Origin of the sequence: Clostridium sp., assembly GCF_050717535.1 — a bacterium.
GTDB lineage: Bacteria > Bacillota > Clostridia > Clostridiales > Clostridiaceae > Clostridium_AD.
In genome coordinates, this window is the sequence record NZ_JBOITM010000001.1 from 1 (window position 1) to 55,276 (window position 55,276).

General features: G+C 30.0%; 68 protein-coding genes and 1 pseudogene. 55 read left to right on the top strand and 14 right to left on the bottom strand.

The annotated features are described in order from the left end of the window. Nucleotides 1-151: 151 nt before the first annotated feature. The 33 genes and pseudogenes from ACREVU_RS00005 (at nt 152) to ACREVU_RS00170 (ending at nt 22,503) form a co-directional block, all read left to right on the top strand. Nucleotides 152-1,354, top strand: coding sequence for a hypothetical protein (locus ACREVU_RS00005; RefSeq protein ID WP_431549583.1), 1,203 nt, complete (start codon nt 152-154; stop codon nt 1,352-1,354). A gap of 210 nt (nt 1,355-1,564) precedes the next feature. Further along, nucleotides 1,565-2,650 (top strand): serine hydrolase domain-containing protein, encoded by a 1,086-nt coding sequence (locus tag ACREVU_RS00010; protein ID WP_431549584.1) that lies wholly within the window; start codon nt 1,565-1,567, stop codon nt 2,648-2,650. A gap of 170 nt (nt 2,651-2,820) precedes the next feature. After that, nucleotides 2,821-3,294, top strand: coding sequence for a GNAT family N-acetyltransferase (locus tag ACREVU_RS00015; RefSeq protein ID WP_431549585.1), 474 nt, complete (start codon nt 2,821-2,823; stop codon nt 3,292-3,294). A 202-nt stretch (nt 3,295-3,496) separates the two neighbouring features. Continuing rightward, nucleotides 3,497-4,276, top strand: a complete 780-nt coding sequence (locus tag ACREVU_RS00020; protein WP_431549586.1) for a hypothetical protein — start codon at nt 3,497-3,499, stop codon at nt 4,274-4,276. A gap of 97 nt (nt 4,277-4,373) precedes the next feature. Beyond that, complete coding sequence (locus ACREVU_RS00025; protein WP_431549587.1) at nt 4,374-4,835, top strand: hypothetical protein; 462 nt, start codon at nt 4,374-4,376, stop codon at nt 4,833-4,835. Nucleotides 4,836-4,857: 22 nt separating this feature from the next. Continuing rightward, nucleotides 4,858-5,244: a carboxymuconolactone decarboxylase family protein gene (locus ACREVU_RS00030; RefSeq protein WP_431549588.1), complete on the top strand. Its 387-nt coding sequence runs from the start codon at nt 4,858-4,860 to the stop codon at nt 5,242-5,244. Nucleotides 5,245-5,305: 61 nt separating this feature from the next. After that, complete coding sequence (locus ACREVU_RS00035) at nt 5,306-6,061, top strand: alpha/beta fold hydrolase (protein ID WP_431549589.1); 756 nt, start codon at nt 5,306-5,308, stop codon at nt 6,059-6,061. A gap of 194 nt (nt 6,062-6,255) precedes the next feature. Then, entirely contained in the window at nt 6,256-6,747 is a 492-nt protein-coding gene (locus tag ACREVU_RS00040; protein ID WP_431549590.1) for a hypothetical protein, read from the top strand. Between the two features lie 173 nt (nt 6,748-6,920). Next, nucleotides 6,921-7,373, top strand: a pseudogene (locus ACREVU_RS00045) (DUF7010 family protein). 300 nt (nt 7,374-7,673) lie between these two features. After that, complete coding sequence (locus tag ACREVU_RS00050) at nt 7,674-8,342, top strand: HD domain-containing protein (protein ID WP_431549591.1); 669 nt, start codon at nt 7,674-7,676, stop codon at nt 8,340-8,342. Between the two features lie 47 nt (nt 8,343-8,389). Beyond that, a complete protein-coding gene (locus ACREVU_RS00055) occupies nt 8,390-8,677 on the top strand; it encodes an alpha/beta fold hydrolase (RefSeq protein WP_431549592.1) in 288 nt (95 codons plus the stop codon). Next, a complete protein-coding gene (locus tag ACREVU_RS00060; protein WP_431549593.1) occupies nt 8,659-9,072 on the top strand; it encodes an alpha/beta fold hydrolase in 414 nt (137 codons plus the stop codon). Before ACREVU_RS00055 ends, ACREVU_RS00060 begins: the two co-directional genes overlap by 19 nt. Nucleotides 9,073-9,120: 48 nt before the next feature. Then, on the top strand, nt 9,121-9,285 hold the full coding sequence (locus ACREVU_RS00065; RefSeq protein WP_431549594.1) for a hypothetical protein: 165 nt from the start codon (nt 9,121-9,123) through the stop codon (nt 9,283-9,285). A gap of 45 nt (nt 9,286-9,330) precedes the next feature. Then, nucleotides 9,331-9,909 (top strand): carbon-nitrogen hydrolase family protein, encoded by a 579-nt coding sequence (locus ACREVU_RS00070; protein WP_431549648.1) that lies wholly within the window; start codon nt 9,331-9,333, stop codon nt 9,907-9,909. A gap of 116 nt (nt 9,910-10,025) precedes the next feature. Beyond that, nucleotides 10,026-10,268 (top strand): hypothetical protein, encoded by a 243-nt coding sequence (locus tag ACREVU_RS00075; protein ID WP_431549595.1) that lies wholly within the window; start codon nt 10,026-10,028, stop codon nt 10,266-10,268. A 38-nt stretch (nt 10,269-10,306) separates the two neighbouring features. Beyond that, complete coding sequence (locus ACREVU_RS00080; protein WP_431549649.1) at nt 10,307-10,576, top strand: GyrI-like domain-containing protein; 270 nt, start codon at nt 10,307-10,309, stop codon at nt 10,574-10,576. An 82-nt stretch (nt 10,577-10,658) separates the two neighbouring features. Further along, nucleotides 10,659-11,198 (top strand): CDP-alcohol phosphatidyltransferase family protein, encoded by a 540-nt coding sequence (locus ACREVU_RS00085; RefSeq protein WP_431549596.1) that lies wholly within the window; start codon nt 10,659-10,661, stop codon nt 11,196-11,198. A 98-nt stretch (nt 11,199-11,296) separates the two neighbouring features. After that, nucleotides 11,297-11,872 carry an NUDIX hydrolase gene (locus ACREVU_RS00095; RefSeq protein ID WP_431549598.1) on the top strand — a complete coding sequence of 192 codons (576 nt, stop codon included), beginning with the start codon at nt 11,297-11,299 and terminating at the stop codon, nt 11,870-11,872. A 40-nt stretch (nt 11,873-11,912) separates the two neighbouring features. After that, nucleotides 11,913-12,608 (top strand): class I SAM-dependent methyltransferase, encoded by a 696-nt coding sequence (locus ACREVU_RS00100; protein ID WP_431549599.1) that lies wholly within the window; start codon nt 11,913-11,915, stop codon nt 12,606-12,608. Nucleotides 12,609-12,882: 274 nt separating this feature from the next. After that, complete coding sequence (locus tag ACREVU_RS00105; protein ID WP_431549600.1) at nt 12,883-13,068, top strand: cysteine-rich CWC family protein; 186 nt, start codon at nt 12,883-12,885, stop codon at nt 13,066-13,068. 41 nt (nt 13,069-13,109) lie between these two features. Then, nucleotides 13,110-13,574, top strand: a complete 465-nt coding sequence (locus ACREVU_RS00110; RefSeq protein ID WP_431549601.1) for an HD domain-containing protein — start codon at nt 13,110-13,112, stop codon at nt 13,572-13,574. Nucleotides 13,575-13,591: 17 nt separating this feature from the next. After that, nucleotides 13,592-14,329 (top strand): peptidase E, encoded by a 738-nt coding sequence (locus ACREVU_RS00115; RefSeq protein WP_431549602.1) that lies wholly within the window; start codon nt 13,592-13,594, stop codon nt 14,327-14,329. Nucleotides 14,330-14,369: 40 nt separating this feature from the next. Then, entirely contained in the window at nt 14,370-15,110 is a 741-nt protein-coding gene (locus ACREVU_RS00120; RefSeq protein WP_431549603.1) for a metallophosphoesterase family protein, read from the top strand. Between the two features lie 356 nt (nt 15,111-15,466). After that, on the top strand, nt 15,467-15,922 hold the full coding sequence (locus tag ACREVU_RS00125) for a hypothetical protein (protein WP_431549604.1): 456 nt from the start codon (nt 15,467-15,469) through the stop codon (nt 15,920-15,922). A gap of 233 nt (nt 15,923-16,155) precedes the next feature. After that, nucleotides 16,156-16,860: an alpha/beta fold hydrolase gene (locus ACREVU_RS00130; RefSeq protein WP_431549605.1), complete on the top strand. Its 705-nt coding sequence runs from the start codon at nt 16,156-16,158 to the stop codon at nt 16,858-16,860. A 66-nt stretch (nt 16,861-16,926) separates the two neighbouring features. Next, entirely contained in the window at nt 16,927-17,442 is a 516-nt protein-coding gene (locus ACREVU_RS00135; RefSeq protein ID WP_431549606.1) for a GNAT family N-acetyltransferase, read from the top strand. Between the two features lie 37 nt (nt 17,443-17,479). Further along, nucleotides 17,480-18,061, top strand: coding sequence for a class I SAM-dependent methyltransferase (locus ACREVU_RS00140; RefSeq protein WP_431549607.1), 582 nt, complete (start codon nt 17,480-17,482; stop codon nt 18,059-18,061). 210 nt (nt 18,062-18,271) lie between these two features. Beyond that, the gene (locus ACREVU_RS00145; protein ID WP_431549608.1) at nt 18,272-18,751 is read left to right on the top strand and encodes a GNAT family N-acetyltransferase; all 480 of its coding nucleotides are present in this window, start codon (nt 18,272-18,274) and stop codon (nt 18,749-18,751) included. An 18-nt stretch (nt 18,752-18,769) separates the two neighbouring features. After that, nucleotides 18,770-19,330, top strand: a complete 561-nt coding sequence (locus ACREVU_RS00150) for a GNAT family N-acetyltransferase (protein ID WP_431549609.1) — start codon at nt 18,770-18,772, stop codon at nt 19,328-19,330. A 16-nt stretch (nt 19,331-19,346) separates the two neighbouring features. Then, complete coding sequence (locus tag ACREVU_RS00155) at nt 19,347-20,171, top strand: MBL fold metallo-hydrolase (RefSeq protein ID WP_431549610.1); 825 nt, start codon at nt 19,347-19,349, stop codon at nt 20,169-20,171. Nucleotides 20,172-20,278: 107 nt separating this feature from the next. Beyond that, nucleotides 20,279-20,806, top strand: a complete 528-nt coding sequence (locus ACREVU_RS00160; protein ID WP_431549611.1) for a hypothetical protein — start codon at nt 20,279-20,281, stop codon at nt 20,804-20,806. A 43-nt stretch (nt 20,807-20,849) separates the two neighbouring features. Continuing rightward, on the top strand, nt 20,850-21,854 hold the full coding sequence (locus ACREVU_RS00165) for a GNAT family N-acetyltransferase (protein WP_431549612.1): 1,005 nt from the start codon (nt 20,850-20,852) through the stop codon (nt 21,852-21,854). Nucleotides 21,855-21,882: 28 nt separating this feature from the next. After that, complete coding sequence (locus ACREVU_RS00170; protein ID WP_431549613.1) at nt 21,883-22,503, top strand: HD domain-containing protein; 621 nt, start codon at nt 21,883-21,885, stop codon at nt 22,501-22,503. A gap of 163 nt (nt 22,504-22,666) precedes the next feature. On the opposite strand, the gene ltrA is transcribed toward ACREVU_RS00170, so the two are convergent. Beyond that, nucleotides 22,667-24,490: a group II intron reverse transcriptase/maturase gene (gene ltrA / locus ACREVU_RS00175; RefSeq protein WP_431549614.1), complete on the bottom strand. Its 1,824-nt coding sequence runs from the start codon at nt 24,488-24,490 to the stop codon at nt 22,667-22,669. Between the two features lie 754 nt (nt 24,491-25,244). Between ltrA and ACREVU_RS00180 the strand changes: the two genes are divergently transcribed. From ACREVU_RS00180 to ACREVU_RS00255, 16 genes are all read left to right on the top strand, one after another. Further along, on the top strand, nt 25,245-26,096 hold the full coding sequence (locus ACREVU_RS00180; protein ID WP_431549615.1) for a cell division protein: 852 nt from the start codon (nt 25,245-25,247) through the stop codon (nt 26,094-26,096). A 54-nt stretch (nt 26,097-26,150) separates the two neighbouring features. Further along, nucleotides 26,151-26,702, top strand: coding sequence for a GNAT family N-acetyltransferase (locus ACREVU_RS00185; RefSeq protein ID WP_431549616.1), 552 nt, complete (start codon nt 26,151-26,153; stop codon nt 26,700-26,702). A gap of 4 nt (nt 26,703-26,706) precedes the next feature. Then, nucleotides 26,707-27,432, top strand: a complete 726-nt coding sequence (locus ACREVU_RS00190; protein WP_431549617.1) for a sugar phosphate isomerase/epimerase family protein — start codon at nt 26,707-26,709, stop codon at nt 27,430-27,432. A 254-nt stretch (nt 27,433-27,686) separates the two neighbouring features. Continuing rightward, nucleotides 27,687-28,247 (top strand): hypothetical protein, encoded by a 561-nt coding sequence (locus tag ACREVU_RS00195; protein ID WP_431549618.1) that lies wholly within the window; start codon nt 27,687-27,689, stop codon nt 28,245-28,247. Nucleotides 28,248-28,370: 123 nt separating this feature from the next. Then, the gene (locus ACREVU_RS00200) at nt 28,371-28,979 is read left to right on the top strand and encodes a YdcF family protein (protein ID WP_431549619.1); all 609 of its coding nucleotides are present in this window, start codon (nt 28,371-28,373) and stop codon (nt 28,977-28,979) included. A gap of 32 nt (nt 28,980-29,011) precedes the next feature. Then, nucleotides 29,012-29,980 (top strand): ROK family protein, encoded by a 969-nt coding sequence (locus tag ACREVU_RS00205; protein ID WP_431549620.1) that lies wholly within the window; start codon nt 29,012-29,014, stop codon nt 29,978-29,980. Nucleotides 29,981-30,002: 22 nt separating this feature from the next. Further along, a complete protein-coding gene (locus tag ACREVU_RS00210) occupies nt 30,003-30,614 on the top strand; it encodes an SGNH/GDSL hydrolase family protein (RefSeq protein WP_431549621.1) in 612 nt (203 codons plus the stop codon). 26 nt (nt 30,615-30,640) lie between these two features. Beyond that, a complete protein-coding gene (locus ACREVU_RS00215) occupies nt 30,641-30,772 on the top strand; it encodes a hypothetical protein (protein WP_431549622.1) in 132 nt (43 codons plus the stop codon). A 2-nt stretch (nt 30,773-30,774) separates the two neighbouring features. Then, nucleotides 30,775-31,287: a GNAT family N-acetyltransferase gene (locus ACREVU_RS00220; protein WP_431549623.1), complete on the top strand. Its 513-nt coding sequence runs from the start codon at nt 30,775-30,777 to the stop codon at nt 31,285-31,287. Nucleotides 31,288-31,304: 17 nt separating this feature from the next. Then, nucleotides 31,305-32,243: a prenyltransferase/squalene oxidase repeat-containing protein gene (locus ACREVU_RS00225; protein ID WP_431549624.1), complete on the top strand. Its 939-nt coding sequence runs from the start codon at nt 31,305-31,307 to the stop codon at nt 32,241-32,243. A gap of 46 nt (nt 32,244-32,289) precedes the next feature. Further along, nucleotides 32,290-32,436: a histidine phosphatase family protein gene (locus ACREVU_RS00230; protein WP_431549625.1), complete on the top strand. Its 147-nt coding sequence runs from the start codon at nt 32,290-32,292 to the stop codon at nt 32,434-32,436. A gap of 92 nt (nt 32,437-32,528) precedes the next feature. After that, nucleotides 32,529-33,281: an AAA family ATPase gene (locus tag ACREVU_RS00235; protein ID WP_431549626.1), complete on the top strand. Its 753-nt coding sequence runs from the start codon at nt 32,529-32,531 to the stop codon at nt 33,279-33,281. Between the two features lie 28 nt (nt 33,282-33,309). Next, on the top strand, nt 33,310-34,716 hold the full coding sequence (locus ACREVU_RS00240) for a sodium:solute symporter family protein (protein ID WP_431549627.1): 1,407 nt from the start codon (nt 33,310-33,312) through the stop codon (nt 34,714-34,716). Between the two features lie 65 nt (nt 34,717-34,781). Next, nucleotides 34,782-35,309, top strand: a complete 528-nt coding sequence (gene dcd / locus ACREVU_RS00245; RefSeq protein WP_431549628.1) for a dCTP deaminase — start codon at nt 34,782-34,784, stop codon at nt 35,307-35,309. A gap of 198 nt (nt 35,310-35,507) precedes the next feature. Next, complete coding sequence (locus ACREVU_RS00250; RefSeq protein ID WP_431549629.1) at nt 35,508-36,317, top strand: YdcF family protein; 810 nt, start codon at nt 35,508-35,510, stop codon at nt 36,315-36,317. A 35-nt stretch (nt 36,318-36,352) separates the two neighbouring features. Next, nucleotides 36,353-36,733 (top strand): MGMT family protein, encoded by a 381-nt coding sequence (locus ACREVU_RS00255; RefSeq protein WP_431549630.1) that lies wholly within the window; start codon nt 36,353-36,355, stop codon nt 36,731-36,733. Nucleotides 36,734-36,840: 107 nt separating this feature from the next. On the opposite strand, the gene ACREVU_RS00260 is transcribed toward ACREVU_RS00255, so the two are convergent. Next, on the bottom strand, nt 36,841-37,047 hold the full coding sequence (locus ACREVU_RS00260; protein ID WP_431549631.1) for a DUF378 domain-containing protein: 207 nt from the start codon (nt 37,045-37,047) through the stop codon (nt 36,841-36,843). A gap of 246 nt (nt 37,048-37,293) precedes the next feature. Here ACREVU_RS00260 and purB point away from each other — a divergent pair, with 246 nt between their 5' ends. Beyond that, nucleotides 37,294-38,724, top strand: a complete 1,431-nt coding sequence (gene purB, locus ACREVU_RS00265) for an adenylosuccinate lyase (RefSeq protein ID WP_431549632.1) — start codon at nt 37,294-37,296, stop codon at nt 38,722-38,724. A gap of 262 nt (nt 38,725-38,986) precedes the next feature. Continuing rightward, nucleotides 38,987-39,985, top strand: a complete 999-nt coding sequence (locus tag ACREVU_RS00270) for a tyrosine recombinase XerC (protein WP_431549633.1) — start codon at nt 38,987-38,989, stop codon at nt 39,983-39,985. An 82-nt stretch (nt 39,986-40,067) separates the two neighbouring features. Here the strand turns inward: ACREVU_RS00270 and ACREVU_RS00275 are convergent, their stop codons facing one another. Next, nucleotides 40,068-40,580: a hypothetical protein gene (locus ACREVU_RS00275; RefSeq protein WP_431549634.1), complete on the bottom strand. Its 513-nt coding sequence runs from the start codon at nt 40,578-40,580 to the stop codon at nt 40,068-40,070. A gap of 245 nt (nt 40,581-40,825) precedes the next feature. Between ACREVU_RS00275 and lexA the strand changes: the two genes are divergently transcribed. Beyond that, a complete protein-coding gene (gene lexA, locus ACREVU_RS00280) occupies nt 40,826-41,434 on the top strand; it encodes a transcriptional repressor LexA (protein WP_431549635.1) in 609 nt (202 codons plus the stop codon). Between the two features lie 103 nt (nt 41,435-41,537). On the opposite strand, the gene ACREVU_RS00285 is transcribed toward lexA, so the two are convergent. Together ACREVU_RS00285 and ACREVU_RS00290 are read right to left on the bottom strand one after the other, a co-directional pair. After that, nucleotides 41,538-42,818: a methionine gamma-lyase family protein gene (locus tag ACREVU_RS00285; protein WP_431549636.1), complete on the bottom strand. Its 1,281-nt coding sequence runs from the start codon at nt 42,816-42,818 to the stop codon at nt 41,538-41,540. A 177-nt stretch (nt 42,819-42,995) separates the two neighbouring features. Next, entirely contained in the window at nt 42,996-43,202 is a 207-nt protein-coding gene (locus ACREVU_RS00290) for a hypothetical protein (RefSeq protein WP_431549637.1), read from the bottom strand. A 290-nt stretch (nt 43,203-43,492) separates the two neighbouring features. Between ACREVU_RS00290 and ACREVU_RS00295 the strand changes: the two genes are divergently transcribed. Further along, the gene (locus ACREVU_RS00295) at nt 43,493-43,684 is read left to right on the top strand and encodes a hypothetical protein (RefSeq protein ID WP_431549638.1); all 192 of its coding nucleotides are present in this window, start codon (nt 43,493-43,495) and stop codon (nt 43,682-43,684) included. Nucleotides 43,685-43,945: 261 nt separating this feature from the next. Here the strand turns inward: ACREVU_RS00295 and ACREVU_RS00300 are convergent, their stop codons facing one another. The 5 genes from ACREVU_RS00300 to ACREVU_RS00320 all read right to left on the bottom strand — a co-directional run bounded on the left by ACREVU_RS00300 (nt 43,946) and on the right by ACREVU_RS00320 (nt 48,637). Then, entirely contained in the window at nt 43,946-45,067 is a 1,122-nt protein-coding gene (locus ACREVU_RS00300) for a DegT/DnrJ/EryC1/StrS family aminotransferase (RefSeq protein WP_431549639.1), read from the bottom strand. 25 nt (nt 45,068-45,092) lie between these two features. After that, a complete protein-coding gene (locus tag ACREVU_RS00305) occupies nt 45,093-46,271 on the bottom strand; it encodes a DegT/DnrJ/EryC1/StrS family aminotransferase (protein WP_431549650.1) in 1,179 nt (392 codons plus the stop codon). A gap of 129 nt (nt 46,272-46,400) precedes the next feature. Next, nucleotides 46,401-47,603 (bottom strand): MerR family transcriptional regulator, encoded by a 1,203-nt coding sequence (locus ACREVU_RS00310; RefSeq protein ID WP_431549640.1) that lies wholly within the window; start codon nt 47,601-47,603, stop codon nt 46,401-46,403. Between the two features lie 152 nt (nt 47,604-47,755). Then, nucleotides 47,756-48,199: a DMT family transporter gene (locus tag ACREVU_RS00315; RefSeq protein ID WP_431549641.1), complete on the bottom strand. Its 444-nt coding sequence runs from the start codon at nt 48,197-48,199 to the stop codon at nt 47,756-47,758. Nucleotides 48,200-48,211: 12 nt separating this feature from the next. Beyond that, nucleotides 48,212-48,637: a DMT family transporter gene (locus ACREVU_RS00320; protein WP_431549642.1), complete on the bottom strand. Its 426-nt coding sequence runs from the start codon at nt 48,635-48,637 to the stop codon at nt 48,212-48,214. A gap of 191 nt (nt 48,638-48,828) precedes the next feature. On the opposite strand from ACREVU_RS00320, the gene ACREVU_RS00325 reads away from it, so the two are divergent. Further along, the gene (locus tag ACREVU_RS00325; RefSeq protein ID WP_431549643.1) at nt 48,829-49,527 is read left to right on the top strand and encodes a cyclic nucleotide-binding domain-containing protein; all 699 of its coding nucleotides are present in this window, start codon (nt 48,829-48,831) and stop codon (nt 49,525-49,527) included. 72 nt (nt 49,528-49,599) lie between these two features. Here ACREVU_RS00325 and ACREVU_RS00330 read toward each other — a convergent pair whose 3' ends face one another. The 3 genes from ACREVU_RS00330 to ACREVU_RS00340 all read right to left on the bottom strand — a co-directional run bounded on the left by ACREVU_RS00330 (nt 49,600) and on the right by ACREVU_RS00340 (nt 52,701). Further along, a complete protein-coding gene (locus ACREVU_RS00330) occupies nt 49,600-49,926 on the bottom strand; it encodes a hypothetical protein (RefSeq protein WP_216165996.1) in 327 nt (108 codons plus the stop codon). A 736-nt stretch (nt 49,927-50,662) separates the two neighbouring features. Continuing rightward, nucleotides 50,663-52,108 carry a DEAD/DEAH box helicase gene (locus ACREVU_RS00335; protein ID WP_431549644.1) on the bottom strand — a complete coding sequence of 482 codons (1,446 nt, stop codon included), beginning with the start codon at nt 52,106-52,108 and terminating at the stop codon, nt 50,663-50,665. Between the two features lie 197 nt (nt 52,109-52,305). Beyond that, entirely contained in the window at nt 52,306-52,701 is a 396-nt protein-coding gene (locus tag ACREVU_RS00340; protein WP_431549645.1) for a hypothetical protein, read from the bottom strand. A 365-nt stretch (nt 52,702-53,066) separates the two neighbouring features. On the opposite strand from ACREVU_RS00340, the gene ACREVU_RS00345 reads away from it, so the two are divergent. Next, a complete protein-coding gene (locus ACREVU_RS00345; protein ID WP_431549646.1) occupies nt 53,067-53,645 on the top strand; it encodes a DNA-3-methyladenine glycosylase I in 579 nt (192 codons plus the stop codon). Between the two features lie 164 nt (nt 53,646-53,809). On the opposite strand, the gene ACREVU_RS00350 is transcribed toward ACREVU_RS00345, so the two are convergent. Continuing rightward, the gene (locus ACREVU_RS00350; RefSeq protein WP_431549647.1) at nt 53,810-54,910 is read right to left on the bottom strand and encodes a glycerate kinase; all 1,101 of its coding nucleotides are present in this window, start codon (nt 54,908-54,910) and stop codon (nt 53,810-53,812) included. Nucleotides 54,911-55,276 lie beyond the last annotated feature (366 nt).

Below are 55,276 nucleotides of genomic sequence, written 5' to 3' on the forward strand. Positions count from 1 at the left end.
TGTGAGGTTAGATACTCAATTATAACACGTGATTAGGGGGTCATTGTTTTTTGCATCTAAAAAACTCTGTAAACCTTGATATATATAAGGAAAAACAAAAATGTAGTGTGAAAAAATTTACACTACCGGAAGTTGTGGGGGAGATATTTATATGAATAATAGAAGACTAAATATGTATTTCTTCGGAGATGTAGGCGAATATGACTGTTATAATCCAGCATATATATGTGGCAAACAATACACTTATGAAGTATTATTCTTAATTTCATCTAAACAACCATTTTCAATTTCTAAATCTGAAATCTCAAGTTATTTAAATATAGAAGATGCAGTCATTACTAATATTATTCATAATCTTGAAATGATAAACGCAATAGAAGTTAAAGAAAATACATTTAGAATAAAGTTTGCAATTTTTTTAGAACAAGATGTTATAAAAATGGAGAAATACATAAATAACATAGGTGAGGTAATTGGAAAGAAAATTGTATCCTTGAGAGATATATTATATAAAAATGTATCAGATTTGAGATGCTCAAAGTGGCATAGTAATGAAAGAATACTTTATCATATTATTTGTGACAAGGTGTTCGATGGTACTGCTTTTGATTTTTTTGCTGAAAGAAACACATTTTGTACGTCAAAATCGCAACCTGGCAATAGAGCTTACATTATTGTTGCATATGAAGATAGTGAAGCAGTAGAAGCATATAGTAATAAATTATTATGTAGTAGCAATAACTATATAGGTTCTGATTTTACTTTTAATAGTTTTGGAGATTCAAATGGCTCAAGGAAGGATATGTATAGGTTTTTTAGACTTATCCAAAACAGTATTGATAATAAAAGTTCATTCCATGAACTAAACATATCTTATATTAAAATTTTAGATAATATGAATAGAGAAATTGCAGCTGAATGCGGTGAATTGATGTGTAATATTATCAGTAATAATATCAAATATAATCAATTAGACGAAAAAGAAAAGGACTTAGCAAGATTCTTAAAGGAATTAAAATATATTGATATTGACGACCTTACTAACATTATAGTTATAAATGTTCCAGTATTTTATGAATTTGAAAATACAACAGTTATTAAAAATTTATCGGACATTATACTCACAAATATATATCCAATAGTAGAAGAAGTATTTGAGAATTTTAATAGCAATGTATCTGAATTGACCTCAGTAAGACACAATGTAGATATAAAAGAGATAGCAAATGAATTATGGCATCAAATCTTTGGTGCTACCAATGAGTATTTAGTAAAAGAAGGATTTGTTTCATCACCATATGCTATAGATGGAGAAGGTAGATATTTGAGAAGCATCACTATAAATCGCTGTTAATATTAAATTTGTAATTAGATACTTTTGATTTTCAAGCAAAAGATTTTTACATTAGACAAGGATATGAGGTTTTTGGTGTGTTAGATGATTGTCCGTTGGATCATAAAAGATACTACATGAAAAAATTATATATATTGAGTGCTTTAGATCCTAATAACCATAGTATGTAATAAATATAAGGATAACTTAAATAGTTTAGGAGGCAATGTGATGAGAGCAAAAATTCAGAAGATATGTGATGATTTCAGTAAAGAACACAATTTTTCGGGTACCTGTCTTGTTAAACAAGAAAATGATGTAATTTTTTCGCAAGCATATGGATTTGCACATAGAGGTTTTAATATTCCCAATAAACTTAATACTATGTTTGATACGGCATCTATTACCAAGGTTTTTACTGCAACAGCCATTTTGATTTTAATCGAGAAAGGGTTATTACATTTTGGAGACAAAATTGCTGACATTATTGATTTAAAGGGAACGGCAATTCCTACAGATGTAAGTATTTATAATTTTCTTACTCATACGTCAGGAATAGCTGATGATGCAGATGAAGAAGCAGGCGAAAATTATTCTGATTTATTTATAAATAAACCGAATTATTCTATACGAAATACATGTGATTTTCTTCCTCAATTTGCATATAAAGAACCTATTTTTAAGGCAGGTACGAATGTTAGATATAATAATTGTGCTTTTGTTTTATTGGGTTTAGCAATAGAAAAAGTAACTGGACAGGATTATAGAAGTTTTGTCACAAATAATGTTTTTGTGCCATGCGGGATGCTAAATACAAAATTTTGTGCTATGGATGAAGTGAATAAAGATATAGCAGAAGGATATATCGGATGCTATGATAAAAATGAAAATTTTATTAAATGGAGAAAAAATATATACTCTTACCCTCCTATTGGGTCTCCAGATTCAGGGGTATATACAACAGTAATTGACCTTGATATTTTTATCAGAAACCTAAAAGCAAATATGTTATTAACAGTAGAATATACTAATATGATATTTTCACCTCATTGTAAATTCACAAGGCCATTTAATTATGGACAACCTCCAATTAATGCAACAATAAGAAAAGGATATGCCTTTGAATTTGTAGAAATTAATGGCGAGATATTTTGTATGCGTAAAGAAGGCTTGAACGATGGTGTAGGTGCAATGCTTTCATATTATCCAGATAATGATGTAACAATTATAATTATGAGCAATCAAACCATGTGCAATCAAGAATGTAATGTATGGCAGATGCACAGAGAGATTGAAAATTTATTCATAACTGTATAACAACAATGACATGTATAAAATTTGAGGTGAAATATTAGTGCAGTTTTGTTACTTACATAAGTCAAGTCATTTATGACACAAAATCCACACATCAGTGAACAAAATTTTACCGTAAGCATTGGACGGAGAAGCCTATTAGATGCTAATGAAAATTAAAGTAGAGGTGTTGTATGGAAATAAATATAATAAAAGGTAGTATGGAATATATAAATTATTGTGAAGATATATTATTAAATTCCGAACTTGGAATAAGATATTTTTCAGAAAAAGGAAGCGCTAGAAGGGCATTAAAGGATGGATTTAATAAGAATGAGATATATGTTGCCTTAGATATTGATCATAATTGTAACGGGTTCATATGGTTTATTTTACAGGGGGCATTTCATTCATTTCCATATCTTCACATTATCGCAGTGAAGAAAGAAAATCGCAAACTTGGAATAGGGAAAAAACTATTAGTGTTCTTTGAGGATATTTGCTTTAAAGATTATACAAAACTATTTCTAGTGGTTGCAGATTTTAATACAGATGCCAAAATATTGTATGAAAAGATCGGATATGTTGAAATTGGCGTTATACCTGGCTTGTACAGAGAAGGAATAACTGAATATTTAATGATGAAATTAAAAGAAGAGAAAATATAGTTGTCGTGTAGTTCTTGAAACAAAAACAGTTGCCGGACTGAAAGAGTCAGTAGAGAACCTTAAAAACTATACGTAGGATTCTTATTGGAATATCATAATATTTATATGTAATTACTTTAAAAGCTTGAGATTATGTTTCAACAACACATTCATCGTATAGGTTCAATGTGAATCTTGCATTTTAAGAAAGGAAGTAGCTAATATGAATGAAACTATTATTTCTGAATTTAATAATAATATAAAAATATACTATAAAAACCAGAAAAAATCTTTACCACTGGTTTATCGTGAAGAGGTTGAGACGAACTGGGACAACCTCTTAATTAATGGTGAAAAGTTTTTTAATGTGGATGTATTTACAATTGACAATATAGAGGTCAATGAAGATAACATAAATATCTTTGTTGGCTTAACTGACTATGCGCATTTTTTGTATACCATCAATAAAAACACTTATGAAGATAATGATTGTAGAGTTATTCACACCTCCGCTCTGATTGAAACTAATGATAATAAATTTGCTATTGGCGAAATGAATGAGGGGACAGCATTCCCTTTTAAGCTGCAATTTATTGGCGGAGGCATAGATAAGAATGATATTAAAGGAGACCTTTTGGATTTAGAGCATAATATTAAAAAAGAAATTTTAGAAGAGCTTGGTATTGAGACTGCTGATAAAAGTATTGTGAAAAGCTTTAAGCCTTGTTATTTAAAAAGTGGAGGCAAAAATAACTTTCTATCAGCTATTTATAAATTGGATTTATTAATTAATGAAGATGAGCTTAGGGTACTATTAAATAATCATAACGAAGCTTTAGCATTAAAAATGGAAATGCAAGAAATAAGGTCCTTAATTTTTCTTGATACTAATAAACAAGCTATACAGGAATTTGTTACTAACGATAAAAGAGAGAGGGATGGAAATCTTATTGCAACTTTGGAGGCATCAGTTGGAATAAGGCCAGTCTTAGGATTTAAGTAAAAGCTTTTTATTATTTAGTTAGTAAATATTTAATTTTAATAAGTAACAAAATGTTACCGTTCGCCCTAGCTGAATACATATACGAAGGAGGTACATAATGGATATTTTTAAATCTGCAAGCGAGTTGATGAGAGAACAATTAGGTCATGATGCGATAATATCACTTGCCACTGGTACAGAGAACGGAGTAAATGTTCGGAATGTAGACGGTTATTATAAAGATGGATACGTTTATGTCATGACACATATTTGCTCACAGAAAATTAAGGAAATTGAAAGAAAATCAAATGTAGCAATATGTAAAGATTTGATGTGTGCACAGGGTATAGGTGAAAATCTAGGTAATCCAAAATCAGTATCAAATGGAGAATTACGAGAAGAACTAAAAAAAGTATTCTTTGCATTTTATGATCGTCATGTTAATGAAAATGATCCTGGAACATGTGTTTTAAAAATTGCATTAACAAATGCGGTTGTATTTAGTAAAGATACAAAATATATTATTAATTATAAAAATTCAACAGCTACTGTAACACCTTTTGCAAATGATATTATTTAAATCAGGGAGGTTAATTTTAACTATGAATGATCCAGAAAGTATACTTAATTATTATAAGGACGAATTGAAATGGAATCCGCCTTTTGCGGAAATACTCTCTAAATATTCCCCAGATGCATTAAACGGATATTTGGGAATGCGACAATCTATTCAAGAGGGACATTTGCCTAAAAAGATAAGAGAACTAATTTTTACAATATTGGATAGTTTGGATGATGAATTAAGTGGGGCAAAAGCACATGCTGTTGCAGCCATAGAAGCAGGTTTAACTATGGAAGAGCTGACCGAAGCATTTGTAATTGTAACTATTGTTAAAGGGATTAATGTGTTATGCAAAACAGGAGTTGAAGCAATAAAAGCAGCAGAGAAAAGGTTTCAAGAAATCAATTTGGACAAAGAGGACCAATAGTTTATTAATCGTAAGCCAAGTAAGTATTATATACTAAACGATATATGAGTGGAGGATAAATATGTTATTTAAAGAGTTTGGCAATAAAAATATGCCCGTTATTATTTTTATTCATGGGGGCGGATTGTCATGGTGGTCATGGAACCCACAAATTGAAGCATTAAAAAAGAATTTTTATATTATTACTCCAATTATTGACGGGCATGGCGATGCTTGTGACACCACTTTTGTAAGTATAAAAGAATCAGCAGAACAAGTTATTAAATACATAAAAGAGAATTGTAGTGGAAAAGTTTTCGCAATTTGTGGTCTTTCTATTGGTGCTCAAATCGTTGTTGAAATATTATCCAAAGAAGCTGATATTACTGAGAATGCGGTTATAGAAAGTGCATTGGTTTATCCTATAAAGATGGCAATTGCACTAACGGTACCAATGTATAATATGTGCTATGGGCTAATTAAAAAAAGATGGTTTTCAAAACTACAGGCTGAAACATTGAACGTTCCAGATGAATTATTTGAAACCTATTATAAGGAAAGTTCACGAATGACAAAAGAATCACTAATTAATTTTACTATAAGCAATGGAAACTATCCAATGCCAAGATCTTTATGCAACACAAAAGCCAAAACATTAATATTAGTTGGTGGGAAAGAATTATCAGTAATGAAAAAATCTGCAGTATTACTGCACGAAACCATTAAAGATAGTATTTTACAAGTAATTGAAAAAAGCGGACATGGTGAAATTAGTTTAATGTATCCAGAGAAATACCTTAATTTGTTGCAACAGTTTTTTTCAAATAGTTTATTATAAGGAAAAAATTATTATATTCTACTAAGTGGAGAAAATTATGATTAATATTCAAGGTGACAGCATCTGATGAAACACCAATTGGTCAATTGTCTTTTATAAGGATTAATTATTAAAAAAGCCAATGTGAACTTGGTTATCGCATACGTACTTAGTTTTCTTGCATAATGATTAATAGTAAATAGGGGTGTTTAGAAATGAAAATATTAATATTTCTTCATGGGACGGTAATAATGCATAAAAACGGCTTAGGAAAAACTAGAGAACAAAGGGTTCAACAAGTAATAAACAATGATCCTTCATTATATGACTTCATATCTTATATACCAATAGGCACTTCTGATAGAAAACTTGGAATATGGAAGAAGCAAGGTGCAGAAATTATTTATTTGAGTTCAAATAAAAATTTAGAGGACATTAAAAAAGATATGTTTATACTAAAAAAGTATGGTTTTCCAAAAGAACAAATTTTATTTAGAGAAGGTAATCTAAGTTACAAGGATATTGCTGAAAATATTATTCCTGACATTTTAATAGAGGATGACTGTGAAAGTATTGGTGGAAGAATTCAAATGGTCTATCCCAATATTTCATATTCAGTAAAAAATAAGATTAAATCTATTATAGTAAAAGAGTTTAGTGGGATTGACAACTTACCTAGTGATATTAATGAATTAAGATATTTATAAATCATAATAAAGCTTACGTAACCATAATTTAGTACTCATTATATAATTCATGAGATTATTTATATTTTGACTGGGGGAAAAGAGATGAATTTGGATGAGTTAAGAATCGACATTGCGAAACGAAGTAAAAAAGGATTACATTTTTTTTAGCTTCTGTAATTATTTGGTGTGCTGTGCTAATTGTATGGTTGCTACCAATAGACGATATTTTAAATAAAAATTTGCTAACATTCTGTTTTACAGCACCGCTTCCACCACTTGCATATATGATTTCAAAGATAATTAAATCAGAATTTTCAACAAAGAATAATCCTTTAAGCAAATTAGGGCTTTAGTTTTCGTTTAATCAATTTTTATATATATTAATTCCTATGTGGGTATACCCAACAGTCTCAGATAAAATGGTAATGGTTTTAGCTGTTATATTTGGGGCTCATCTGCTACCTTTTGGTTGGCTATACAAATCAAAAGCATATTCAGTGATGTCTGTACTTATACCTCTTACTATGATTATTGTTGGGATTATGTTTAGTGCCGTTGTAGTTTCAATAATTATGATAGTATTTGAAATTATATTTTGTATATGGTTAATGTTTGAAAATAAATTTCTAAATAATGAAGCATAAGTTCTCTAATTAATCAATGATCGATTATTTAAAAAAGAAATTGTTATTTATTTGCTTAAAGTGGAGTGACTAAAACTAAGTATAACAAAATGTTGCTGTTCACCTTGACTGGTGGGCTTTTTTTATATAGCTATGTGTAAATTTGTGGTTTATAATTTAAATATAGGTTATTAGAAAAAAGGTAACGATTTTGGAGACCTTAAGTTTTTTGAAACATAAAATTGATGTCGGTTCACCAGTTGAAATGTTCAGTAAAAAAATAAGTTTTTCAGTACTCATAGGAAGGATGTTTTAATTTATATGATAACAAATATTGATAAAATAAAAGAAATTGTGGAAAAGGAATTATCTTGCTCAGCTCATAATATAGATCACGTTATGAGGGTACATAATACGTGTATATTTTTATCAAAGTATGAGGAAAATGTTAATTTAGATATTCTTATTCCTGCAGCATTATTACATGATATAGCAAGGGTTATTGAAAGCCAAAACAAAACTGGTGAAATTGACCATGCTGTTTTAGGCGGAAGCATGGCCGAGGAAATATTGAGGAATCTAGATTATGAACAAGAAACAATTAATAAAATTAAGCATTGTATCACTACACATAGATATAGAAGTGGAAATTCACCTAAATCAATAGAGGCAAAAATACTTTTTGATGCAGATAAACTAGATGTAATAGGATCCATAGGTCTTGCTCGTACATTTATGATAGCTGGACAATTTGGACAAAGCTTGTCAAAAAATAAACTTAGCAGTGATTATATGCCAATAAACACAAGTGAAAACGGAAGACTAAAGGATGTATCAAAGCATTCACCATTTATGGAATATGAATTTAAATTTAAGAAAATTCCTGAAAAGTTATTTACACAAAAGGCAAAGGAAATTGGTATAAATAGACTGAAATATATGGATGACTTCTTTAAAAAATTAGATTTAGAAATAGAGGGTATCGAATAAACTTTAATATAAAAGATGGCATTAGTCGTATTTTAGGGGGCATCAAAATGATTAAAGGTATGTTAAAGGCAACTACTCCTCCAATTGTAGATCAGAATAATAAGTGTATTGCCATTTTAGAAAGAGTAATTATTGGTGGAATAAACCAGTGCATTTGTATACGCGGAAAAAATATTAGAAATCCGATATTACTGTTTCTACATGGGGGTCCAGGTGACGCAATGTTACCGGTAATGACTGGAATAAACAAAGATTTAGAAGATGATTTTATTGTAGTTAATTGGGATCAAAGAGGGACTGGTTTAAATGTTTACTATTGCAACGGAAATACTTAGTTAAATATGGTGGAGCTGTTTATGGACAGAGTAGCTACCGTTGCTTAGAAAAATATTTTTTATCTTCGCCAGAATATTCTTTAATTGATATTATAAACAGAATTCGTGGAAGCAAACAATCATTAAAAATGCTTTGGCTAAAACTTTTAGAGGTTGACTTGTCTAAAACAGCAACACAATTTGAAATACCTATTTATTTTATAGAAGGGAAATATGATTATAATGCTCCCTTCCCACTTGTCCATGACTATTATGAAAGCATTAAAGCTCCTAAAAAAGATTTAATATGGTTCGAAAAATCCGCACATTTCCCTCAATGGGAAGAGCCAAAAAAATTTCATACTTTACTAAAGGATAAAATAATCAAAGAAACTTACAAAGAAGGCTTGTTGTAATTTATGGTAATGTAATCAGAGGTCAATATATAAAAGAGAGGTTGATGAATGAATACTAAAAAGATAAAAGTAGGAGCATTTCAATTTTCGCCCTGTAATGATATTGGGGAAAATCTTAAAGCAATAAAGTGTGGAATTAAGTTAGCGGCCGAAAAGAATGTTCGGTTATTACTAACTCAAGAATGTGCATTATGTTGTTATCCTCCTGTATAAATACCTTCAGTTGATTCTATTGATCAAGTTGCTCAATATGAAGCAATAAAAGAAATTTCATTGCTTTCAAAAGAACATAATATGTTTATCGCTTTAGGATTAATATCATTTGAAGATGGATGTACATATAATTCTGTACAACTGATAAATCCAGAAACAACTCATTATAAGTCCTATAATAAAAGAGCTTTATGGGGGTGGGACATAGATAGTTTTACTCAAGGAAATGACATAGGAATTTACAGTATTGATGGAATTAAAATTGGAATAAGAATTTGTTATGAAGTAAGGTTTCCGGAATATTTTAGAGAACTTTTTAGAAATCATGTAGATTTGTGTCTTATCTCTTTTACTGACGTTGGTAAACAGGAACAAAATGGGAAGTTTAATCTTATTCAGTCGCATTTGGAAAGCCGTGCGGCAGAGAATATCATGTATGTACTCTCAGCAAACTCTATTTCACAATATCAGTTACCTCCAACCTGTTTAATAAATCCAAATGGATTAATTCTAGAAGTGGCTCCCATTAATAAAGAATCATTAATAACTAGGGAAATAGAGATTTTACCACACGATTTTGGACAAGAGGGGAGAATAACTTGTTCTAAAATATTGCAAAAATAACGATATACAATGGTAAAATATGAATTGCTAATAATAATTTTGTCTAATAAATATAAAAACACTTAATGGTTAAAAGTTAGTCATTAAAATTTAAGGAAATGAATGGAGTGATACTAATGTTTGGGAAAAGACAATATCCTATACTTGAGTTTGATCCTTGTAGGAGTGCATTTATTGAGCCGTCAACTTTCATAAAACCAATAGATATAGCCGAATGTTGTGTAATATCTTTTTTTAGAGCTATTATTGAAATGAAAAATAATAATGGACAGCTAAAACAAGTTGCTACTATTCATTCTGAAACTTTAGATATTCCAATTTATGAAATAATATGCAATACCTCAAAAGACAATTCTTAAGAAAAATGAATTTATAATTTTAGGAGGATTAATATTGGATAAAAGTAAAAGAAGGCACTGATGAATGTGAAGGGGTTAATCTGAAAAAAATAGATAAATGGAAATATGCAGTTCTCAGAATAACTAACCCTTTCTCAAATCCCTTTCAAGCTATACCTGCTGGCTGGAATAAATTAGTAGAGTGGGTTAATTCAAATAGATATTATCCAAATTGCAGAGCTGACTGTTATAAGGAGAATTGCTGGCTTGAAGAAAAACTAGAAGGAAATGGAATTACTTACATGGATGTTTATCTCCCATTAAATTAATTTTATCATTAGTAAACACAGTGAAAAACGAAATTTCAAATCACCTATTGTAATTTATGAAAATAATTTTGGGAGGTTAGTAATGAAGTCAATAGCAAATTATATTTCAATTTTCAGAGCATTTCTCGCTCCTACATTGGCTTTAACAAAACCATTAAGTATAACTTTTTTTGTAATCTATCTTATTTGTGGAATTAGTGATGTTTTTGATGGATATGTAGCACGAAAAACTAATACTACAAGTAAATTGGGCGAAAAACTTGATTCTGTTGCAGATTTGATAATGATTATGATATTGATAATTGTACTATATCCAATTATTAATCCAACAGTTAAAATCATTGTTTGGATAGTTATCATTGGAATAATTAGAGTAGTATCAATTATGGTGGTATTTGTAAAGTATAAAACGTTTGGGATACTTCATACTTATGGGAATAAAATTACAGGGATTGTATTGTTTACGTTCCCACTATCACTTACTTTTATCCCATTATATGTGCTACTATATATAATTTGTGTAGTTGCTAGTATTTCTGCTATTGAAGAATTAATCATTCATCTATCATCAAATGAATTTCGAGCAAACAAGAAAAGCCTATTCTATACCCTTTTATCATGAAATAGGATTTAGTGATTTGGGTGTACAACAAGATTTTCACAGGATTTTATTTACACCAATGGAATTTATGGTACAAAAAAATTAAGGGAGGCACATTTTTGGATTATAAAAAACAGATTATTGAATTTAACCCTACCAATGAACAAGAAAGCCAAGATAAGAAGATAATTCTTGATTATATAGAAGAGTTTCCACAAAATATTTTGTCAAGAGAAAATAAATTTGCACATATTACAAGTTCAGGATTCATAATGAACAGCGCAATGGATAAAGTGCTAATGGTTCACCACAATATACGAAATACTTGGGCTTGGACTGGAGGTCATGTAGATGGAGACACAGATTTTTTACATGTTGCCATCAAAGAGGCTAAAGAAGAAACAGGCATACACAATGTGACAGCTCTTACAAAAGACATTATTTCTTTAGATGTTTTTCATGTTTATGGGCATGTAAGAAGAAATAAGTATGTTAGTGCACATCTTCACCTTTCGATAGCGTACGTTCTTATCGCAAGCGAAAAAGAAGCTCTTATAGTAAAGAAAGATGAAAATAGCGATGTTAGTTGGTTTTCTGTGGATAGATTTACTGAAGATTTTTTTGATTCAAGAGATGTTTATTTATATAACAAGTTAATTCATAGGGCCAAACAAATTAACAACAGCAGTTACTAGATTATATTAAACAATATATTCATAAAGTGAGGATTTTAATATGAAGAATGAAATAACTGTTGTTTTTTTCGATTTATTTTACACATTGGTAGAACCAAAGTATAACGATTTAAGAAATGAAAATGATGTGTTAAAAATAACAAAAACACAATGGGAACACTCTAACTCAAAAATACTTGAAATAGGTGCTGGTAGCGGGAAAGCAACAGACCTATTTGTTAACATAGGTTTTAATATGTATTGCATAGAACCTGGAGAAAACTTAGCTGCAGTAGCATTGAAAAAATTTGCACCTACTGGCCTGGTTGAATATTGTACATGTCGTTTAGATGATTGGGAGGAGAAGAAAGAATATTTTGATTTAGCAATTTCAGCTCAAGCTTTTCATTGGATTCCAAAGCCTATAGGTTTTCTAAAGTGTGCAAGTGCATTAAAACCCAATGGGTTTATTGGATTGTTTTGGAATCTATATTTAACCTATAATGAGCCTATTGATTCTGAACTTAATGAAACCGGAATGTTTCTTTTACAGTCTGAAGCATCTTGTGAGGAACGTATCAAGTCTCATATAGAGGAAATAAAATCAAGTGGTTGTTTCAAAGAAACTATAGTATATAGAATCCCATGGTCTCAAAGATATACAACTGATGAGTATATAGGATTTATGAAAACCTGTAATGGGTTTCTAAGTGCAAATGAAAATGATAGACAATTAGCTGAGGGCGATTATAAATAGATATGGTGGATTTATAACAAGACAATATCTATGTGTGCTATTTCTCGCACAAAAACGTTGAATTATTCTTAATTCATATTTTCTTCAATTAACAAAAATAGTCCGCCTTGGTCAGCGGACTACTTTTTTATAGCAATGTGTAAATTTATGCCTTATAATCTATATATAAGCTAGCAAAATCAAATATTTGTTTTATATTGATATTAAACATGTAATAACTATATGATTATATAGTTAATAAAAGATAGTGACAAAGACTTAAGGAGGAATAATTATGAGTATAAAAGAAGAAAAAAAAATATGTCCACTTTGTGGACAAGATAATAATTGTCAACATGGTCAAGGTGGATGTTGGTGCGATACAGTTAAAATTCCAAAGTACATATTAGATTTGATTCCTAATGACAAAAAGGGTAAAGCTTGCATATGTAAGTCTTGTTTAGAAAAGTATCAGAAATAATTCTCATAGAAATATTTTAGCATTAAAGGAGAATAATCCGAATGGATAATATTTTAATAGACGAGTTAACAGAACTTGTAGAAAATGCTTGTAAATCTAAAAAGAATAAATATGGATATGGAATTTGGTCCCATCACACAAAACCTATGCTTAAAATTTCAACAAAATTAGCTGCATTATTTAAAGCAGAAGAAATACTTAGAAAGTATAATTATCCAAAGGTTGGAATAGAAAAAGTAAAAAAATGCATTTTAAATCACAGAGGGAGTGTTAATAATATTAAAGATAGTGTTGAAGAAATTTGTGTAGCAGATGTAGATGCAATGGCTCATATAGAACAGATAGGTTCATTATTTTATCTTGTTTACAAAGAACTGAATATGGAAATAGAAGAAGGAATTCAATATATAAACGGTAAAATAAATAGAGATTGGAATAAGATGAGTGGAAAAAGCAAGAAATTATTTAAAGATAAGTATGAAAGAGTGATTGATGTAATCAATTAAATAAAGGTGGTTAATTAATGGGAAAAATTATAACAATTGGTGGAGGAAATCTTGGACAGCTCCAAACTTTTGAAATAGATAAACATATCGTAAAATCTACCAATAAAGAAAAACCAAAAGCATTATTTATACCAACTGCGGGTAATGACGCAACAACATATATTGAAACGTTTAATAAGGTTTATGGTGAAATGTTGGGATGCCATACCGATGCATTGTGTCTTATAAACAGCAATATTACTGAAGATGAAATAAAGGAAAAGATATTTTCTTCTGACATAATATATGTTGGTGAAGGAGATACAAAAAGCATGCTAAAAATTTGGAAAGAGAATAAAGTTGATTATTACCTAAAGCAGGCATATAAGGGAGAAACAATCCTTTGTGGACTTAGTGCTGGTTCAATTTGCTGGTTTGATTATGGATATAGTGATGTGTCAAGTGAAGGTGACGAGTGTAAAAACTTTATTAAGTTAAAGGCCTTAGGTCTATTAAAAGGATTTCATTGCCCTCATTTTAATGAAGGTAGTAGAGGCGAGGGATTCATAAATATGTTAAAACACAATGATATTTTAGGGATTGGTATTGATAATAATTGTGCTTTAGAAGTACTTGATGATAAATTTAGAATATTAAAATCAGATAAAAATGCAAAAGCATATAAGATATTTAATAAAAATAAAGTTGTGATAACTGAAGAATTAACTAATATCGAATCATATGAGCCATTAGAAAATTTTTATAAGACTATTTAGTCCACAACATTCAAGCAGTTGTCAGGAGAGAAATAGTGTAATGAAAAATAAGGAGCTAAGTATGGAAAGAATTGCAATAATATCAGATATTCATGGAAATATGCCATCATTAGAAGCTGTATTAATAGATATTAAGAGTAGAAATATTAAGTCTATTTTTTGTCTTGGAGATCTAGCGGGAAAAGGTCCTAGTTCAGCAGAAGTAGTAGATAAAATTAGACAACATTGTGAAGTAGTAATTAAAGGCAATTGGGATTATTATATGACTGAAACAAATGATAATGAAGCTGTAAAGTGGCATCAGAGCAAATTAGGAGTTGAAAGATTAAAATATATGAAACAGCTACCAATATATAAAGAGTTTTATATAAGTGGAAAACTATTAAGACTATGTCATGCTTCCCCAAACGATCTATTTCATAGAGTTTACCTCTCAACGAAGCAAAGTGAACGGATAAAATTATTTGAAGGAACACCAACTCTTAATATCGACGCAGATGTAGTTGGATATGGGGATATACATGGTGCTCATATAGATAATTTCGATGGAAAAACTATTTTTAATGTTGGAAGTGTTGGTAATCCACTTGAAATTCCTCAAGCATCTTATGGAATAATTGAAGGTAAATTTAATGATGAATATAAATCATCATTTGCAATATCTCTTGTTAGAGTACCATATGACATAGACTTAGCTATTGAACAGGCTGAATTAACAGATATGCCAGAAAAAAAAGAATATATTAATGAATTAAAAACAGCAATATATAGAGGTAAATGAACATTAGCATATTAGTAAGCTAAACCACATTTGTTTAAATGCTTATTAATATTCATTTAAGAAAGGAATACAATTATGAAAATAATGATTATAGGAGCAAGTGGGTATTTAGGAAATACAATCTGACTATAACCCAGATGAAATATACCATAGTTTAAGCAATGATAAAAGAAAATCAATACTCACCACAATAATAAGAGACATATAGGTATTAGTAACAATATGGATATTAAGTTTAGTTATTGAAACTAAAATCTTGAAAACAGTTGATGCTTCTAGTAACTTTAGTTTGCAGTTCGATGTGGCAGCCAAGGAGCCAAAACGTGTATTTAAGTGTATATTATCACCTGAATTTAATGAATAGGTTAGGAAACATTAGAATTGAGTATTGGAAGGGAATGGAGATGGCAAATATGTTAAACAAATTTACAAGCACTGATATAGTATACACAAAGAAATTCTCCGAAAACTATGAAGATAATGAGATAATAAGGTTCTACGATAATAATTTGCAGGACATGTATATGCACAGTTTTACACTTATCAAAAACAGTATTTGTAAAGATACGTTTAGAAAGATAGTTTTTGAAGAGTTAGAAAAAAGAAAGAGTGAAAATGCAAATTTCTTAAGAATAGAGTTTGATTTTGCTTTTGAGGATGATTTTATTGATAATTTACCAGTAATTCCACAAGTAACAAAATATGATTATATGCATATTAATCCTCATATGGGCGAATATTTAACTGGAAATGATGAGTGTGGTTTTAAAAAAGCAGGAGATAAGACGGAATTATTCTTTGATTTAAGTTAATCTTAAACTTTAATGACTCTGCAATTCATATTCTTCCTGTATTAAAAAAGCAGGAATTTGAATGCTTTTATTACTTATATTGAAAAGGTACTGAATTATTTAGTATAAATATAAAAATAAGAACTTTTTATTGTTCTATCATAGGGAATAACTGTATAATAGTTATAAATATTTCGTTACAGTAGTAACCGTAAAACACTGTGTTCTATAGAAAAGAGGTGACTTTTATAAAAGTGAATAATAGTAATCAGTTGGCTATTGATGATATAACATTAAGCTATCATGAAAAAGGTCAAGGTGATGTTTTATTATTTTTACACGGTAATAGCTTGGATAGTGATATTTTCGTTAACATGTATGAGTATTTTGCTGAAAAATACAAAGTTGTTGCAGTTGATAGTAGGGGGCACGGTTCAAGTGAACATGGAGAAGTCCCATATTCTATTGATTTATTTGCAGATGATATCATTTCCTTTTGCCGCAAAAAAAAATTCTCGAATATACGTATTGTCGGTTATAGTGATGGAGCGAATATTGCATTAATGATAGCCAAAAAGTATCCTCAATTGATTGATAAATTAGTCATTATTTCAGGTAATTATAAAGTAGAAGGTGTTAAAAAATGGCTTAGAAATATATTAAAGTTCTTGATAATTTTATTAATACCTTTTTCAAAACACTTCAATTCAATCAAAACAAAAAAATGGAAATATGACTTAATGGTGGATGATATGGGTATTTCAGAAAGTGATTTAAAGAAAATAATAAAACCAACACTTGTGCTTTGTGCTGAAAATGATCTTATTTATGAGGAGCATACATTTAATATACATAGAAATATAAAAGGCTCTTTTTTAAAAATGATAAAAAAAACTAATCATTTTAATATAGTATATAATGATCAAATTATTGAAATTATAGATGAATTTCTTAATTAATTTTTAAATGTAGTATTCTTTTTAGCAAAAATAATATTAAAAAAATGAAATGATGGGGGAATAGATATGAAACTAGAATTATTTAGGGCAAGTATGGAAATGGAAGAACAGCATTTAAGTTTTATCAATGAATGGGAAAAAGATGGTGAGGCAATTGCACCTTATGCAGCAAGATTACAAAACATGGATTATAAAACATGGTTGGATTATACGTACAAAATTGAAACTGTGGATACCTGTCCACCGAATTTAGTGCCTGCACACACCTATTTTTTGGTACTAGATAATAAAAAAATTATTGGTGCTGTAAATATTAGACATTATCTAAATGATTATTTATTAAATTTTGGTGGACATATTGGTTATGGTGTTTGTCCCTCAGAGCGAAAAAAAGGATATGCATCATTGATGTTATCTATGGCTTTACCTATAGCGAAGAAACTTGGAATTAATAAGGCTTTGATTACTTGTGATAAAAATAATTTAGGTTCTGCTAAAACGATTATAAAAAATGGTGGAGTTCTAGAAAATGAAGTGTCTGATGATGGAGAAATAACTCAAAGATACTGGATAGAGGTTTAATATTTGGATGGGTGAATTATGAGACAAGAGAATAATTATGACTATTGAAAATCAAGCACAATACTTTAATAATACATATGAAAAATGGAAACAAATATCTGATGAAAAAGGTAGAATTATAAATAAAGCAATAAATATGTTGGGAATATCAGAAGGACATTCTGTACTCGATGTAGCATCAGGAACAGGAGTATTATACACAGTTTTAAAAAATATGAGGTTAAGTAATTATGTTGCCTTAGACATATCAGAAAATATGTTGAAAGAATTACAACATTTATATCCTGAAACAAAAACTATATGTAATAATTTTGATAAAAATTTGGATTTAGAAGAAAAATTTGAGTATGTTTTAATATTTAATAGCATACCTCATTTTGAAAACTTAAATATAGTATTTTCAAATGCTAAGAAACATTTGAAAATTGGAGGGACTTTTGCAATAGTACATTCAAAAACTCGAAATGAATTAAAAGAACATCATAAAAGAATAGGATATAATTTGGGAAGAGAAGCAATTCCAAATGATGATGCTTTATATGAGCTTGCAGAAAAATATCAATTTAGAGAAGTTATAATAAGAGACGATGATTTTTTCTATCTTAGTTGTAAAAGGTAATCACTATGGAATTACAACAAATAAGATTTTATAAAGAATTAACTGAAGATTTGAAATTGTGCAATTTGTTGTTATCTTAAAAGGTTTTTCTTGGTGTACATAAAGAAAGTGTAGATGCTGTAAAACCATATAAGGACCTGGGTTTTGATTTTAATGGCCAGGTATTTGGTAGTGAATATATAATGAAATTAGTTTTAAAAAGGATGTAGGGTGACTATCCTGAACTTCATAGTAGAATCTTTAACTGAAAACTACGCAAAACAAATCTGTAACTGGAAATATAAGAGTGAATATTCTATATATGATTATCCGAAATGGGATAAAATATTTAGTGAAGATTGGGGCATTACAATAGATCAGACGAGGAAGAAGGAATTTAGTGCCATAGTTGATGAATGCACTAATTTATGTGGATACATAAGAATACTAGATAAAAATGAACATCTGCTAATAGGAGTAGGCCTAAAGCCATCTTTATGTGGACAAGGTTTAGGAATCATTCTAATGGAACTATTAATACAACAATGTAAAAAGAGGTATGAAAATAAAAAGGTTGTTTTAGAGGTTCGTTCTTTTAATGAAAGAGCAATTGCATGTTATAAAAAGTCAGGATTTAAGGTTGTAGATACTTATAAGAAGAATACACCAATGGGATATGGGGAATTTATTAAAATGGAATTTACCGATTAAATTTAGGAGGACGTAACCATGGTCAATCATGCAGGTACAAAATATATAGAAACAGATAGGTTAAGCTTAAGAAAATTTGTAGAAGAGGATGCTGAAGATATGTTTAATAATTGGGCATCCGATTCAAATGTAACCAAATACCTTACTTGGCCAACCCACGGCAGTATTGAAGTTAGTCAGGAAGTACTCAAAACCTGGATAGACGATTATAGAAATATAGAAAATTACCAATGGGCTATCGAGCTAAAAGAAAGTGGTAGTGTTATTGGAAGTGCAGCTTTAATGAATATAGATAATAATAATGAAAACTGTGAAATTGGATATTGTTTGGGACACAAATTTTGGAACAAAGGTATTATGACAGAAGTATTTTTAGGTATTATTGAATTTGCTTTCCATGAAATAGGTTTTCAGAGAATAACGGGTCGTCATGATGTAGCTAATAGAGCATCGGGACAAGTTATGAATAAATGTGGACTAGAGTATGAAGGAACTTTAAGAAAAACAAATAAAAATAACAGTGGTATTTTAGTAGACTGTAAGTATTATTCAATATTAAAGGATGAATATAAAATTTAATTGAAAGGAGATATGAATGAAAGTTATTACATTGTTTGAAAACAGAACTATATCAAAAGATTATAAATGTAAGCATGGTTTATCGTTGTATATAGAAACGTCTAATCATAAGATATTATTCGATACTGGTACGGATCAATCATTTGCATATAATGCTAGTAAGTTAGGAGTCAAATTGGAAGAGATAGACATAGCTGTGATTTCACATGGGCATTATGATCATGGTGGCGGACTCGAAACGTTTTTAAAACTCAATAGTAAAGCAGAAATTTACATCGGTAAGGGAGCATTTGATAGTCATCTTGTAAAATTATTTGGGGTTATTAAGTACAATATAGGTTTAAAGAAAGAATTAATTAATAACAGATTTGTATTTGTAGACCGAATCATGAAAATAGATGATGAGTTGACCTTATTGGGTGATGTTAAAGGCAATAAATTACAGCCTAAAGGTAATGATAGGTTATTAAAAAAATTTACTAATAACTCCATAGGAAAAGATGATTTTGAACATGAGATAAACCTATTGATTAATGAAGATAGAAAATATAGTCTATTTTGTGGGTGTGCTCACAAGGGCATTATTAATATTATTGAGAGAGCTAAGGAGCTCATAGATAATAATTTAGATACGGTAGTTGGCGGATTTCATTTAATGAGAACGAATACTAAAAGTTCTAATTCTAAAGTATTTTTAGATGATCTTTCAGTCAATTTAATTAACAATAATGTTAATAAGTATTATACTTGCCATTGTACTGGTGAACAAGCTTATAGGTATTTATCTAATACCATGAGCAACTTAAATGAGTTAAAAACAGGAATGATCATTGAAGTGTAGCTAGTTAGAAAGTTGTAATAATAAAAATAGAGCAAGTAAAAGCAGTCTTAAAATTTACATGACCAATTTACAAAGGACGTGAGAATATACTAAAATTTATTAAAAGCATGATTATATACACACTACTTTCAGTATTTGTATTCTTTTTTATATTTTTTATAGGAACATTTATAAACAGCGAAAAATACAAACTATTATTTGAAGATTGGGCACTAGTTATATCTATTATACTTGGTATATTATTATACATAAGAAAAAAATCAAAATTACCAGATTTTAGTTTATATATACTTAAAGGAATATTAAAACTAGGCTTTGGTATCATATTATATACAGCTGCAAGTATATTCTCAATATTCATGATAATGGATTATGTGCCATCTAAATTTAAACCTATAGTATCTATATTAACAATAATAATGCTGTTAGGCTCTATGGTAGCGCTAATAATGTACAGCACAAGACATGAGGATAAAATGATAGCACTGGTAGAACAGGAATTTCTAGACGGCAAAATAAGTGAAAAAGAGTATACAAAAAATAAAAACGATAAACTTAAACTTGCAGTTATACTAGGCAATTTAGCGCTGATAGTAGCAGTATTAAAATTGTTAATCAATTTATTAGCTAATTGAAAATACAAATTAAGGAAAGTAAATAAAAAGAGGGAGTATTTATATGGCACAGATATTTAATGAAAAAAATATATCATTTGAACTCAGACAATCACCAATTCCAGAGTTTTCTTGGCATACCAGTCAGAAATTATCAGAAATAGTTAAATCAAAACATTTAGAGTTTGATGTAAGATCCCTTGATGCAGGTAAATATTCATACCCATATCATTTTCACAGAAACTCAGAAGAGATGTTTGTAATCTTATCCGGAAGTGCTACACTTCGAACACCCAATGAATTTGTGGAATTAAGTAAAGGTGATATTGTGTTTTTTGAAATTGGACCAGAAGGTGCTCATCAACTATATAATCATACAGAGGCACCATGCACATTCCTTGATTTAGGTACTCATGATGGCCTAGATGTCTGTGAATATCCTGATTCAGGTAAAATAATCATTTTACCTTATCAAGAAGTATATCAAAGGGATCAAAAGGTGGATTATTATGAAGGTGAAGGTAAAGTTAGTGAAAATTGGCCAGGTATAATGAGTGTAAGTAATTTAAATACAGAGAGATTAATGTTAATACCAATGTCTTTAGATATAACCAAATCGCTTATGGAAGATAATACTATGGTCATTGAAAAGCTCGGATTTAAAGTAGAGAGTGATTGGCCAAGGTTAGACACTAAGGATATTTTACCCATGGTTAAAAGTGCTTTAGAAAAATCAATAATTCCAACTGGATTTGAATGTTGGATGATTGTAAAAAAAGATACTATGAAAATAATAGGAGACATTGGATTTAAAGGACAACCTGATGAAAAAAAGGAAATTGAAGTAGGCTATGGTCTAGTAGAAAAAGAAAGAGGTAAGGGATTTGCAAAAGAAGCATTATGCAAAATTTTAGATTGGGCTTTTTCTCAAAAGAATGTAGATATAATTAAAGCAGATTGTTTAATAAGTAATTTGGCATCTATACATGTATTAAAAAAGGTAGGAATGAAAGAAATAAATAAAGACCATGAATTTATTTATTTGGAGCTTAAGAAAAATTCAATATAAAATTTTATAAGAATGATGAGGAGATAAAATGAGAGAACAAGATTCAGGGGTACCTACCATAGAAGAAGCGACGTTGATTTTAAATGAAGGAAGTAAATTAAATCCTGGACCATGGATAGAACATTCCTTATTTGTGGGCAAAGCAGCAGAATTAATTGCTAACGAAGATAAGGAGTTAGATGGAAATATTGCATTGGTATTAGGCATGTTACATGATATAGGGAGACAATATGGTGTAACGAGTATGCGGCATAGTATAGATGGGTATAACTTTTCAATGGAGAGGGGATATACTTTATTAGCGAGAATTTGTATAACTCATTCTTTCTCATATAAAAACATTGATGCCGTATTTGGAAAATGGGATTGTTCAGATAAGGAATACAAATTTGTTAAGGAATATTTAGATAAGATTGATTTTACAGCTTATGATAAATTAATTCAGCTATGTGATGCGCTAGCTTTGCCTACCGGATATTGTTTAATGGAAAAAAGAATGCTAGACGTTGCTATGAGGCATGGGGTAAATGAATACACAATTCAAAAATGGAAAGCAGTTTTTGATATTAAGGGTTTTTTCGAAGAAAGAATTGGAAAATCTATTTATAGTGTTTTGCCCAATGTTGTAGAAAATACTTTTGATTTTTAGAATTTATTATTATAGGAAAGGAGATAGGCTGATTAGTGGAGTGACTATGCAAGTTCGGACATTACCTCCATAGCAATAGGTAAGGATTTGAAGTTATCTCCTGCCTTTTCCCCTGCGCCATACCGTACGTGAGAGTTTCCAACTCATACGGCACTCCAACAATTTATACTTTTAGCTTAATCTCTGAGTTTCCTACTAACTTTCTTAAAGAATTTACTTTTTCCAAACCTTTTCCTTCTATTTTCATAAGTGTCATGTATTTATCAATAGTTTTTTCTTCAATACAATGTACTAATTTATGAACATCATAACTTAACCAAGTTAGGTTTTTATATTCATCTGTTCCACCTTTGCTCTGCATTCTCTTATGATGACATTCCAATTTTCCTATTTCTAATTGTTCCCTTGTAACATAACATTTACCTCGTTGTCCTACAATTAATGAAATGCTATTATCATTGAATTCTACACTTTTCTTTCTATCGGAATTATTTAATAGGTGTTCTATGATGTGATTGTATCCCTTGGCAGAATCATGTATTATTTTCCGACCAGCCTTAGTATAATTGCATACTTTTGTATTCATACACATTGCATTTTTTGTCTTGCAAGCATAGATTGGAAACAATGTTATATTTTGTACCGTTCTTATTTTCCCTTGATAACTACCATATAACTTATTATAAGTTTTACTAAATCTAGGTTTGTTGCTCATTACTCCTTTTAATCTATTGTCCAAGGTCTTTGTAACTAAGAAATTTATCAAGCTGAAATCCATAACACAATGTGTAGCCTTGTTATAATAATTGTGGCTACCTAATATCATGGAGTTAAGTTTAGTTACTTTTTTTGAATTTTGTTTTTTTTGAATCACCTTAACCTGTTCAACTAATTTATTGACTGTATTTACAACTGCTTTTTGGGTCATTCTACTATTACATACAAGTTTTTTACCTTTATTTACAACATTTAACCTAAACCCTAAAAACTCTGTTCGACCTTTTCTTACATTAGTTATCTTGGATTTTGTAGGACTTATATCTAAGTCTAATCTTTCTTTTAACCATGTTTTAACTGCATTATATGCTTTCACAGCAGTTTTATAATCCCTACAGAATATCTTAAAGTCATCAGCATATCGTACTAGAAACATTTCTTTCATTTTGGTCTTTTTTAATGTTCTATATTTGTCTGATTGAGCTATGTAATCATGTCTTGTTTCAAATGTTTCCCATTGAGAACTTATCCACCAATCTAGTTCATTAAGCACAACATTTGACAATAACGGACTAATTATACCTCCTTGAGGTGTTCCTTTTGTTGGTATTCCTTCGCCTTCAATTTCAGATTCTAGAATTTTTCCAATTATACTTAACAGTTGTTTATCCTTTATCCCCATATTCCATAATTGTTTCTTTAACTTATTATGATTGACATTGGTAAAGAAACCTTTTATGTCAATATCTACAACATAATGCAGTCCATTACGATTCATCAAAAACATACTTCTTGCGATTGCGTGCTCTGTAGACCTATTCGGTCTGAATCCATAACTGTGTTTATGAAATTTAGCTTCACATATAGGTTCTAATATCTGTTTAATACATTGTTGAATAACCCTATCATCTATGCATGGAATTCCTAATGGTCTAGTTTTTCCATCACCTTTTGGAATATCAACTCTTCTTACACTTTTAGGAAAATAATTATCAAATTTGTTTTGGATATACTTGATATAATTTTCTATACCCATATTTCTGATAAATTCTATGTTTAATCCGTCTGTTCCCGCTGTTACTGAACCATGATTTTTTTTAATGTTTCTGTACGCTAGTAAAATATTTTCATCTTGCTTTATAAGTTGTATAAGATTATTAAATTTAATTCCATCACAACTCATCTTGTATAAATCATCGAATGTTTCTTGCATATTATAATATTCATTATTTCTTAGTTTTTGTTTTTTCTTTAATAAGCTTTCCTTCAAGTCTGCTAATACCTCATTTCGTATTACTACTAATTTCAGCTTTCACATCTCTTAGTCTTACTCGAACCTTGAACTAACTCAGATATTAAGTTATCAAATACCAACTGTCTTGTGGCTATCCCTCCACCACTTATTATCATGGTTTCATTGGTACTGTGCCACTACTCTCACTAAGATTAAAACAAGTTATATCCTTAAAAAAAAACTTTCCTTATTACTACTTCATTGGCAATAAAACCTCCATATTCTTAGCTTTCTTTGTTCCGTTATTCCTATCATATTATATCCTTAGGTCATTAGTTTAAGCCTATAAGCTTGATACTGCCTTTAACAGTATAAGGATTTTCAGAGTCACGATTTTTACTAATCCTCACTTATCCCTCGCACGAGGTAATATTCATTTCTAAATATCCTTCATTTAGACCCGTACATTCCCAATTTCGTCAGTCCTTACGGACATTCTAACCATAGATATTAACCAACGCACTATCATATACTCGACTTTTTACAGTTCGCATTTCCTCAGCTACACCCGTTAGGGTATACTCTCATGCTGTGTTAACGTACTTAATACCTTTAATTGTTTATCCAATTAAACGCACTACGTCACTATTATGGAAGGCATTTCAAGACGTTACTCTATCATTCTACCTTTTGAAATAACAGTTATAATTTGTTACCAAATTACGTCAATGTTTCCATCAACAACAAATCGTACCATGACTTAAGTCACGAGTCTCCAGCCTCAAACATTATGAAAAAAGTACTATGCTCAAAATTCACACCATTATTTATTGCATTTCCTCCAATTATAATTGGAGTCATCGCTATGTTCTTCAATAAAGTTCCAATGATTATTTGGGGACAAAATATTGCTTGTTTAATAATATTAGGTTTAGTTTCATATTTTATTTTATCAAAAGAAACTAAATCTAAAAAGACAGAATTCAATACTATTACTATTATAGTAGCGGTACTATTTATATTACTAACGTTTGTTGACTCAGGATTTCAAGGAGTTAATAGATGGATATCTATGGGACCAATTAAGTTCTATGTTGCAAGTATAGTGATTCCAATTTTAATTATAGAGTTGTGTAGCTTATCTCAATTACAACATTTAATAATTTCGGTGATTATAATAATATTCGTATCAATATTACTTGCGCTGCAGCCAGATGCATCACAATTAACTGCATTTATTATTCCAATGATAATTTTATTATGGGGAAAAACTAATAAGATTACTTTACGGTTAGGTATTATAGCAATACTCTCAATAATAATGGTTAATTCGTGGGTACATTTAGATATTTTACCACCAGTGTCTTATGTTGAAAAAATACTTAGTTTGGTAGGAAATATGGGAATATTATGGCTCTCTTTAGGAGTAATATCTCTTATAATATTACCATTACCATTTATATTCTTTGCCCCAAAAAACTTAAGACTATCATCCACTTGTATTGGAATATATTTTATAATTATTTTAATTTCTACAATATTCGGGAATTTTCCAGTTCCACTCATGGGCTACGGGATTTCACCGATAATCGGCTATTTTGTATCTATAACTTGGTTTGTAAAAGCCAAGATTTATTCGTAAGGTAATACATAATGTATATTATAAATAACTTCACAAAAATTATAGGAGAAAATTATGAATGATAAATTTTTAGAACCCAATTATGAGTATGAACTAATCCCACTAACAGAAGATTATCTTCAAGAACTTTTCCGCTGGAGGATTGAAGAAAAGCACTTTGAACTATATACTTGTCGCCCTGTAAATTTGCCACAATCATTTGATGAGTATGCACGTAAAACAATAAAGTCAATCTCTGAAGAAAAACAGAAAACCTACATATTAATTAAAAAAGGAGCTGAAAATCAACCAATAGGGAAAATTACACTATTTGATTTTAATCCTAGAAATCATAGCGCAGAATTTGGATACTATATACCAAGCTGCAATAGAAAAAAAAGATTTGGTATTATTCTTTTGGCACAATTTATAGAGAAAGCTTTTACAGATAATAAACTAAATCTAAATAAAATATATGCAACAACATCATCAAATAATATACCATCCATTAAACTTTTAGAAAAGTTTGATTTTAAATTAGATGGAAGATTTAGAGAACATTATTGGGTTAATGAAGCTAAATATGATCAACTTAATTATTCGATGCTTAAAAATGAATGGAGGTAAAAGGATGCAAATAGGATGTTTAGCAAGATATTTTAATTCTTACAAAGAAGAAGTGGAATTTGCACAAAATGGCGATTTTCAATTTATGCAAATATGGTATGACAGCAATGGAATTTCATTAAAAAAAGATCTGAAGCCAATAGAAACCATTAAAAAATATGATTTTCCAACAATAATTCATGCTGTTTTAGATATAAATGAGTTCGAAGAACATGTACCAAAACTAATTGAAATACTAAAATATTTAGGACACCATGAATTAATAATTCATCCAGTATGTAAAAGTGAAGAAATAACTCCACAAACAATATATAAGTTATCAGATAAAGTAAGATTTGCTTTATCTGAGCTATCAAAAGAAAATATTACTTTATACCTGGAAAATAACAGTAGATTAGATCCAATATTTAATCAACCCAATGAACTAGAAATTATGTTTAAGCAAAACCCAGCTCTTCATTTTCTTCTTGATATAGCTCATATAGATAGCTACCAGCATCTTAAATCTATGATTGCAATAAAGATGCCTAGAATACTACATATTGCTGATAGACACCTTGAAGTGATTCATGAACATCTACCTATAGGACAAGGCAATATAGATTACAAGTATATATTTGCCAATGTATTAAAGAATTTTCACGGTAAGATGATCTTAGAAATTGTGCAAAGCTCAAGTGATATAATCAGTTCAAAAGCTATAATTGAGGAATATTGTAGAATCAGATAAATCTTTACAACTACTAAGAACATATTACAATCCACCCTCGCTAAATTATAATAGTAATATTAAGTTCCTAAAAAAGTATAAGTGACATATGATAATACCATGGGTATAAATCTTAGACATTACTGATCAGATAAACATACAATAAAATTAGTTCCCGATACGAAATAACTTGGGATAATAACACACTCAATTTTACTTTTACTTAAGATAATAGTGGAATAATATAAATTAATTCAATATTAGGGGGTAATCGTATGAATGAAAGTGGTTTTAGTAAATTGTATTGGGGATTCCTATTTACAATGCTCAGTTTTAGAATTCAAGGTTTTGATATTTTACCTGATATAGTGGGGTATTTATTTTTTGCTGCAGGCCTTAGTAAGCTTGCATTAAATAGCAATTATTTTAGTATAGCTGCGAAATATAATGTTCCTATGATAATATTGTCTGTTTTCTCAATCTATCAAAGTCCAGCACAAGGTGGAGGCATTCAATTAGGTCAATTGGGTATATTGAGTATCCCTTTGGCAATTGCATCATTTGTACTTGATTTATTAATTGTATACAATTTATTTATGGGAATTAAGGATATGGCAGAAAAACAAGAAAAGCCTGAGTTTGTGAACGAGTCTGATGAAAAATGGAATCAATATAAGATATTACAGATTGCCGCCTTATGTACATTTATTGTTATTTTCATACCTCTATTAAATGTAATTTATATTATTGGGCTTTTAGTAGTATCAATTATAATCACAATAGGCATATTAGGCTTTATGAAAAGATGTAGTGAAAGTTTAAGCGCTTTAAAATAATTTATTCCACCTTAGTTGGTGGTTTTTTTATATAGAATTATGTAAATTTAAGGGTTATACTCTATATAAAGGTTTATGCCATGCTCCATGGCAAAATCAACGCAGAATTTGTAGGGGGCTAATATGAAGACAATAGATGATATTACAAATTTTATTTTTCTTGAGGATAATCCTGAAAAAGCGGATATTATTTTTATACCTGGAGGGTCTTATGCTGAATTAGCAGAGTCTGCAGCTGAACTCTTGAGAAATGAATATGCACCACTTGTCCTTCCATCTGGTAAATACAGTGTTAAACGTGGATACTTTCCGAGTCCACTATCAAAAGCAGATAAATATACTGGTACATATAATACAGAATGGGATTTCTTAAAAGATGTTTTAATTAAAAATGGTGTAGATGAAAGTAGAATTTTAAGAGAAGATAATGCTGAGTTCACATATGAAAATGCATTCAAATCTCGTGAGATTACAGACAAACTAAATTTAAACATAAATAGTGCAATAATATGTTGTAAAGCCTTCCACGCAAGACGGTGTTATATGTATTACAAATGGGCATATCCAAACACAAAGATAATTATTTGTCCATCTGAAGTGCAAGGAATAAACAGGAATAATTGGTTTACTACAGAGATTGGCGTGGAGAGAGTAATGGGTGAACTAGCAAGATGCGGTTCACAGCTTAAGGATTATATAATGGAATTTACTAAAGATTCATCTAATTTGTAAGAAGTTTTATTAATAATTAGGAGGTATAACCTATGAATAAACTTATAATTGGAATTGATTTAGGGGGAACTAATATCAAGGCCGCAATATTCAATTTAGACTTGCAATTAATAATTGAAGTTCGTAGGCCAACGCAAGCTCATAAAGGTCCGGTTCAGGTTATAAACAACATAAAACAGATAATAGAAGAGATGCTGGAAAGTCTTAATATTACATATGATTCAATTTATTGTATGGGACTAGGTATTCCAGGATTACTAGACCCAAAACAGGGTATATCATTTTTTTCACCAAACTTTCCAGGTTGGGAAAATATACATGTTGTTAATGAATTGAACAAGAGATTTGATTTCCCAATATTTATCGATAATGATGTTCGTGTGAATTTATATGGAGAGTGGCGATTTGGTGCAGGCTTAAATATAAAAAATCTTATTCTTATTACATTAGGTACTGGTTTAGGTTCAGGAATAGTTGTTGATGGGAAAGTTCTATATGGTGCAACATCCAGTGCCGGAGAAATTGGGCATATGAATATGTATCGGCAAGGGCGTCCTTGCAAATGTGGGAGTTCTGGTTGCTTAGGGAGATACGTTTCAGCAAGCGGAATGGTTAATACTTTTATTGAAAAATTAAATGATGGAAGAAAGAGTATAGTAGAAGAATGGATTAATCATGATATCAATAATATTCAAGCGAGTATGATATCTGAGGCATATGATTTAAACGACGATTTATCAATTGAAGTAATGCATGAAACTGGACAGATACTTGGTTTTGGTTTGGCAAATGCTATTAATTTATTTAATCCTGAAATCATTATTGTAGGTGGAGGAATGTCTTATGCAGGGGACAGATTGTTAAATACAGTACGTGAGACAATTAGATACCACTCATTAAAGATTTCTAGTCAAGTTTGCACAGTTGTACAGGCTCAATTAGGCGATTGTGCTGGAATGATTGGTGCAGCATCATATGCTAAAGAAAGGATTGAAACATAAAAAATAGCTGGAGGAACTAGAAATGGAGAAACAGAAAATATTTGTTATAGGTGATAGTGTGTCAATACACTATGGTCCATATCTTAAAAAGATGATAAAACATAAATTTGAGTATGATAGAAAAAGAGGTGTAGAAGAAGCTTTAGAAGATTTAGACAGACAGGTTGGTGCTAATGCTGGAGATAGTGGAATGGTCATGGAATATTTAGCAGAGGAATATAAAAAAAATACAAAATACGAAATATTGCTTATAAATTGTGGATTGCACGATGCTCGGGTAGATAGGGATTTAAATAAAGTTCAGGTTGAATTAGAAGAATACAAGATGAATTTAACTAAAATAATTGAAATAGCAAGAACTATGGCAAACAAAACCATATGGATTGGATTAACACCGGTGGTAGATGAAATTCATAATTCTAGAAAAGAAGGTGTTTTAAGATATAGTAAGGATATTCAGGCTTATGATATTGCTGCAAAAGAAATAATGGAGAAGTACAACATCCCCTGCATAGATATGTATAACTTCACCAAGAATTTGGGAATTGATATTTATTCAGATCATGTTCACTTCAAAGAAAAAATTAGAGAATTACAAGCAACACTTATTGCTGATTATTTGAATTTGATTTAGTAAAATTAAATTAGGTGGTGAGAATTTTGGCAAAACAACTAGATGAAATGAATGGAGAAGAATTAGGAAGGCTGTTTCCCATTATAATAAGTGAACCTAATCCAAAATGGCATGCACTATATCTATCTGAAACAATTTTTATTGTGAAAGGAGTATAAAAATGATAAGGGATGCAATCGAAAATGATTTAACGGATATTTTAGAAATTTATAATGATGCTATTTTGCATACAACATCAGTCTATGATTATAGGGCTCACACTATTAACGACAGAGAACAATGGTATGAAAAAAAGATGCAAGATGGATACCCCATATTAGTGTATGAAGCAAATAATAAGGTTGTTGGATTTGCAACATTTGGACCATTTAGAGCATGGCCGGCATACAAATACTCTGTTGAACACTCTATTTATGTTAATAAAACATACAGAAATAAAGGAATAGGAGTGTTTCTAGCTAATGAGATAATACGAATTGCTAATGAAAGAGAATTCGCAATCATGGTGGCTGGAATTGATGATGCTAACAAAATCAGTATAAAAATGCATAAAAAGTTAGGATTCAAGTATTCAGGTACCATAACTAAAGCTGGGTATAAATTTGGAAAATGGCTTAATCTTGCTTTTTATCAATTAGATCTTAAAGGACCTAAAAATCCAATAGAGGGTTAGGACATAAGGGGGATAACATGAAAAAATTATCAAAGACTCTATTTAATCATATAAATACCTATATGAATACAGAAGCTAGACCATTGGAAAAATCTATATTCAATTACTATTTTAATCATTCAAGTGTTGATGACATATTGAATTCATTAGAAGCATTTCAAAATTCAGATGGAGGTTTTGGTCAAGGTCTGGAACCAGATTTTAAGCTTATACAATCCTCACCTATGGCAACATCCATCGGATTAAGACATTTGAGTAAGCTAGATAATAATGATAGGGCTCAAAAGATGATAGCTAGAGCTGTTGAATATCTAGAGGCAACTTTTGATAGTAATAGAAATGGGTGGTATAGTGCTTCAAGTAATATTAACAATTATCCTCATGCACCTTGGTGGGAATTTAGAGATGATATAAATATGACAATTATTGACTATTCTTGGGGAAATCCTACTGCTGAATTGATAGGTTATCTTTATAAATATAAAAAATATCTCAATAATCTAGATGTTTATTCATTAGTAAATTATGCTATAACCAATTTGAATAAAGTTACAGAATTCAACTCAGAGCATGAAATATTTTGTTATATTCATATGTATAATGCACTAGAGGAGAAATTTTCCATACAAATTGTAGATACACTAAAATTGGCTGTTTCTCAATTGGTTAACATAACTCAATCTGAATGGTCAAGTTATGTACCAACCCCATTAAAATTTATAGAGATTGATTCAAAATGCTCTTTTGCTATTGAATCTAAATTCATTGATGAGAACTTAGATTATTTGGTAGATAGACTTGAAGTGGAAGGTAATATATTTCCTACATGGCATTGGGACCAATATCTAAAAGAATGGGAAATTGCTAAGAGTGAATGGACGGGAATCTTGACTCTTGAGGCTTTATTATCTTTATTGAAGTTTAATAGAATAGAGCTCAACACTAAACCTGAATGACACAGCTAATCAAGGTAGTAGGGCTTTTAAGGGTCTAGAAAAACATTTGAACTATGAAAAAATAATTGTGGTATCCCATGGAATAGTAATGAGACAGTTTGAATATTATACTGACATCCCATATTGTGGAATCATTGAAGTTGATTTTTGTAAAGATTTTAAATGGTGTGGTTGGGTTGAAAACATAGATTAATGTGAAACAATAAATGAAGCCTATTGTGGACATGGTATAATATATCCAGTAGTAAATAACTTGATCCAATTAATTTATGGAGGAAATTAAAAATGACAACATTTAAATATAATCAGTATTTAAGGACTGTTGAACTATGTAGAAAAAATATTGATTCATTTTCTACATACCCATTTTCTTTAGAGGCAGTACGGAGCTTATTTACATTGGAACTACATCCAAAAGTGACTTTTATTGTAGGTGAAAATGGTACTGGAAAATCCACCATACTTGAGGCAATTGCCACAGCCTATGGATTTAACCCTGAGGGTGGAACAAAAAATTTCAACTTTTCAACTACGAGCACTCATTCAGACTTGTATAAGTACTTAAGATTAGTAAAAGGAATTAAAAGACCAGAGGATGGCTTTTTTCTTAGGGCAGAAAGTTTCTACAATGTTGCAAGCAACATCGATGAATTAGACAAGTTTGGAATAGGTCCAAGAATTATAGATTCATACGGAGGACGTTCATTGCATGAGCAATCCCATGGTGAAGCTTTTTTATCGTTGTTTGTGAACCGATTTAGTGGAAAAGGATTGTATATTTTAGATGAACCAGAAGCAGCATTGTCACCATCACGACAAATGGCCATGCTTGCTAGAATGCATGACTTAGTTCAAGAAGATTCTCAATTTATAATTGCTACCCATTCTCCAATTATAATGTCTTATCCAGATGCAACTATATATGAATTAAATGATGGATTCAAAAGAGTGGCATATAAAGATACTGAACATTATCAGGTAATGAAGGAATTTATAAACAATACTGATAGAATGTTAAGTATAATTATGGATTTATAATTTATTGAGGAAAAATTAATTAAAGGGGATGTGCATAATTCTTATAATTAGTATCATTATTACGTTACTTATAACTGGAATAATTGGTTATTTATCAAAGTCAAAAGTTAAAACATCAAAAGATTTTATTTCAGGTGGAAATAAACTTGGAATGATGGGTGTTACAAGTATGCTTATGGGTTCAATAATAGGCGGTGCATCTACAGTAGGCACTGCTCAAATGGCTTATAATCGCGGTATTGGGGCTGTATGGTTTATAGTTGGGCTTTCTATTGCAAGTATAATGTTGGGATTGTTTTATTCAAAGCAAGTAGATAAAAAATCTACAGAAACGATTCCACAGATAATTGGAAATGCATATGGTAAAAAAGCAAGAACAGCATCAAGTATTTTATTATCCCTAGGAATGTTTATTCATATTAATGGGCAGATTATAGCCTGTACTGCCTTGTTTACTGTAGTGCTTGGTATGAGTATTACTAAAACTGCGGTAATTGTTGTATCTCTGCTTGTAGCATATGTAGTATTTGGAGGTTTTTGGGGAAGCACAATGGTGGGTGCTGTAAAAACAATACTTTTATATGGAACAAGTATTATATGTGGATTATTACTAATATTTAAATTCAATGGAATTAGAGATATAAACTCTATTTTGCCACAAGAACCATGGTTTAATTTGTTTAGTGGTGGAGTTTCATCAGATTTAGCTTCAGGAATATCTACAATAGTAGGGGTGTTATCAACTCAAACCTATTTTCAAGCTATAATGGCAGGAAAGACTTCTAAAACATCAAGAAGAAGTGCTTTTTTAGTAGCATTCTTAGTTCTCCCAATTGGATTTGTATGTACAATGATTGGCATGTATATGAGGATTCATTATCCAGGTATTGCACCAAGTGAAGCCTTCCCATTGTTTCTTATGAATTATTTAAACCCAGTTTTCGGAGGGGTATGCATTGCGACTGTATTGATTTCATCTATAGCAACAGGAGCGGGCCTCACTTTAGGAATAGCGACTATGTTTGTTAGAGACATTTATATTCAGTGCATAAATAAAAAAGCGGGGGATAAAAAGCAACTTTATATTTTAAGAGGAACTATAATCTTTATTGGAATTATGACTTTAATAATAGTAATAAACAATAAAGATTCTATGATACTTAATTGGGGGTTCCTTTCTATGATTTTTAGAGCTACACCAATTTTCATTCCAGTTGTTGCCGCAATGTTTTTTAAAGACAAGATAAGAATGGAAGCGGGTATTTATTCTATAATAGCCGGGCCACTGGCCAGTTTAATATGGATTTTATTAGGCTTTGAAAAAATGAATTCCATATATATAGGCTTAGCAATTAGTATTTTTGTACTTTTGGGTATGAGTGAGTTATTTAGATTTAGACAAGGAATTCAGGATACCGGGCATAGTAAAAGCTAAAAAGGGGACGACGCAAATGTGGTCTGGTTGCATAACTAGTTTATATTTTTGAGGAGGGCAAACGTATGATATTATCAGGGAAACAAATTAGAAACAAGTTAGGAAAAGAGATTAGAATAGATCCATTTAATGAAAATCAACTAAACCCAAATAGTTATAACCTAAGATTACATAACGAACTTGTTGTGTATAAAGAACTAACTTTAGATATGAAACATGAGAATGCATATAAAACTATTGTCATACCCACTGAAGGTATAGTTTTAGAACCAAATAAACTTTATTTAGGTAGAACTACAGAATATACAGAGACAGATAAATTTGTTCCAATGCTTGAAGGAAGATCTTCAGTAGGAAGACTTGGCTTATTTGTACATGTGACAGCGGGCTTTGGAGATGTTGGATTTCGTGGATATTGGACATTAGAAATTCATTGTATTCAACCTATAAGAATATATGCTGATGTTGAAATTTGCCAAATATATTATCATTCAATTGAGGGTGATTATGATAGATATATCAGCGGTAAATACCAGAATAATAAAGGAATTCAACCAAGTTTATTGTATAAAGATTTTGATAATAAATTATAGAGTTAATATTTTATAATTTTGCATATTTAGAGAAATTTAATTATAGTAACAAAATAACTTCTAATTTAGTAAATGGAGAGTTTAAATTAGTACACCGATTTGAATTTGGCGTACGGGGATATAATGAATTATATAAACAAGTCCTAATTAGGTTTAAAAATTTAATCAAATTGTTAAAGCAATAATGGAGGGATATCTTTGAGTAATTTATTTGAATTTTCAATAGTAAATGATATCAATAATGTTGTCAAATTTTTATCCAAACGAGATATAAGCGAATTGTCTAGCAGCTCATTAGTTGATAAATTCGGAATTACACAAGTTGATATGATAATAATTCTAGGAAACAGTATTCCCTATATAGCAGAAGTCGGAGCAAAAGCATATAAAAACGGGCTAGCTAAAGATATAATGATAGTAGGGGGAATAGGACATTCAACTAAATATTTAATTCAAAATGTCCTAGAGGATAATAGATATAAAGATATTGATGTGGATGATAAATCAGAAGCCGATATCTTAAAACAAATTATTGTTAGTGGAGAAAATATTCAGAAAGATAAAATTATTATTGAAAGTAAATCAACGAATTGTGGATCAAATGCTTCTGAATCATTAAATGTATTAAAGGGAATTGGAAAAGTTCCAAAATCCATAATATTAATTCAGGATCCTACAATGCAATTAAGAACTCATGCATCTTTTTTAAAGCAGTGGAATGAAGAAAAAACATTAATCATAAGTTATTCACCCTTTATACCACAATTAAAAGTATCTGCGAAAAGTGATGGATATTTAAATAGCAATATACCTGGATTATGGTCTAAAGATAGATTTATTGATCTTGTAATGGGTGAAATTCCAAGGTTAAGTGATGATGCAAATGGATATGGTCCAAGGGGGAAAGGATTTATAGCCCATGTAGATATTCCAAAAGAAGTTTTAAATTCTTATCAAAGATTAGTATCCTACTATAAAGAATATAACGAAATTAAAAATAGGAAGTAAATTTGTTTTAATAAACATAGATTAATCTTTGTAGTATGAGCGATTTATTTATATCTAAAATATTTAAGAAAGTGGGGCTTAAAATGGAACCTTTTACAAAAAAAGTTGTAAATATTATAAAAGACATACCAGAAGGTAAAGTGATGACATATGGTCAAATTGCGACCTTGGCTGGAAGCCCCAGAGGAGCTAGGCAGGTAGTTAGAGTTCTTCATTTCTTAAGTGAAAAATATAAACTGCCTTGGCATAGAGTCATAAATTCAAAAGGTGCGATTAGCATAGTTGATTATGAGTCTCGGAATTTGCAGAAGGTATTACTTGAAAGTGAGGGTGTAAAATTTAATGATGACGGTACTATAAATCTAAATGAATTTCAATCTCATGAATACAATAGCTTTATGGAATTCGGTTTTTAAACCATAAATCCTTAGAATAAAATACTCAAAAATACCCCATAATAATTTATGGAGTATCTTCACTATAAATATTATGTTATTGCATTTAATATTATGAAAAGCAAGAGCTAGTTTTTTTTATTTCTAATTATGAAAACAATAATATTTGCAGCAGATAGTCCTACTAAGATATATATTGCTCTAGCAAGGAATGGAACAGATCCAAATATAGCACTAACTAGATTAAAATTAAATAATCCTAAAAGTCCCCAGTTTAATGCACCAACCAATACGAATATGAATGATAGTTTGTCTATAATATTAAGTTTATACATAATTCCCCCCAAACTATAAAATTGTTCTATTGTTTAAATTATATTAAAAATATAAAATTTTAGAACTATTTAATAATTTTTTAGAAAGTATATATTATTAAACTGATAATTTTATATATTAAAAAATATTTAGAAGAGCACAATTGATATATACGAACATTTTCATTACTTATGACATCATTGTATGTTATAATATGAGTGAAATTTGTTTGTTATTTTAATATGTACGTATGGAGGCTTAATAATATGAGAAATACTTATAATACACCGTTAAACAGTAGATACGCATCAAAAGAGATGAGTTATTTATTTTCAGACGATATGAAATTTAAGACTTGGAGAAAGCTTTGGGTTGCCTTAGCTGAAGGTGAAAGGTTACTCGGAGTTAATATTACGGAGGCTCAAGTTGAAGAACTTAGATCTTTTGAAGATAATGTTAATTATGAAGTGGCGGAAGCAAAGGAAAAAGAAATTAGACACGATGTAATGAGCCATGTATATGCATATGGAGTTCAATGTCCAAGTGCTAAGGGGATTATTCATTTAGGAGCTACTAGCTGCTACGTAGGCGATAACACAGATTTAATAGTAATGAAGAAAGCCTTATTATTAATTAAAAATAAATTAATCAATGTAATAGGTAAATCTTCGAAATTCGCATCAAAGTATAAAGATCTTCCTACTTTGGGTTTTACTCATTTACAGCCAGCTCAATTAACTACTGTAGGTAAAAGAGCAACTCTTTGGATTCAAGACTTAGTAATGGATTTGGAAAACTTAGATTTTGTAATAGATAAGATGAAATTAAGAGGAGTTAAAGGAACAACTGGAACTCAAGCAAGTTTTATGAATCTATTTAATGATGATGAGGAAAAAGTAAAAAGTTTGGATAAGTATGTAGCTAATAAAATGGGCTTTGAAAATACATATCCAGTTACTGGCCAAACTTATTCTAGAAAATTAGATTCTATAATATTAAATACACTTTCAGAGATAGCCCAAAGTGCATATAAATTCAGTAATGATTTAAGATTACTTCAAAGCATGAAAGAAGTAGAAGAACCCTTTGAAAAAAGTCAAATAGGTTCCTCTGCAATGGCATATAAAAGAAATCCTATGCGTTCTGAAAGAATTAGTGCTTTATCAAGATATATTATAGTAAATTCATTAAATCCAGCTATAACAGCAGCAACACAATGGTTTGAGAGAACATTAGATGATTCAGCTAATAAAAGAATTTCAGTAGCTGAGGCTTTCCTAGCTCTTGATGGAGTTTTAAATTTATATATGAATGTAGCGGGAAATATGGTAGTCTATGAAAAAGTTATTGCGGTTCATGTGAATAATGAACTTCCATTTATGGCAACAGAAAACATTCTTATGGAAGCAGTTAAAAGGGGAGGGGACAGACAAGAACTTCATGAAAGCATTAGAGTTCATTCTATGGCTGCAGCAAGAAGAGTTAAAGAAGAAGGCTTAAACAATGACCTTATAGAAAGAATTATAAATGATAATAGCTTTAAGATGTCAAAAGAAGAGATTCTAGCTGTAATTGACCCAATTAAATTTACAGGTAGAGCCCCAGGTCAAGTTGTAGAATTTATAGAGGAATATGTAAATCCAATATTAGAAGCAAACAAAGATGCAATTGGGGTAGAAACTGCTATAAACGTATAATAATTGATATTAACTGAAGATAGACTAAAGAAGCTGTCAGTTTAAATACTGGTAGCTTCTTTATTTAATATATTTTTATAAGAGAGTAATATTTTATATAAAATATAAAGAAATTAATTATAATAAAAAAAAGAAATTAATTATAATAAAAAAAGAAATAAAAATATTTTTGAAAAAAAGAAGGATTTTGACCCCCTCTTGTAGAATAATAATGTCGTGAAATGTTAGTTTCACGACATTATTATGTTTTTTGGAGGTACGTATGAAATCTGATATAAATAATATTTATAACAACGAACTCCCACAGTTTTTAAATGATTATTTTAATTATTTATCTACTATTAAAGGTTGTTCTCCCGCTACTATTGTTGCATACACAGCTGATTTATCATTGCTATTAAAGTTTCTAAAAATGTATAAAGGTTTAGTCTCATCAGAAAAAGCCTTGCACATTGAGGAAATTAGCATTAATGATCTAACCCTAGATACATTAAAAACTCTCACATTACAGGATTTGTATGCCTTTGTCTCTTATCTTGGAAAATCAAGGGCTAATGGAAACTATGCTAAAGCTAGAAAAATAGCATCTACAAAGTCCCTTTTTAAGTATTTAACCACTAAAGCCAAAGTACTAAGCATAGACCCAACAATAGATTTAGAGTCGCCAAAACTAGGCAAGCGAAGCCCCGTTTTCTTAACCTTAGCTGAAAGCAAGTCCCTACTAGAGGCTACAACATCTAGAGATAAGCATTCTGTCAGAGATCATAGTATTATTACACTATTTTTGAATTGTGGTATGAGACTTTCGGAGCTTTGCAGTATAAATATATCATCTATTAAAAGTGATACCCTATCGATTATTGGAAAAGGAAATAAAGAACGAACCATATATTTGAACAAAGCTTCACTTAGGGCAATTTATGAGTATTTACCTATTAGAAATACAGACAATGAAAAAATTCATGTTGAAGATAAGGATGCCCTCTTTATCAGTGGCAAATTTGGAAGAATCAATAAAAGAACTGTAGAAAGGATTGTAAAAAAGCATATAGGCAATGCAGGCCTTAATAAAGCAAAGTATACTCCACATAAATTAAGGCATACTTCAGCTACTCTTATGTATAAGTATGGCAACGTTGATATTAGGAGTCTGCAAGAAATTTTGGGTCATGAAAATATATCAACTACACAGATATACACTCACGTAGATAATGATAAATTAAGAAATGCAGTTAAGTCAAACCCCCTTTCTGATGAATAAAAAAGAAAAAAGTATATATTACGCATATTGCAATGCATTATACGTAATATATACTTTTTTTGAGTAAAAACTATTTACTTATTTACATGTTTTTTACCCTCATAAGTCCAGGAAACTCCTCATGAAGTAATTCTGAGTTATCTTCTTCATTTTCAAGAAGTTCTGCTACCCCTTCTATGTCGTCGATGTATTCCCAAACTTCATCATTTTCAGGTATAAAACCATCCTCATCTAGATTAGATTGTTCTTCCTCTTCTAGTAGTAAATCATATTTTTCAATTTGTGCTAATTCCTCAGCTTTTGTTAGTTCTTTAGAATCTTGTAATTCATGAATTTCATTTTCACTATCTTCTTCTTTTGATTCTTTTATTTCTGATAAACCAATTTCATTCTTATCATAAAAATTATTATCTAAACCTTCCATCGCTTCATCCTCAAATACTTCATCAATATTTATAGCTTTAACATCGTAACCTTCTAGTTCTAGACATTTCCCACAATTATTACATTTTTTATTTGGATCTAATTCGCAGACTTCACATTCTCCGCAATCATTACAAATTTTTCTATCGTTAAATATACAATTTTTAGACATATAGCACCACACTCCATTTATTTTCAAATACCTTCATAATAGTCTATTATAACAAATAAGGATTCAATAATCAAATCATGATATTTTTTTTAGTGCATAATTTTAATCTAATTACTATTTTGTATTTAACACAATTATTTACATTTATTCGCTTATACATTTCTTATAAAAATACGAACATAAGTTTGATGTTTTTGAATTTATATGATATAATTTTAATACGAATGAGAATGAGAGGTGTTTCCATGTTAACTCAAAAAAAAGATAAACAAAGTGAAATATATAACTACATAAAGGAGCAAGTTCAATCAAAAGGATATCCACCTTCAGTAAGAGAAATATGTGAGGCTGTAGGATTGAAATCTACCTCAACTGTTCATGGTCATTTAGAGAGATTAGAAAAAAAAGGATTTATTCGTAGAGATCCAACTAAGCCTCGTGCTATTGAACTGTTAAAGGATAATGTTATGAGAAAAGAATTAATAGATATCCCTATTATAGGAAAAATTACAGCTGGAATACCAATTTTAGCAGTTGAAAATATTGAAGACACATTTACTATACCATTAAATTTTACTAAAACCAATAATGAATTATTTATGCTGAGAGTATCTGGTAGCAGTATGATTGAAGCAGGAATATTAGATGGTGATTTAGCTATAATAGAGAAAATTAATACAGCTATAAATGGCGACATAGTTGTAGCTCTTATTGATAATGAAGCAACTATAAAAAGATTTTTTAAGGAAGAAGGATATATAAGACTTCAACCTGAAAATTCAACTATGTCCCCTATCATAGTTGAGGACTGTTCAATTTTAGGTATACTTGTTGGTATTTACAGAAAGTATTAAAGTGTTACATCTAAATGTTTGTTATATAATAAAAACCTGCAATGATTAAGTCATTTGCAGGTTTTTGTTTTTACTTCATTATTTTAATCTACAACTTTCTATTTTAGATAACTCTTGAAAGTGCTATTAATATTCCGATTTTAGCATGGTCAAAGGTTAATCCACCCTGCAAATATGCTATATAAGGTTCTCTAATTGGCGCATCTGCAGATAACTCAATAGATGACCCCTGAATGAATGCACCTGCCGCCATTATAACCTGATCCGCATAGCCTGGCATATCCCAAGGTTCACATTGAGCAAAAGAATCAATGGGAGAACCCTCTTGTATGCCCCTACAGAAATTGATCACCTTTTCCTTATTATTAAACTTAATAGCTTGAATTATATCACTTCTTTTATCAGTATACTTAGGAAGAACTTCAAATCCTGCAAGTTCCATAATTCTCGCACAAAAAATAGCGCCTTTCAATGCTTCCATAGCTACATGTGGCGCTAAGAATAGTCCTTGAAATAAAGAACGCATAACTCCAAAAGTAGAACCACACTCCCCTCCTATACCAGGAGTTGTTAATCTATAAGATGCTTGCACTACATATTTCTCTTTACCTGCAATATATCCACCTGTAGGTGCAATGCCACCACCAATATTTTTTATTAATGAACCGGCAACTAAGTCCGCTCCTACATCTGTAGGTTCCTGAAGATCAATAAATTCACCATAACAATTATCTACAAAGCAAATTACTTCTGGATTTATAGCTTTTGCAGCTTTTATAATTTCTTCTATTTCACTAATTAATAATGCGTTTCTCCAGCCATATCCAGTAGATCTTTGAATATGAATTAACTTTATAGACTTATCTTCTAGAAGATTCTTTTTCATTAAGTCAATATCAACTTTAGATGCTTGATTTAATTCTAATTGCTTATATTTTACACCATAATCTTTTAAAGAGCCTATATCTTCAGTAACGTTTATACCTATTATATTAAGCAGTGTATCGTACGGAGTTCCACATACAGACATCATAGTATCATTGGGTCTTAAATTGCCAAATAAGGCGGCTCCAATGGCATGTGTTCCATTTACAAAATGTGGCCTAACTAGTGCACTTTCACAATTGAATATTCTTGCATACACTTTATCCAATGAATCACGTCCAATATCGCCGTAGCCATAACCAGATGAATTTGTAAAATGAGATTCGCTAATTCTTTCATCTTGTAATGCAGTCAAAACCTTAAGTTGATTAAATTCTCTTATTTCATCAAGAATTTCAAACTGCTTTTGAACATCTTGTATTGCTATATCATAGAGTTCTAAGGTTTTCGAGCTTATTTTATACTTCTTTTGAAGGTATTCTTTTGTTATATCTATCATGAATCTAGGTCCCCTTTTGTCATTAATTTATTATATATGTATTTATAATTATACTTAAGGTAACTTAAATAAAATGTAATATTACTCTCTAGTTATTTAAACTACCTTAGTAATAATAACATATAAAATACCGATGTAGAATAGTTTTGTATAGAAACTAAAATAGGTTCTTTAGTATTATTTTTCTTTTTCAGAATCCTTTTTTCCATATATCTTGTGTAATATAGAATCATATTGTCCTAACTTTTCTGCTAACATATGCCAATTCTTATGTTCAGCATTTGACACATTCACTTGATTTGTCTCAATATTTTTAACTCGTACATTAATACTTTTAATGTCATTTTTCATTTCTATTAACATTTCTTTAATTTCATTATCCATAATTATCTCCTTCTCAACTTCTAAATTATCTCTAAATCTATTATACAATTTAGGAATACTCTTGTAAAACTATTTTAATAGCTATATATCACTCACCCCCCCTAAATCTCATATACTATAATTAACATATATATAATTTTTAGGGGGTATTTATAATATTTAAAGCAATAGATTTAAGTCACCCAAGAATTGCCCTAGTAGATAGTATAAACAATATTATCTTTGAAGCAAAGTTAAAGGATATTAAACACAACACATATCCAGCTATAATAGGTTTTATAATAAGCAGTATGTTACTAAATCAAAATTATGCCTATGCTAAAGATGCTGCGCAGCAAGGAACAGAAGTAATAAATATCTTATCTACCCTGGGTCCACCAACATTACTCACAGCAGTAGAAATTTATAAGGTGAGAGCCTATATAAAAATGTACACTCACAATTTAAAATTACTATTTCATCAAGCTCCAATATCAACATAGTTATCAAATTGCAGTTCTAATTATTTAAATATTTTTAATTATATATCCTTAAAAACAAAAGAACATTACATAATTAAACTAATTACGGAATGTTCTTTGTGTATGTAACAAAAGTCCAATAAGTAACCCATGGCTCACAACAATTAATAGGTTAAGAATATAGGATATCACCCGGAACGACTTGCAATAAGAAAAGAAAAAACAATTTTTTAATTAAATTTCTTGTTTAGAGTTTGTTTGCAAGTCACGCAGGGGATTACATTATTTTGTATAGAATTTCTTAATAGTATCACAAACAAATTCTACTTCTTCTTCAGTTATTTCTGGATATATAGGAAGTGCCATAATATTCTCAGCTATTCTTTCAGCTACTGGGAAATCACCTTTTTTGTATCCTAAGTATTCAAAGCATTTTTGAAGATGAAGAGGGATTGGATAATAAATACTTGTTCCTATTTCATTTGCTTTTAAGTATTCTGAAAGTTCATCTCTTCTGTCAGCTAATATGTTAAATACATAATAAACTGGTTTTTGATTTCCTTTAATTTCAGGTATTTTAATAAACTCACAATCTTGTAATCTATCTTTATATAATTTTGCAATACGATCTCTATTTTGAATTGCATCATTTATATATTTTATTTTTACTTGTAATATAACAGCTTGCATTGCATCAAGTCTTGAATTATATCCTAAAAAATCATAATGATACTTTTTAGATGCACCATGAACTCTGTACATCTTAGCAAGATTTGCCAAGTTGTCATCATTAGTTACTATCATACCTGCATCGCCATATGCTCCTAGAGTCTTTGTAGGGAAGAATGAGAACACTCCAAAATCTCCTATAGTGCCTGCATGTTTGTAGCTGGTTCCATTACCTTTCCATCTCATACCGAAAGATTCCGCAGAGTCTTCTAAAACCGTTAAATTATGTCTACCAGCTATATCCATAATTTTATCCATATCACCCATTTGTGAAAATAAGTGGATTGGAATAATTCCTACAGTATCTTTTGTTATTTTTTCTTCTATTTTGGTAGCATCTATACTAAATGTTTCTTCATCAATATCAACGAATACTGGCTTTGCTCCATTCTTTGCAATGCAAGATGAAGATGCTAGGAATGTAAAAGGTGAAGTTATTACTTCAGTGCCTTCTTTAAAACCCAATATGTCAGAAGCCATTACTAAGCCATCTGTTCCTGATGCAACACCAATTGCATATTTAGCTCCTGTAAATTCTTTAACTGCTTCTTCAAAGTCAGTTACCTCTTTACCAAGCATTGATACTCCTCTTTCCATAAGTCCTAAAACGGCATTATCAAATTCTGATTTTTTCTCCTGGTATTCTCTTGTTGGCGTAAAAAATTTAACTTCCATGGTATAACCTCCGATTTAATATTTATTATTTAGCAATTATTTCTTCTACGCATCTTATTAATTCATGAACCACATACTCGGCATCTTCTAATTTAAGTGTTGAATATACTGGAAGGGTTATTTCATTTATATACTGGTTATATGTGTTTGGATAATCTTCTATAGAAAATCCCAGTTTTTTATAAAGTGTAAACATTGGTAGCGGTGTATAGTGTACATTAGTAGCGATGCCTATGTCTGCAAGCTTTTGTATTAATTCATCTCTTTGCACTTCTTTAAATCCGTCTATTCTTAAAGTATACAAATGATATGATGTCTCTTTAGTTTCATCTTTTGTAAAAGGAATAATTGACCAAGATTTAGTAGAAAGAGCTTTAGAATATATATCAAAAATAGCTCTTCTTCTTGTAAGCATTCCTTCATATCTTCCAATTTGTGCAAGACCTATAGCTGCACTAATATCTGTCATGTTACACTTAAATCCGTCTGTAACTATATCATATTTCCAAGCTCCTGCTTTCATCTTAGAAAGAGCATCCTTTGACTGTCCATGAAGTGATTCAATCTTAAACTCTTTTTTTAAGTCTTCTTTACCTTTAAACTTATTATTATTAAAAACTACAGCTCCACCCTCTGCTGTTATTAGATTCTTCACTGCATGAAATGAGTATACATGGAAATCAGCCTGTGTTCCAACTTTGTTTCCTTTGTATATTGCACCAAAGGAGTGAGCTGAATCTGATATAAATAAGATATCTTCTCTATTTTTTTCCTTAAGTACCGCTCTTATAGCATCATAATCTACAGGTACACCTCCAATATCCACAGTAATTATTGCTTTTGTTTTAGGTGTAATTGCCATAGCTATTTTTTTCTCATCTATTAAAAAGCTACCTTCTTTAACATCTACAAATGTTGGTTTAATTCCTCTATGAATTATTACACTTGCTGTAGCAGTATAGGTATACGGTGTTGTAATAACTTCGTCACCTGCTGAAATATTATAAACCTTTAATATAAGTTCTAATCCAGCAGTAGCACTTGAAAGTGCCACTGCATTATTAACATCACAATATTTAGCAATTTTATCTTCAAATTCTGCAGTCTTAGGCCCTGTTGTAATCCAACCAGAATCTAAAACCTCCATTACAAGTTTTTTCTCTGCATCTGTTATATCAGGTGGTGAAAAAGGAATGTTTTTGATTTTCATATATATCCTACCTTTCAAATTAAATTTTGTTTTAAATTAAAATTGTTAATAATTTATTTTTTACTTAAATATTATAATTAACCCACAAAAGCTAAAGAAATATAGCATTTATGATGTTTTTACTTATGAACTCTTTTGCGCTTTAAAAAATCCCGTATCTTTAGTTATGTAAATTCCACCTTCAGTAGCAATTTTGTCTTTTAAATATTTGTTAAGTCTGTTAAGTCTCTCACTATTAAAACTTTCGCGCACATTTCCAGGCATGGAAAACATATAATCAATAATAGGTACTGCTTCTGTTACAATTAAGTTATCTTCATATCTTTTCATTTCTATATTATGAAACCACTTTTTTAACTTTTCCTGGCCATTTTCCAGTTTAAACCTAGAAGTAATGTCAGAACTTTTGATATCCATTGTTTCTGATTTAAACTTAGACATAATGTCTCTAATTTCAATCATATGATTTTGTCCAACAGTGGAGCAGTAAAGATATCCACCAGGTTTTAATACCCTAAATATTTCTGACAGTGCGCTATCAATATCATCTACATGATAAAGCATATGGTTAGCTATTACTATGTCAAAGCTACAATCCTCATAAGGAATATCTTGCCCATCTATGATTTGAAACATAAAATTCTCTGCTTTTTTGCCTAAGTTTATCTTAGCATCACTTAGCATTCCTTTAGAGACATCGCTTAAAGTAATATCTAAGTCCACAGGAATTCTATCTATATTCTTTTTCCACAAATTGGCATCCCCGCATCCTAGTTCGAGAATTTTACTATGTTTAGGTAGAGTTAATTCATCAAAATACCATCTCATCCAGCCATATTTATTTACACTGAACATCTCATGAATATTTATTCTAGCCCTTAAATTCGAAGCGTTTTCATACTGTTCTAGTAACTTTTTGTCCGAATTAATTACATTTATAATGTTAGTAAACTTATCCCAACTTATATTTTCTTTATTCTCCATGTCAATGGCTTCATCAATAGCTTTGATTACCTTGAAAGTATGCGCAGCCCGTTGTTTCATGATTTTCTTTTGTATTTCTAAGGATTTAACAAAATTTTCATCAGTAACATCATTTTCAGTTATTTTCTTAATTTCATAGAGAGAAAAGCCAATAAATTTTAAGGTTAATATTTGTTGAAGCCTTGCAAAGTCTTGATTACTATACAATCTGTGCCCTGCTGCGTTGTAAGAACTAGGCTTCATTAAATCTATTTTATCATAATACCTAAGGGTTCTTAAGGTAACACCTGCTTTTTCTGAAAATTCACCAATGGTGAAAAAATGTGATTCATTATTTTTCAATGTGATCACTCCTTATGGAACTTAGACCGTAAATACATGTAGATTTAACTCTCTATAAGTATATTAACACATTACGTAACGTCATATGCAATAGTTTTTTTAAAAATTTTAAAAAATGACTACAACTACTAATTAGTTGTGGTCATTTTTTATTATAAAATCAATTCTTTTTTTTCAACATTTGAATTATACAATAGTCCTAGAAGAATTAACAATCCACCAATAATCTTTCCTTTTGAAACAAAACCCATTCTGAAATAATCTATAAGTATACCTGTAAAAAGTTGACCTATAAATATAAGCAAAGTAGTATATATAGTAGGAATTTTAGGAAGTACAATATTAGAACTAGCAACAACTACTACTCCTATCATCCCACCTAAAAGAGCCCACCAAGGTATTTTGGTAAAAATACTTGGAGACAATTTTAGAGAACTTCTCACTATAATCATAAGTATTATAGTACTTAGGAGCCCTACAATATAGTTTATGAGTGTGCCCTTAAGCACTCCTATTTTTTTAGCTAGATGCGAATTAATAATCATAGATATTATAGTAAAGCAACCACATAAAACTGCTAAAATTATATATACCATGTTCTTCCTCCCCTATTTAAAATAAATCATTGTAACTAAACCAGAAAATATTATAAGAAATCCAACGATTTTTTTCTTTTTAAATTTATAAACATTTAAACCAAATAGTCCAAAATGATCTATAAAATTGGCTAATACTAATTGTCCAAAAATACCCAAAGATAGTGTTAAGGAAGCCCCAAGAGAATTGAAGCATAAATTATTTAAGTAAACCATCAAAACTCCTATTAACCCACCACTAAACAAATAAATGGGAATATTCTTTGTTAGCTTAAATTTTTCTTTTCTTAATATTAAAATAATAATTACGACTATAAGTCCTACTATATGAATTATTAATATTGCTCTATATTGATTAGTATAATTTACTAAAAGTCCATTAAACGTTACCATTATGGCAATTAATATACCTATAAATACCGCTGATATCTTATACATTTAGTTCCCCCATTCTTTAATTGTGAAATAAGCCTTTTTTAAAGGTTACCATAAAAATCTGGGCATCTATATGACACATGTCATATTTTCGCTGAATTAATTATACAAAACCAAGTTAAACTATTATAATAATACTTATGTAAACAAGAAAATCTATATGTACCTTAGAAAACACCAAGGAGGAATTTTTAATGAAACGCATAAATAATCAAAATGAATTAGACAATTATGTGAAAAAATATAATATAGAAAGTTTTTTTGGAATAAATATGAAAAAATATATGGAGCTACATTTATTTGAAAAAGGAAGCCATATTGTAAAAACTAATGAACCCATAAATTATTTTTATTTTTTTGTTGAAGGTAAGGTAAAGGTATATACTATTTTGAAAAATGGTAAGTCCCTTCTTTTTAGATTATATAAACCCCTAAATATAATTGGAGATGTGGAATTTATTGATTGCGATACTGCTAATTCAAATATTCAAGCAATAAATGACTGTCTATGCATTGGAATATCTATGAAAAATCTAAGAAAATATGCTATTAATGACCCGATTTTTTTAAAATATATGTGTACAAGCCTAGGCAAAAAATTTATAAGTTCCTCCATCGCTAGTTCAATAAATATTCTTTATCCATTAGAAAATAGATTATCAAGTTATCTACTTGCTATTGCGCCAGAAAATAGTCAGCGTTCAAATTTAGATGGTGGAATTATAACAGACAAGTTTACAGAAATGGCAGATTTACTTGGAACAAGCTATAGGCATTTAATTAGAACAATAAATAAATTATGCCAGGAAAACATAATAAAAAAAGAAAAAAATTCTATTATCATACTAAATAAAAATGCATTGGAAAAACTTGCTGGGGATTTATATGAATAAAGGACAGGTATTGTTATAAGCTCGCCTACTTATAACAATATCTGCCCTTTTTATTATTCCAAAATATCAATACTATTTCATTCCGTTCATTTTACCCTTTAGTGCCTTAACTCTCCCATTTATATAATTAAGAAGTTCTTTTTTGTCATCTTTTATTTCGGTTGGAGCGCTAGTTACCATGCTAATTATATCTAATTTGTTACCTTTTATCTCTTTTGCAACTTCATAAGCTAAGTATGTATTTTTCATTTTCCAATATGTAACATTAAATTGGTCTGCTTGGCGTTTATTGTAATGTCCTTTTTCAATGCCAAACTGAAATAAATCTGCTGCTGATTCTAATTCCTCTAAATCTTGAACCTCTAAAGTCTCTTTAACTAAATCCTGAAATGTTTTCATTTTAGCTCTCCTTTTTAACAGATAATATTATTTGTTGATATATTATTAATATCACCCAGTTGTTTGTTTTAAGAAAGTCACCTTTATAAATCTTTCCGTCAACTTTTATATTTTAACACATATTAAGGAATATTTGAATTATAAATTCACACATATCTTTGTCTTTGTATTTATTTTAACATAATTCAAAGTAATTATTAGTAGAATATACAATGATTGAATATTTGCTATTTAAAGGTAAAAGCATATGCAATTTGACAATGGACATATCAAAACAAACTTTAATATTAGACTATCTATATGAGAACAACTTAAGAAAAATTGGGGCACTGCTATCTTATTATGTCTAATATTCCCCACAATATGTGGTTTGCCTAGTTACATTTATTACTAATCTGCTTAAGTCTCTCTTTTAATATTATTTTTATAAATTTATTTCTACCTTTCAATACAATAAAAACCAAGTTGTATCTTCCATATATCCAACCTGGTTTTTCACATTTTTCTTCGCTATTGCATTATAAAACAATACAAAATTCTACAAATTATATTGAATTTTTATAGTAAAATCTTATATTATTGTAACATGTAAATATTCTATTCTCAATATAAACCAAATTAAAATTCTAATAGTTACTTTTTTAAAACTAACTTCAAATATATAAATGAGGCAGATAATTAAATATCTACCTCATTTCATATTTTATAACATTCAAGAAACACACTTAGTTAAATACTATTTGTTTGCTTTTTCTACTCTAATGGGTTTTCCTTTTATTGTCCCCTTATTAAGGGCTTCTAATACTACTTTACCTTTTCCACCCATAATATCTACATGAGAGAAATTATCTTGAATATCTATAATACCGATATCATCAACAGTGACACCTTCTATATTGCAAATAGTTCCTACAATGTCTACAGTTCGTATTTTTTTCTTTTTACCTGCACTAAGGTACAATTTCATTATATCTGTACTGAAATTGGATGCCTTAGTCTTTTTAATAATAGGTTTAGCATCATTTTTTTCATAAAATGCTTCTCTATACGGCTCTGAGTCTTCCTTTGATGGAATCGATTTTTTAGGTATTTCCATACCAATATACTCTTCTATAGCTTGTAAGAATTTTTTCTCATGATGAGTTGTAAAAGTTATAGCCTTTCCTTTTTTACCCGCACGTCCCGTTCTTCCTATTCTATGTACATAGTTTTCTTTTTCCAGTGGCAAGTCATAATTTATAATATGAGTTATATCTTCCACATCAATTCCTCTAGCAGCAACATCTGTAGCTACTAAAAATCTAAATTCACCCTTTTTAAATCTTTCCATAGCATCTAATCTTTCATTTTGAAGCAGACCTCCATGTATCTTAACACATGAATAATGACGATTTTTCATTTGATCAGTTATTACATCAACATTTTCTTTTGTTCTACAAAACACTATACAAGAATCTGGATTTTCAACATATAGTGTTCTTTTAAGCAAACTGAGTTTCTTATCTTCATCTACTTCAAAGCAAACTTGATCAATTTTCTCTACAGTTAATTTCTCAGGATTTATCTCTATTTTAACTGGACTTACCATGTATTTAGCACAAATTGCTTCAATAGATTCTGGAATTGTAGCTGAAAATAACATGGTAACTCTGTTTTTAGGCACAGCTTTAATAACCTCTTCTACTTGATCTATAAATCCCATACTAAGCATTTCATCTGCTTCGTCTAATATTAAATATTTTACCTTAGCTAAATTAATAGACCCTCTTTCAATATGATCTAAAGTTCTTCCTGGTGTTCCTACTATTACATGAACTCTTTGTTTCAACTGCTTCTTTTGCATCGAGATAGGTTGTTTACCAAAAACAGCTACGGCTCTAATTTTTTTGTACCTTCCTATTTGTGTTATATCCTGGCTTAATTGAAGAGCTAGTTCTCTAGTAGGTGTTAATATTAGCGCTTGTGGTTCTGTTTCTTCTATATCCGCACTCTCGCAAAGTGGAATGGCAAAAGCTGCTGTTTTTCCGCTGCCGGTTTGTGATTTTACTATGATATCTTTACCTTTTAGAGCTATAGGTATTACTGCAGCTTGAACCTCTGACGGATTTTTGTATCCTAAATTAACAATTGCTTTTAATATTTCTTTACTAATATTAAATTCTTCAAATTTCATGTTACTCATTTTAACTTCCTCTCTAGTTTCATATATAATTTTTAAGTTTAACTTAAATATATTTTTAACTCATAAGTTATTATTATACCATGATTATATACATAATTTCTATTGCAAATTTTAACAATAGGTAAATATATTTATACTCGCTTTGTTTCAATACATAAGGGATAATGAATTTCTTCACTATCCCCTTACATGTACAACTAATTGACTGTTTCACATGGATATATATAATTTGCTACACATCTAGCATCTAGTTCTTCAGGATCACCTATATTATCTGGAAGTACAAACACTAGTTTACGTGCAATAGTACCACATGCATTACTACCACATGTATTACCACATGCGTCCTCTCTACATAAGATTGTAGTAAAACCTTTAAAAGCAAGTATTCTATGACAATTATCATAGATAATGCATGCAACACAAACTGGTATACCAATGCATACATTATTTACTTGTATTCTTACAGTTAGTAATTTAGCACCGTGTTTTTCTAAATTTATTGGATCTACATCAATAATATTACATAGGTTACATTCACAATTATCATTTGGTGAACAATTTGGTTTATAATCTTTTTCATCTCTACTCATTTAATAAGACTCCTTTTTGTATAAATTTTCAATGGGAAAATACATTGTCTGATTTATAAGTTATTGTAGGTTTTTATGGATACATATATCACTTACATATAGTGTCAACATAAGCTTTATACTTGATATATGTACTAATAAATCAGAATGATAACTGAAATAGTCTTTATTAATGAGATAATGTAATTCATAGTATAATATATTCTATGTAGTGAATATTTGTTAATAAATATTCCATTTTCAATGAAAATTTTTTTTTGGCTTTAGATTTGTTGAACCAACTTGTGTTGCTTATAATTGATAGAATATATATATGATATATATGTTAAAGTTAACTTATTAACATATGAAAGAGGTGTATAAAAATGAATAGATGCCATTGGTGTGGGGTTGATCCACTATATATAAAATACCATGATGAGGAATGGGGCGTACCTGTCCACACGGATAGAAAGCATTTTGAATTTCTTGTTCTAGAATCTGCTCAGGCAGGACTCAGTTGGATTACCATACTTAGAAAAAGAGAAAACTATAGAAAAGCCTATGATGATTTTGATTATAATAAAGTAGCGCAATATGATAATGAAAAAGTAGCTGAGCTTATTCAAAATCCAGGGATTATAAGAAACAAACTTAAAATAGCAGCCTCCATAAATAATGCTTTGATGTTCATTAAAATTCAAGAGGAATTTGGTAGCTTTGACACTTACGTATGGTCATTTGTAAACAATAAACCCATAATAAACCATTGGGATAACATTGAAAATGTGCCAGCAACCTCTGATTTATCGAATTTGGTTAGTAGGGATTTAAAAAAACGTGGCTTTAAGTTCTTAGGCTCAACCATAACTTATGCTCTTCTTCAAGCAACTGGTGTAATAAATGACCATATAAAAAGCTGCTTTAGATACAATGGAGATTTCACAGTTAAGAATGAATATTAAAGATATAAAGCATTTAATTTTTCATAAAACAAAAAATCAGTTCTTAAATAAGCTTTAAAGTTTATTTAAGAACTGATTTTTGTTTTTATTGATTAGCATAAGAATGTACCTTATTTATCCATTGATTTCTATGAATTGCTTAGCAAAATAATTCTAGCTATGTTTTAGCAAGTTCTTTCAATATTTTCCGGACCTTTTTCAAGCGCCTTATCAATAGTACAAGCTTCTGACAATATACCTATTATTGAATTTATTCCATACTTATATAAATCCTCTACCCCATCACCTATACGTCCAGCAAAAGCTATAACAGGTATATTAAGTTCCTTAGCTATTAAAGCTACCCCAAGGGGTGTTTTCCCAAAAAGTGTTTGTCCATCTATACTACCTTCGCCAGTAAACACATAATCGGCATGTTGCATTTTTTCTTTAAGCTTAGTATGCTTCGTAACTAATTCTATTCCCCTATTAAGTTCTGCGCAAAAAAAGGCAAGAAATCCGGCTCCTAAACCACCTGCGGCTCCTGACCCAGGAATACTTTCGATATCTATATCTAACTGTTTCTTTATAATTTTTGCATAATGTCTTAAATTATCATCTAATATTTTCACCATTTCACTTGTAGCACCCTTTTGAGGTCCAAAAATATAGGAAGCACCATTTTCCCCAGTTAGTGGATTATTTACATCGCAAGCTACCTCAATCTTAGTGTCTTTAAGTCTTTTGTCTAGTCCACTTAAATCTATGTCATGAAGAAGATTTAAATATCCACCACCCAAATTAATTTCTTTGTTGTCCACTGTTAAAAGCTTTCCACCAAGTGCTTGTATCATTCCCGCACCACCATCATTTGTAGCACTACCGCCTATTCCTATAATTATATGATTAGCTCCCTTGTTAAGTGCTGCTTTAATTAGTTGCCCTGTGCCATATGTGGTAGCTAAAAGAGGGTTTCGTTTTTCCCTAGCAACAAGATGTAGTCCACTAGCACTTGCCATTTCAATTACTGCTGTTTTTTTATCTCCAAGCATTCCAAATACAGCTTGTACTTCATCCCCAAGAGGTCCTTTAACTATCCCCTGATATAAATAACCTTCAGTTGCATCAACAAGCGACTGAACGGTTCCCTCTCCGCCGTCAGCCATTGGAACCTTCACACACTGTGCATCAGGAATAACTTTTTTAATCCCTCTTTCCATAGCATCTGCTACTTCTTTTGCTGTCATACTCTCTTTAAAGGAATCTGGAGCTAACACAAATTTCATATATACCCATCCTCTCTAATGAAATTAAATAGTTTTCTTTTACTTCCTACATTGTAAACGGATTGCGTAAAATAAACATTAGGCAATTATTTAAAAATTAGCCCATAATTTTTGTGCAATTGACCAATTAGAACATTATATAAATAGAGTCATCTTTATTTATTTGTCATTATGTCATAAGCCTAGATTTTTTTAATGCATAAATAATGGTAGGTATGAGGACAATTTGAATAACAATGCCCGGCAGGCTGTGCGAAAACCTATAAAAAACTATTAATAATCTGTCAATTTTGGTATAATTAATCTATATTATACCAAAGGAGAAGGATAAATTATGAACTATATTTTGGGAACAGATAGACTGCA

Coding starts and splice junctions, on each gene's coding strand:
- ACREVU_RS00005 (WP_431549583.1), top strand. CDS start 152: ATGAATAATAGAAGACTAAATATGTATTTCTTCGGAGATGTAGGCGAA.
- ACREVU_RS00010 (WP_431549584.1), top strand. CDS start 1,565: ATGAGAGCAAAAATTCAGAAGATATGTGATGATTTCAGTAAAGAACAC.
- ACREVU_RS00015 (WP_431549585.1), top strand. CDS start 2,821: ATGGAAATAAATATAATAAAAGGTAGTATGGAATATATAAATTATTGT.
- ACREVU_RS00020 (WP_431549586.1), top strand. CDS start 3,497: ATGAATGAAACTATTATTTCTGAATTTAATAATAATATAAAAATATAC.
- ACREVU_RS00025 (WP_431549587.1), top strand. CDS start 4,374: ATGGATATTTTTAAATCTGCAAGCGAGTTGATGAGAGAACAATTAGGT.
- ACREVU_RS00030 (WP_431549588.1), top strand. CDS start 4,858: ATGAATGATCCAGAAAGTATACTTAATTATTATAAGGACGAATTGAAA.
- ACREVU_RS00035 (WP_431549589.1), top strand. CDS start 5,306: ATGTTATTTAAAGAGTTTGGCAATAAAAATATGCCCGTTATTATTTTT.
- ACREVU_RS00040 (WP_431549590.1), top strand. CDS start 6,256: ATGAAAATATTAATATTTCTTCATGGGACGGTAATAATGCATAAAAAC.
- ACREVU_RS00050 (WP_431549591.1), top strand. CDS start 7,674: ATGATAACAAATATTGATAAAATAAAAGAAATTGTGGAAAAGGAATTA.
- ACREVU_RS00055 (WP_431549592.1), top strand. CDS start 8,390: ATGATTAAAGGTATGTTAAAGGCAACTACTCCTCCAATTGTAGATCAG.
- ACREVU_RS00065 (WP_431549594.1), top strand. CDS start 9,121: ATGAATACTAAAAAGATAAAAGTAGGAGCATTTCAATTTTCGCCCTGT.
- ACREVU_RS00075 (WP_431549595.1), top strand. CDS start 10,026: ATGTTTGGGAAAAGACAATATCCTATACTTGAGTTTGATCCTTGTAGG.
- ACREVU_RS00085 (WP_431549596.1), top strand. CDS start 10,659: ATGAAGTCAATAGCAAATTATATTTCAATTTTCAGAGCATTTCTCGCT.
- ACREVU_RS00100 (WP_431549599.1), top strand. CDS start 11,913: ATGAAGAATGAAATAACTGTTGTTTTTTTCGATTTATTTTACACATTG.
- ACREVU_RS00105 (WP_431549600.1), top strand. CDS start 12,883: ATGAGTATAAAAGAAGAAAAAAAAATATGTCCACTTTGTGGACAAGAT.
- ACREVU_RS00110 (WP_431549601.1), top strand. CDS start 13,110: ATGGATAATATTTTAATAGACGAGTTAACAGAACTTGTAGAAAATGCT.
- ACREVU_RS00115 (WP_431549602.1), top strand. CDS start 13,592: ATGGGAAAAATTATAACAATTGGTGGAGGAAATCTTGGACAGCTCCAA.
- ACREVU_RS00120 (WP_431549603.1), top strand. CDS start 14,370: ATGAAAAATAAGGAGCTAAGTATGGAAAGAATTGCAATAATATCAGAT.
- ACREVU_RS00125 (WP_431549604.1), top strand. CDS start 15,467: ATGAATAGGTTAGGAAACATTAGAATTGAGTATTGGAAGGGAATGGAG.
- ACREVU_RS00135 (WP_431549606.1), top strand. CDS start 16,927: ATGAAACTAGAATTATTTAGGGCAAGTATGGAAATGGAAGAACAGCAT.
- ACREVU_RS00140 (WP_431549607.1), top strand. CDS start 17,480: ATGACTATTGAAAATCAAGCACAATACTTTAATAATACATATGAAAAA.
- ACREVU_RS00150 (WP_431549609.1), top strand. CDS start 18,770: ATGGTCAATCATGCAGGTACAAAATATATAGAAACAGATAGGTTAAGC.
- ACREVU_RS00155 (WP_431549610.1), top strand. CDS start 19,347: ATGAAAGTTATTACATTGTTTGAAAACAGAACTATATCAAAAGATTAT.
- ACREVU_RS00160 (WP_431549611.1), top strand. CDS start 20,279: ATGATTATATACACACTACTTTCAGTATTTGTATTCTTTTTTATATTT.
- ACREVU_RS00165 (WP_431549612.1), top strand. CDS start 20,850: ATGGCACAGATATTTAATGAAAAAAATATATCATTTGAACTCAGACAA.
- ACREVU_RS00170 (WP_431549613.1), top strand. CDS start 21,883: ATGAGAGAACAAGATTCAGGGGTACCTACCATAGAAGAAGCGACGTTG.
- ACREVU_RS00180 (WP_431549615.1), top strand. CDS start 25,245: ATGAAAAAAGTACTATGCTCAAAATTCACACCATTATTTATTGCATTT.
- ACREVU_RS00185 (WP_431549616.1), top strand. CDS start 26,151: ATGAATGATAAATTTTTAGAACCCAATTATGAGTATGAACTAATCCCA.
- ACREVU_RS00190 (WP_431549617.1), top strand. CDS start 26,707: ATGCAAATAGGATGTTTAGCAAGATATTTTAATTCTTACAAAGAAGAA.
- ACREVU_RS00195 (WP_431549618.1), top strand. CDS start 27,687: ATGAATGAAAGTGGTTTTAGTAAATTGTATTGGGGATTCCTATTTACA.
- ACREVU_RS00200 (WP_431549619.1), top strand. CDS start 28,371: ATGAAGACAATAGATGATATTACAAATTTTATTTTTCTTGAGGATAAT.
- ACREVU_RS00205 (WP_431549620.1), top strand. CDS start 29,012: ATGAATAAACTTATAATTGGAATTGATTTAGGGGGAACTAATATCAAG.
- ACREVU_RS00210 (WP_431549621.1), top strand. CDS start 30,003: ATGGAGAAACAGAAAATATTTGTTATAGGTGATAGTGTGTCAATACAC.
- ACREVU_RS00220 (WP_431549623.1), top strand. CDS start 30,775: ATGATAAGGGATGCAATCGAAAATGATTTAACGGATATTTTAGAAATT.
- ACREVU_RS00225 (WP_431549624.1), top strand. CDS start 31,305: ATGAAAAAATTATCAAAGACTCTATTTAATCATATAAATACCTATATG.
- ACREVU_RS00235 (WP_431549626.1), top strand. CDS start 32,529: ATGACAACATTTAAATATAATCAGTATTTAAGGACTGTTGAACTATGT.
- ACREVU_RS00240 (WP_431549627.1), top strand. CDS start 33,310: ATGTGCATAATTCTTATAATTAGTATCATTATTACGTTACTTATAACT.
- dcd (WP_431549628.1), top strand. CDS start 34,782: ATGATATTATCAGGGAAACAAATTAGAAACAAGTTAGGAAAAGAGATT.
- ACREVU_RS00255 (WP_431549630.1), top strand. CDS start 36,353: ATGAGCGATTTATTTATATCTAAAATATTTAAGAAAGTGGGGCTTAAA.
- ACREVU_RS00260 (WP_431549631.1), bottom strand. CDS start 37,047: ATGTATAAACTTAATATTATAGACAAACTATCATTCATATTCGTATTG.
- purB (WP_431549632.1), top strand. CDS start 37,294: ATGAGAAATACTTATAATACACCGTTAAACAGTAGATACGCATCAAAA.
- ACREVU_RS00270 (WP_431549633.1), top strand. CDS start 38,987: ATGAAATCTGATATAAATAATATTTATAACAACGAACTCCCACAGTTT.
- ACREVU_RS00275 (WP_431549634.1), bottom strand. CDS start 40,580: ATGTCTAAAAATTGTATATTTAACGATAGAAAAATTTGTAATGATTGC.
- lexA (WP_431549635.1), top strand. CDS start 40,826: ATGTTAACTCAAAAAAAAGATAAACAAAGTGAAATATATAACTACATA.
- ACREVU_RS00285 (WP_431549636.1), bottom strand. CDS start 42,818: ATGATAGATATAACAAAAGAATACCTTCAAAAGAAGTATAAAATAAGC.
- ACREVU_RS00290 (WP_431549637.1), bottom strand. CDS start 43,202: ATGGATAATGAAATTAAAGAAATGTTAATAGAAATGAAAAATGACATT.
- ACREVU_RS00295 (WP_431549638.1), top strand. CDS start 43,493: ATGTTACTAAATCAAAATTATGCCTATGCTAAAGATGCTGCGCAGCAA.
- ACREVU_RS00300 (WP_431549639.1), bottom strand. CDS start 45,067: ATGGAAGTTAAATTTTTTACGCCAACAAGAGAATACCAGGAGAAAAAA.
- ACREVU_RS00315 (WP_431549641.1), bottom strand. CDS start 48,199: ATGGTATATATAATTTTAGCAGTTTTATGTGGTTGCTTTACTATAATA.
- ACREVU_RS00320 (WP_431549642.1), bottom strand. CDS start 48,637: ATGTATAAGATATCAGCGGTATTTATAGGTATATTAATTGCCATAATG.
- ACREVU_RS00325 (WP_431549643.1), top strand. CDS start 48,829: ATGAAACGCATAAATAATCAAAATGAATTAGACAATTATGTGAAAAAA.
- ACREVU_RS00330 (WP_216165996.1), bottom strand. CDS start 49,926: ATGAAAACATTTCAGGATTTAGTTAAAGAGACTTTAGAGGTTCAAGAT.
- ACREVU_RS00335 (WP_431549644.1), bottom strand. CDS start 52,108: ATGAGTAACATGAAATTTGAAGAATTTAATATTAGTAAAGAAATATTA.
- ACREVU_RS00340 (WP_431549645.1), bottom strand. CDS start 52,701: ATGAGTAGAGATGAAAAAGATTATAAACCAAATTGTTCACCAAATGAT.
- ACREVU_RS00345 (WP_431549646.1), top strand. CDS start 53,067: ATGAATAGATGCCATTGGTGTGGGGTTGATCCACTATATATAAAATAC.
- ACREVU_RS00350 (WP_431549647.1), bottom strand. CDS start 54,910: ATGAAATTTGTGTTAGCTCCAGATTCCTTTAAAGAGAGTATGACAGCA.